Below are 56,294 nucleotides of genomic sequence, written 5' to 3'. Positions count from 1 at the left end.
GTCGGCGACCGTGCCGTCGAGCTCGTCGGCGGGGACGGCCAGATTGGCCAGGCCCGTACGGACGGCTTCCTCGGCGTGCACGAACCGGCCGGTGGCGCAGATCTCCAGCGCCCGGGCATAGCCGACGAGCCCCACCAGCGGATGCGTGCCGGTGAGGTCGGGGACGAGCCCGAGACTGGTCTCGCGCATGGCGAACTGCACGTCATCGGCGACGACCCGCAGGTCACAGGCGAGGGCGAGCTGGAACCCGGCACCGATCGCATGGCCCTGGACAGCGGCGATGGTGATCAGGTCGGTACGGCGCCACCAGGTGAACGCCTCCTGGTATTCGGCGATGGCCGCGTCGAGCGAGGCATCGTCACCGCGTGCCAGATCGAGGAAGGACGGCTCTCCGTCGAAACCCTCAGGCGTGAACGCCTGCCGGTCCAGGCCGGCGGAGAAGGACTTGCCCTCACCGCGCAGCACCACGACGCGGACACTGCCCGGCAGTGACCGTCCCGCTTCTGTCAACGCCCGCCACAGAGCGGGAGACTGGGCGTTGCGCTTCGCGGGGTTGGCCAGTGTCACCGTGGCAACCGCGTCCTCGACGGCAAGCCGTACGCCGTCCTTGTCGAACACGTAGTCGAGCGAGGTCATGGGGTCTCCGGTTCGGTGCAGACGGTTAAGTGACTGCACAGTAACCACCCTGCCGGCTGGTCGACCGACCGGGTGGCCACCATGGTGAACCGGTGAATCCAGAACCGGGCCTCTTGGCCCTGTCAGGCCGAAGCGGCCTTCTTGCCTCGCGTTGCTCCGCCGCGTCCTCGCAGCGTCACACCGGATTCACTGAGCATCCGATGGACGAAGCCGTAGGAACGGCCCGTCTCCTCGGCCAGTGCCCGGATGCTCGCACCGGAGTCGTATTTCTTCTTCAGGTCTGCCGCGAGCTTGTCACGCGCGGCGCCGGTAACCCGGCTGCCCTTCTTCAGAGTCTCGGCCACCCGTGCCTCCTCAAGGAAGTGCGCTCTGGACTCTCATGATCACCCCTCCCGGCCTTCCTGGCCACCCATTCGGCAAGGTCTGTACCGGAGGGATTTCCGCGTCCCGGCTCACTACGCGGACCGGATCGCCGCATTCCGGCAGCGGCGGAACGCGCACAGGACCGCCGCTGAGCGCGAAAGCGCTGGTCAGCGACGGTCCTGTGCAAGGAGCCCGGTGCGGTCCCGCGCCGAGCCCGCCGGACGGGCGGCGGGCGGGGGACACGCCGGGGTACGAGAGCGGCTCACTCAGATGAAGGATCACCCGTAAGCCGAATGATCCATTCGCAGTGGATCAGGCGAGGGATCAGGCGCTGGATCAGGCCAGTGCGACCAGGTCCGCGTAGTCCGGACCCCACAGGTCCTCGACGCCGTCAGGCAGCAGGATGATCCGCTCCGGCTCCAGCGCGTGCACCGCGCCCTCGTCGTGGGTGACGAGGATGACGGCGCCCTTGTAGGTGCGCAGAGCGCCGAGGATCTCCTCGCGGCTGGCCGGGTCGAGGTTGTTGGTGGGCTCGTCGAGGAGCAGCACGTTGGCCGACGACACGACGAGGGTGGCCAGCGCCAGCCGGGTCTTCTCACCGCCGGAGAGCACCCCGGCGGGCTTGTCGACGTCGTCGCCCGAGAAGAGGAACGAGCCGAGTGTCTTGCGGACCTGCACCAGATCGAGATCGGGTGCGGCGGAGCGCATGTTCTCCAGGACCGAGCGGTCGGGGTCCAGCGTCTCGTGCTCCTGGGCGTAGTAGCCCATCTTCAGGCCGTGGCCCTCGATGACCTCACCGGTGTCGGGCTTCTCGGCGCCGGCGAGCAGCTTGAGCAGCGTGGTCTTGCCCGCGCCGTTGAGGCCGAGGATAACGACGCGGGAACCCTTGTCGACGGCGAGGTCGACATCGGTGAAGATCTCCAGCGAGCCGTACGACTTGGACAGGCCCTCCGCCATGAGCGGGGTCCTGCCGCACGGCGCCGGGTCGGGGAAGCGCAGCTTGGCGACCTTGTCGGAGACACGGACGGCCTCCAGGCCGGCGAGCAGCCGGTCCGCGCGCTTGGCCATGTTCTGCGCGGCGACGGTCTTGGTCGCCTTGGCGCGCATCTTGTCGGCCTGCGAGTTGAGGGACGCGGCCTTCTTCTCGGCGTTCTGGCGCTCGCGCTTGCGGCGCCTCTCGTCGGCCTCGCGCTGCTGCTGATAGAGCTTCCAGCCCATGTTGTAGACGTCGATCCGGGTGCGGTTGGCGTCCAGGTAGAAGACCTTGTTGACCACCGTCTCGACCAGCTCTTCGTCGTGGGAGATCACGACGAAGCCGCCGCGGTAGTTCTTCAGGTACTCGCGCAGCCAGACGATGGAGTCCGCGTCGAGGTGGTTGGTGGGCTCGTCGAGGAGCAGGGTGTCGGCGTCCGAGAAGAGGATCCTGGCCAGCTCGACCCGGCGGCGCTGACCACCGGAGAGCGTGTGGAGCGGCTGGCCGAGCACCCGGTCGGGCAGCCCGAGCGCGGCGGCGATGGTGGCCGCCTCCGCCTCGGCGGCGTACCCGCCCTTGGTGAGGAACTCGGTCTCCAGGCGCTCGTACTTCTTCATCGCCTTCTCGCGGGTCGCGCCCTGGCCGTGCGCCATGCGCTCCTCGTTCTCGCGCATCTTGCGCAGGACGGAGTCGAGGTCACGGGCGGAGAGGATGCGGTCGCTGGCGAGGACGTCGAGGTCGCCGGTGCGGGGGTCCTGCGGGAGGTAGCCGACCTCGCCCGAGCGGGTGATGGTGCCCCCCGCGGGGACGCCTTCACCGGCAAGGCACTTGGTGAGCGTGGTCTTGCCCGCTCCGTTGCGGCCGACGAGGCCGATGCGGTCGCCCTTGGCGATACGGAAGGAGGCGGACTCGATGAGGATGCGGGCGCCGGCGCGCAGCTCGATGCCGGAAGCGGTGATCACGGAAAAACTCCAGGGCGGTATGGACGGCGGAAGGGCAGGCGGAGGGTTGCTTCGACGCCGGCTAATGCACAAGGAGAAATGCCATGCGGCCCAGTCTAACGGTGCCGCGCGGGCACTCTGTCGGTGCCCGGTGCCAGACTGGGAGAGCACCGCACACAAGAAGGACAAATCGGAAGCGTGAATCCGGCGGAAGGGTGCCCCGGCATGGTTGCCACGATCAGTCCGACGCTGCTGTACGACGACGCCAAGGCGGCCATCCGGCTGCTCAAGGACGCATTCGGCTTCAGGGAGGTCGCTGTCTACGAGGACGAGAGCGGCGCGGTCCTGCACGCCGAGCTGGCCTACGGCGACGGCATGGTGATGCTGGGCACCCGGGGCCGGGAGGGCGTCTTCGCCGAGGCGATGGCGAAGGGCGGCCCGGTGGGCGTCTATGTCGCCGTCGAGGACACGGACGCCCACCACCGGCAGGCCGTGGAGCACGGGGTGGAGATCCTGATGCCGCCGACCGACCAGGACTACGGCTCCCGCGACTACATGGCGCGCGACGCCGAGGGGAACATCTGGAGCTTCGGCACGTATGTGCCGGGCGGACCGGCCTGAGGGGGCGCCGTTCGCGGGGCCCCTGCACGCTTCTGGCGCAGGGGCCCCCGGGAGCAGCACCGTCCCGGCCGGTGCCGGGCCGCGCTCAGACGCCGCCGGTGTGCACCTGGAAGGCGGCCCGGCGCACCGCTTTGGCCAGGGCCGGGTCGGGGTGTGCGGCCGCCAGTGCCACCAGCACCTGCACCGTGCGCGGGTGCCCCACGGCCCGTACCTCTTCGAGCAGGGCGGGCACGGTGCCCTGGACCGCCGATTCCAGGTGGCGGACCAGCAGGGTGCTCTCCCCGTGGTCGGCGACGGCGGCCGCCGTGTCCACCCAGAGCCAGGTCGCCTCCTCACGGGTGAGCGCGTCGTGGGCGTCCTCGGGGTCGGCTCCCTCGTACTCCGCGAGCCAGAGCACGGCGTACGGCCGGAGCGAGGTCTCATCGGCCGCGCCCCGCACCGCGGCCTCCGCGGGCGCGCCGACCACCCGCAGCGCCTCGAAGGCGAGACCCCGCAGCAGCGCGTCCTCGCCGCGGGCCACGGCGAGCAGCTCGGTGACGGCGCTGCCCACGGTGCGGGCGGCCAGCCAGGCGCGGTACTCGGCGCGTGCCGGGCCGGGGGTCAGCTGCGCACAGCCGCGCAGCATGTCGTCGGCGCGCTGCTCGATGTTGCCCGCCGGGCTCTGCGCGGCGACACAGATCTGCTCCAGCTTGACCCAGACCGCCCAGTTGCCGAGCGGCGTCAGCGTCGCCTGGCCGGGCGCCAGCGTCAGCGCCCCGACGGCCGCCAGACCGCGCAGCGCCCAGTCGAGGAGCGCGGGCAGCGCGGGCAGTGGAATCGCCGCGGTGGGGGGCTCGGGCTGCGGCTGCGGGCCGTAGGGGACCTCGCAGCGCTCCTCGTGGAGTTCGGCGACGCGCTGCTGGAGCAGGTCGAGCAGGGCCGGCACGGTCACGGGCCCGGCGGAGAGCTGGAGGAGCGAGAGGACCTGCGGTACGGCCTCGACGACCTCGGCCACCGCGGTGGCCGGCACATCGGCCGCGGCCGGGTGGACGATCGACCAGGCGTCGAAGAGGGCGACCCAGCCGCGCAGCACCGCGCTGTCGTCACCGTCCCAGGCGCGCAGCCGCCAGCCGGGGCGGGCGATGTCCCCGTGCACTTCGACGAGTCCGGCGAGGCGGGCGCGGTCCCAGCCCGCGCGGACCGCCTCCGGGGTCAACGCGAGGGCGCGTACGGCGTGTTCGGTGGCGGGTGCGGCGAGCGCCCCGCCCCGCACCGGCCGGGCGTCCCCCGCCCAGCGGGCGATCCGGACGGCGTCGGCGAGGACCGCCCTGGCCTGGCGGGCCAGCTCGGCCGGGGCCGGGGTACCGGCGGGCGGGCGCGGGGCGGGGCGGATGGGCCGGTTGCTCACGACACGGCGGGCCGTGACCAGAGGTCGGGGGCGGACGAGGCGGAGTCTGGAGTCGCGCGGGTTACGGGACGTCACGGGGAGCAGTCTTGCCTCTGACGGGCCGAAAGCCCAAACGGAACCCCTCGCTACAGGTTGACGCAGGGCGTACGGGGGCGGACCTCCATGCCCTGGGACCTGTCCGGGTGCCGTACGGGGTGCTACATGAGCGGGGTCAGGAAGCGCCGCATGGCCTCTTCGTAGGCGGCGGGATCCGCGTTCCACATGGCCCCGTGCGGGGCGCCCGTCACGGTCCGCAGCTCCACCAACGTCGGCTTGTCCGCGGCGAGTTCGACGGAGCGCTGCCAGGAGGCCACCCGGTCGTCGGGGCCGTGGAAGATCAGGGTGGGCACGGTCAGCGCCCGGGGGTCGGCGGCGGCGCGCAGCCGGTCGCCGTTGACACCGGTACGCCCCTGGGCGGCCCGCACCACGAGGGGCCGCAGGACGGCCGGGGTGCGCCGGGCCGAGGCCAGCGCGCCGACGGTGGCCTCCCAGTCGAGCACCGGGGAGTCGAGCACCAGGCCGCTGATGCGGTCGCGCATCCCCGAGCCGGCCGCGGCGTGCAGGGCCATGGCGGCGCCGGTGGACCAGCCGTGCAGGATGACGTGCTCGGCGCCGTAGCGGACGGCGTAGCGGATGGCCGCGTCCAGGTCGCGCCACTCGGACGCGCCGAGGTGACCCAGGCCGTCGGGGGACGCGGGGGCGCCGGTGTCCCCGCGGTAGGAGATGTCGAGGACCGGGAACTGCTGCTCGTGCAGGAAGCCCAGGACGTTCATGGGGTGCTCCCTGCCGGTCCCCCGGCCGTGCACCGTGATCACCCAGGTGGGGCGGGGGCCGGGCACGAACCAGGCGGGAGAGGAGCCGAGTTCACCGGGGATGTCCACGTCGGCGTGGTCGATCCCGAGCGCGGAGCGCGGGTCTCCCACGTACACCTGCGGGGTGAGTCTGGCCTTGGTGCCGGGGCCGAGCGTGCCGTAGGTGACGCGGTCGAGGCGGCGCACGACGGTGTCGGCGGTCTCGGAGCCGCCGTCGATCACCGGTCCGACGACGGCGTGGACCCCGGGGCCCTCCAGCCCGTACACACCGGGGCGCAGCGAGGCCAGGCACCGGGTGAGGGTGACCCGGCCGGGGGCCGTGGCGTGGACGGAGAGCCGGGGTTCGGCGGGCAGGGCCCGGCCGTGCGGCGCCCTGAGCGCGGCGTCGGCGGCGAGCCGGGCGGCCGCCGCTGCGGCCGCGCCGACGCCGATCAGAGTGGTGACGGCCGTTGCCGTCGCGGTTGCCGGGCGCACTCCTCCAGTGTCGGTGGGGGCGGGCCCGGCTGCCAGCCGACCGGAGCAAACGTGGGCGGACGCGCCCTAGCCGTTCTGGCCGTATCCCCTGAGCTTCTCGGTGGCGGCGGCCAGCTGTTCCGGCGAGAGCAGGGACGGTGTGCGGCCCGGCACGGCGGACGCGGTGAGCCAGAGCCGGCACATCCACTCCAGCTGGGCGGTGCGGTCGTACGCCTGGTCGAGTGAGCTGCCGTAGGTGACGGTGCCGTGGTTCTGGAGGAGGCAGCCCGAGCGGTCCGTGAGGGCGGTGAGCATGTTCGCCGCCAGCTCGTCGCTCCCGTAGAGCGCGTACGGGGCGACCCGCACCTGGCCGCCCAGCGCGGCGGCCATGTAGTGGACGGCGGGCAGCTCGGGGACGAGCAGCGAGACCGCCGTCGCGTGCACCGCGTGGGTGTGGACCACGGCGGTGGCGCTGGTGGCGCGGTGGACGGCGAGGTGCAGCGGCAGTTCGCTGGTCGGCTTCAGCTCGCCGAGCACCTGGCGGCCGTCCAGGTCGACGGCGACCGTGTCGTCCGGGCCGAGCTTCTCGTACGGCACTCCGCTCGGCGTGACCAGGATCAGCTCGCCGCAGCGGACCGAGACATTGCCCGATGTGCCGACGACCAGCCCTTCGGACGCGGTCCTGCGGGCGGTGGCGACGACATCGTGCCAGGCCCTCGCGAGCGGACCGGTCCCCTCGACGCTCAGCTCATGGGTCTCGTCGGACGCCACTGCCTCTCCCCCATCACATCTGTCCCGCCCGGCCGGCCCGGGGCCGCCCCGGGCATCCGGTGCCCGGTCCACGCGATGATGCCAGGCCCCCTGGCGCCCCGGTACGCCGCCGCGGCCCCGCGGGAAGCACGCCCCGCGGGAAGCACGCCCGGCGGGAAGCACGCCCGGCGGGAAGCGCCCCGCGGAAGGCGGAACGGGCGCGTCCGGGCAGGGTCACCACAGCGCCCGGCCCAGTTCATCTTCCGTTCACCCGGGTTGCCTACGTTCATCTCGTCAATGACCTCGAACGATTGCCCAGGTAAATGGAACACTTGACCCTGCTCCTTGGGATCGTGATCATTACCGCTCTCGTGTTCGACTTCACGAACGGTTTCCACGACACGGCCAACGCGATGGCGACGACCATCTCGACCGGCGCTCTCAAACCGAAGACCGCGGTGGCCATGTCCGCCGCGCTCAACCTTGTCGGGGCTTTCCTGTCCGTCGAGGTCGCCAAAACGATCTCCGGCGGGATCATCAATGAACAGGGCATCACCACCGAGGTGATCTTCGCGGCACTCGTCGGTGCCATCCTCTGGAACCTGCTGACCTGGCTGCTCGGTCTGCCGTCCAGTTCCTCCCACGCACTCTTCGGCGGGCTCATCGGAGCCACGCTGATGTCGGTCGGCTCGTCCGGTGTCAACGGCGACGTGGTCGTCACCAAGGTCCTGCTCCCCGCGGTCGCCGCACCGGTCGTCGCCGGTGTCGCCGCGCTGCTGGCCACCAGGCTGACGTACCGGATCGGCCGCCGTACGGACGAGAAGTCCACCGCCAAGGGCTACCGGGCCGGCCAGATCGCGTCCGCCGGTCTGGTCTCGCTGGCCCACGGCACCAACGACGCGCAGAAGACCATGGGCGTCATCACCCTCGCCCTGGTCACGGGCAAGGTCATCGCGCCCGGCTCGAACCCGCCCCTGTGGGTCATCGTCTCCGCCGGCACCGCCATCGCACTCGGCACCTACCTGGGCGGCTGGCGCATCATCAAGACCATGGGCAAGGGGCTCACCGAGCTGAGGCCGCAGCAGGGCTTCGCCGCCCAGACCGGTGCCGCGACCGTGATCCTGGCCTCATCGCACCTCGGCTTCTCGCTCTCCACCACCCAGGTCTGCTCGGGCTCCGTGATGGGCGCCGGACTCGGCCGCAAGGGCGGGGTGGTCCGCTGGTCGACCGCGACCCGGATGGCCGTCGCCTGGTGTCTGACCCTGCCCGCCGCCGCGGTCGTAGGCGCGGGCGCCGAGTTCCTGACCGGCCGCGGTCCCTGGGGTATCGGGGCCGTGGCCGTTCTGCTGGTCGCGGGCTCCGGTGTCATCTGGTCGCTGTCCCGCCGCACACCGGTCGACCGGCACAGCGTCACCCCCGACGAACCCGCCGCTGCGGACGAGCCCGCCGGGGTCGTCACCACCGCCATCGCGGCCGTCACCCCGCCGCCGGCCGGAGCGGCGGTCCCCGACGGTCTGCGGACCACCATCCCCGCACCGGGCGGCCCCGCACCGGAGCCGACCCGGCCCGCCACGGTCTGAAGGAGAAGGACACCGCACCATGGACATCGACTGGGCAGCTCTCGGCACCGTCTTCGGCGTCAGCCTGGTGGCGACCGTCGGTCTTGTGGGCCTGTTCACGCTCGGCGTGGTGGGCCTGGCACGCAAGCCCGCGCCGGAAGCAGGCACCGCCACCGCACCCGCCGCCGCGACACCCGCCGGTACGGGCCGTGGCCCGGTACCGGCCGCACGGGCCGGGGCCTACCTCTGCTTCGCTCTGTGCGCGGCGGCCGTGGCGTACGGGATCTATCTGATCGTCGCCTGACGGCCAGGGCCCGTGTGGGGCTCGGCACACTGTCCCGCCGCAGGTCAAGGGTGAGTTGACGGGTGTTCGCCGACCGTGGTGGACTGCCGGGGCCAATACGGCGGCAGGAGAGGAAGTCCGGTGCGAATCCGGCGCGGTCCCGCCACTGTCACCGGGGGTCGCACCCCGGGAGCCAGGAACTCTCACCGCCGGTCACGTCGAACCAGGGCGCGGACACCCTGAGTGAGGACTACGCCATGCGCGGCCGCCTGCTGCCCGAACCGCCCGGAGCCCCGGATGCGGCCGCTGTGAGAGCCCTTCGAGGCGTACCGGCCTGCTGACCCCATGCGTGCCGAGCGTGTCTTCGTGTACGGCGCCACCACGGGCCTCCTGGCAGACCTCCTTCTCGCCGACCCACGGCGCGGACATCCGGTCGCCGTTTTCGGGCGGGCCGCCGCCGCCGTGGAGCGCCGACTGTGGCGCGACCACCGAGGGTGGGGCGTCCTGCACACCGCGGTCTGCGCCGGGGGCGCGGTGGGCGCCGCCGTCCTGGCCGGACGTGCCGTACGCGGCCGTGCCGCCGCAGGCGTCGCGCTGACCGCCGCCGCCACCTGGGCCGTCGTCGGCGGCACCTCGCTGGGGCGGGAAGCCCGCGCGGTGGGCGACGCGCTGGCCGCCGGTGACATCGAGGCGGCCAGGGAACGGCTGCCGCATCTGTGCGGGCGCGACCCGCAGGCGCTCGACGCCCAGCAGATCGCCCGGGCCGTCGTGGAGTCCGTGGCCGAGAACACCTCCGACGCCGTGGTGGGCGCCCTGGTGTGGGGCGCGCTGGCGGGGGTGCCGGGGCTCGTCGGGTTCCGTGCGGTGAACACCCTGGACGCGATGGTCGGCCACCGGTCGCCCCGGTATCTGCGGTACGGCTGGGCCTCGGCCAGGCTCGACGATCTGGCGGGCTGGCCGGGCGCCCGGCTCACCGCCGCACTCGCCGTGATCGCCGGCGGGGATCCGCTGGGCGCCGTCCGGGCCTGGCGGTCGGACGCGGGCGGCCACCCGAGCCCCAACGCGGGCCCGGTGGAGGCGTCGTTCGCAGGCTCCATCGGCGTACGGCTCGGCGGCACCCTCTCGTACGGCGGCCGGGCCGAGCACCGGGCGGTGCTCAACGGCGGCGGCCGGCCCGTGGACCACACGGACATCGAGCGCGCGGTGCGGCTGTCGCGCCGGGTGTCGCTGCTGGCGCTCGCGACAGCTCTCGTGGTGAGGAAGGTACGCGGATGAGTGGCGGACTGCTGGTGGCCGGAACGACGTCGGACGCCGGGAAGAGCGTGGTCACGGCGGGCATCTGCCGGTGGCTGGTGCGCCGGGGGGTGAAGGTCGCCCCCTTCAAGGCGCAGAACATGTCGCTCAATTCGTTCGTCACCCGCGAGGGCGCGGAGATCGGGCGGGCGCAGGCGATGCAGGCGCAGGCGGCGCGGGTCGAGCCCACCGCGCTGATGAACCCGGTGCTGCTCAAGCCGGGCAGCGACCGGTCGAGCCAGGTCGTGCTGATGGGGAAGCCGGTGGGCGAGATGAGCGCCCGCGGCTACCACGGCGGCCGGCAGGAGGCGCTGCTCGGCACGGTGACGGACTGTCTGGACCAGCTGCGCAGCACGTACGACGCGGTGATCTGCGAGGGAGCGGGCAGCCCCGCCGAGATCAATCTGCGGCGGACCGACATCGTCAACATGGGCATCGCGCGCGCCGCGCGGTTCCCGGTGGTCGTCGTCGGCGACATCGACCGGGGCGGGGTCTTCGCGTCGTTCTTCGGTACGACGGCGCTGCTGGCCGCCGACGACCAGGCGCTCGTCGCCGGGTATCTGGTCAACAAGTTCCGCGGCGACGTGTCCCTGCTCGAACCGGGCCTCGACATGCTCCAGGACCTGACCGGGCGGCGGACCTACGGGGTCCTGCCGTACGCGCACGGTCTCGGCATCGACGAGGAGGACGGGCTGCGGGTGTCGATGCGCGGCACGGTGCGCGAGCCCCCCGTGTCGGCGCCGTACGGGCAGGACGTGCTGCGGATCGCGGTGTGCGCCGTGCCGCTGATGTCGAACTTCACGGATGTGGACGCGCTGGCGGCCGAACCGGGCGTCGTGGTGCGGTTCGTGGACCGTGCGGAGGAGCTGGCGGACGCGGATCTGGTGATCGTGCCGGGGACCCGCGGCACGGTGCGCGCCCTGGAGTGGCTGCGGGAGCGCGGGCTCGCCGCCGCGCTGGCCCGGCGGGCCGCCGAGGGCCGGCCCGTGCTGGGCATCTGCGGCGGTTTCCAGCTGCTCGGCGAGCACATCGACGACACGGTCGAATCGCGCGCCGGGTCCGTGGACGGGCTCGGACTGCTGCCCGTGCGGGTGCGGTTCGCCGTGGAGAAGACCCTGGCGCGGCCGGCCGGCGAGGCGCTCGGGGAGCGTGTCGACGGGTACGAGATCCACCACGGGGTCGCCGATGTGCTGGGCGGCTCCCCCTTCCTGGACGGCTGCCGCGCCGGTTCCGTGTGGGGCACCCACTGGCACGGATCGCTGGAGAGCGACGGTTTCCGGCGGGCCTTCCTGCGCGAGGTCGCCGCTGTCGCCGGACGGCGTTTCGTACCGGCTCCCGACACCAGCTTCGGTGTGCTCCGCGAGGAGCAGCTGGACCGGCTGGGCGACCTCATCGAGGAACACGCGGACACCGACGGGCTGCTCGCGCTGATCGAGTCGGGCGCTCCGGCGGGGCTCCCCTTCGTACCACCGGGGGCACCGCCGGGCGCACCGCCGCGATCCGGACGCCGGCCCGTCACCGAACCCGAACCTGTCACCCGAGCATCCGAAGGAGTGATCCCGAAGTGACCACGCCCTACCCGTTCACCGCTGTCGTGGGCATGGACGACCTGCGTCTGGGGCTGCTGCTCAACGCGGTCAGCCCGGCAGTCGGCGGCGTCCTCGTGCGCGGTGAGAAGGGGACCGCGAAGAGTACGGCGGTGCGGGCCCTGTCCGCGCTGCTGCCCGCTGTCCCGGTGGTCCCGGGGTGCCGCTTCTCGTGCGACCCCGGCGCGCCCGACCCGGCGTGTCCCGACGGCCCGCACGAGTCCGCCGACGGCGTGTCACGCGACGCGCGCATGGTCGAACTGCCCGTCGGCGCCTCCGAGGACCGGCTGGTCGGCGCGCTGGACATCGAGCGCGCGCTGGCCGACGGCGTGAAGGCGTTCGAGCCGGGGCTGCTGGCCGACGCGCACCGCGGGATCCTCTACGTCGACGAGGTCAACCTGCTGCACGACCACTTGGTGGACCTGCTGCTCGACGCCGCCGCCATGGGTGCCTCGTACGTGGAGCGCGAGGGCGTCTCCGTACGGCACGCCGCGCGGTTCCTGCTCGTCGGCACGATGAACCCCGAAGAGGGCGAGCTGCGGCCGCAGTTGCTGGACCGCTTCGGGCTGACCGTGGAGGTCGCCGCTTCGCGCGACCCGGACCAGCGGGTCGAGGTGGTGCGCAGGAGGCTCGCGTACGACGACGACCCCGCCGGGTTCGCCGCCCGCTGGGCGGACGAGGAGAGCGAGCTGCGGGCGCGCATCGTGGCCGCGCGGGCGCTGCTGCCCTCCGTGCGTCTCGGTGATCCCGCGCTGCGGCAGATCGCCGCGACCTGTGCCGCCTTCGAGGTGGACGGGATGCGCGCGGACATCGTGATGGCGCGCACCGCGACCGCGCTGGCCGCCTGGGCGGGGCGTTCGGACGTCACGGCCGACGACGTACGGCAGGCGGCGCTGCTCGCGCTGCCGCACCGGCGCAGGCGCAATCCGTTCGACGCGCCGGGGCTCGACGAGGACAAGCTCGACGACACGCTGAACGAGTCCGCCGGGGAGTCCTCAGGGGACGGCGACGGCGGGGACGACGACGGTCCGGGGCCTGACGGCGGTGGCGGTGGCGGGCTGCCGCCGCAGCGTGACGGCGACGGCGGACCCGGCGACACGCCGCGGCAGCGGGAACCCGCGGGTGACGGGGCCGACACGCCCGCGCAGCAGCAGCCGGGCGAGAGCGCCCCCGCCGCGCCGGGCGGGGGCGGGGAGCAGGCGGCGGCGAAGGCGGCCGAGCCGTTCCGTACCCGGATGCTGAGCGTGCCCGGGCTCGGCGATGGGGCGGCCGGGCGCCGCTCCAGGGCCAGGACCGAGCACGGCCGCACCACCGGTTCGCGCCGGCCGCAGGGCGCCCTCACCAAGCTGCATCTGGCGGCGACGGTCCAGGCCGCCGCGCCGCATCAGCGGGCGCGCGGACGATCGGGCCGCGGTCTTGTGGTGCGCAGGGACGATCTGCGGCAGGCCACCCGTGAGGGCCGCGAGGGCAATCTGGTGCTCTTCGTGGTGGACGCCTCCGGGTCGATGGCGGCCAGGCAGCGGATGAGCGCGGTGAAGGGCGCCGTGCTCTCGCTGCTGCTCGACGCGTATCAGCGGCGCGACAAGGTGGGCCTGGTGACCTTCCGCGGGAAGGACGCGGAGATCGCGCTGCCGCCGACCTCTTCGGTGGACGCGGCGGCAGCCCGGCTCGACACCCTGCCGACCGGCGGGCGCACCCCGGTGGCCGCCGGGCTGCTGAAGGCCCATGAGGTGCTCAGGGTCGAGCGGATGCGGGACCCGTCGCGCCGGCCGCTGCTCGTGGTCGTCACCGACGGCCGGGCCACCGGCGGCCCGGATCCGGTGGCGCTGGCCGCGCGCGCCGCGCGGCTGCACGAGGCGGAGGGTGTCGCCTCGGTCGTCGTGGACTGCGAGACGGGTCCGGTCAGGCTGGGCCTCGCCGGAGAACTGGCGCAGCGGCTCGGCGGTACCGCGGTGACGCTGGACGAGCTGCGGGCCGAGAGCATCGCCGGGCTGGTCAAGGACGTACAGAGCACGTCATCGAGGAGGGCAGCGTAATGCCGCAGGGACAGCCGGCCACCGTGCCCGAGGACGGGCTCACCACCCGGCAGCGCCGCAACCGGCCGCTGACCATGGTGCATACGGGCATCGGGAAGGGGAAGTCGACCGCGGCCTTCGGGCTCGCGCTGCGCGGCTGGAATCAGGGCTGGCCCATCGGGGTGTTCCAGTTCGTGAAGTCCGCCAAGTGGAAGGTCGGCGAGGAGCGGGCGCTGCGGGTGCTCGGGGACAGCGGTGAGGGCGGCACGGTCGCCTGGCACAAGATGGGCGAGGGGTGGTCCTGGGTCCAGCGGGACATCGAGTCCAGCGAGGAGGCCGCCCGCGAGGGCTGGGAGCAGGTCAAGCGTGATCTCGCGGCGGAGAGCTACCGGCTGGTCGTGCTCGACGAGTTCGCGTACCCGATGCACTGGGGGTGGGTGGACACCGACGAGGTGGTCTCCGTGCTGCGGGACCGGCCCGGCACCCAGCATGTGGTGATCACCGGGCGGAACGCGCCGCAGCCGCTGCTCGACTTCGCCGACCTGGTGACCGACATGTCGAAGGTCAAGCATCCGATGGACGCGGGGCAGAAGGGCCAGAGGGGCATCGAGTGGTAGCCAGACTCGTGATAGCCGCGCCCTCGTCGGGGAGCGGCAAGACCACGGTCGCCACCGGCCTGATGGCCGCGTTCGCCGGGCGGGGACTCGCCGTGTCGCCGCACAAGGTGGGGCCCGACTACATCGACCCGGGCTACCACGCGCTGGCGACCGGCCGCCCCGGGCGCAATCTCGACGCGTACCTCTGCGGTACGGAGCTGATCGCGCCGCTCTTCGCACACGGCGCGGCCGGCGCGGATCTGGCGGTCGTCGAGGGCGTGATGGGGCTGTACGACGGGGCGGCGGGGCAGGGCGAGCTGGCGTCCACCGCGCAGGTCGCGAAGGTGCTTCGGGCGCCGGTGGTGCTGGTGGTCGACGCGTCGTCGCAGTCCAGGTCGGCGGCCGCGCTGGTGCACGGCTTCGCCTCCTGGGACCCCGGGGTGCGGATCGGCGGGGTGATCCTCAACAAGGTGGGCTCCGACCGGCACGAGGCGCTGCTCCGGGAGGCGCTGGACGAGTCGGGGGTGCCGGTGCTCGGGGTGCTCAGACGCACCGGGCAGGCGCAGACCCCGTCCCGGCATCTGGGTCTTGTACCGGTGGCGGAGCGGCGGCCCGACGCGGTGGGCGCGGTCGCGGCGATGGCGGAGCAGGTGCGGGCCGGGTGCGACCTGGAGGCGGTACTGGCGCTGGCGCGGAGCGCGCCGCCGCTGGAGACCGAGGCGTGGGACCCGCGGAGCGCCCTGGCCCCGGGCGGCGGCATGGACGGCGGCGGCGCGGGCTGTGGCGGCATGGGCAACGGCGGTGCGGACGGGGGCGACACGGGCGGCGGTGCGGGCTGGGGCGGTGCGGGCGCTGCCCGTGCCGGGCGCCCCGTCGTCGCCGTCGCGGGCGGGGCCGCGTTCTCCTTCTCGTACACCGAGCACACCGAGCTGCTCACCGCGGCGGGCGCCGATGTCGTCGGCTTCGACCCGCTGCACGACGAACGGCTCCCCGACGGCACCGCAGCACTCGTCATCGGCGGCGGTTTCCCCGAGGTGTACGGGCCCGAGCTGTCCGCCAACGAGCCGCTGCGCCGGGCCGTCGCGGAGCTGGCGGCGTCCGGCGCGCCGGTCGCCGCCGAGTGCGCCGGGCTGCTCTATCTGTCGCGTTCGCTCGACGGGCACCCGATGTGCGGTGTGCTGGACGCCGAGGCCCGGATGTCGGAGCGGCTGACGCTGGGCTACCGGGACGCCGTGGCCGTGTCGGACAGCTCGCTGGCACGGGCCGGGACCCGGCTGCGCGCCCATGAGTTCCACCGCACGGTCCTCGAACCCGGGGCGGGGGCCACGCCCGCGTGGGGTGTGCACCAGCCGGAGCGCCGGGTCGAGGGGTTCGTCCAGCGGGGTGTGCACGCGAGCTATCTGCACACGCACTGGGCCGCGCGGCCCGAGGTCGCCCGGAGGTTCACCGACGGGTGCGCGGGATGAGCAGCGGACCGGGGCGGGGAGCCGGGCCGGCACGGAAGCCGGTTCCCGGGCGGTCAGCCCGCGATACCCACCACCAGCCAGATGAACGCGACCCCCGCCACGGTGCAGAGCAGCGTGGAGCGGGCCGGGTGCTCGTGGTGCGCCTCGGGGAGGATCTCGGCGGCGGCGAGATAGAGCAGAACACCGCCGAAGAAGCCGAGATAGCAGCCGAGCGGCTGCTCCGGAAGAGTGAACAGCAGGGTCGAGGCGGCGCCCACCACGGGAGCCAGCGCGTCGGCGACCAGCATGGCGATCGCCTTGCGGCGCGCGTTCCCGTACAGGCTGGTCAGCGTGTACGTGTTGAAGCCGTCCGCGAAGTCATGGGTGACCACCGCGATGGCCACGGCCGCGCCCATCCCGTCGCCCACCTGGAAGGCGGCGCCGATCGCGACACCGTCCATCAGGCTGTGGCCGACCATCGCGGCCGCCGCCGTCAGCCCGACCTGCGGGACCCGCTCCTCCGCGGCCCCGTGTGCCGCCTGGCGCACCGCGAGCAGCCGCTCCACCAGGTGGGCGACGAGGAACCCGCCGACGAACAGCAGCAGCGCCGCAGGCACACCGAAGATCTCGCCGCCCGCCGCGCGCAGCGCCTCGGGCAGCAGGTCGAGACCGACCACGCCGAGCATCAGTCCGCCCGCCAGGCCCAGCACCAGATGACGCTTGTCGGTGACCCGCTGAGCGGTCCAGCCACCGACCAGCGTCATCAGGAACGCGCCGAGCGCGACGAAGACCGCCATGGGCTCTGCCTAGCTCATGACACCGGGGTCCCGCATGTCAACGTCTGAATCAGCCGATCCCGCTGCCGCGGCCCCAGCCCCAGCCCCAGCCCCAGCCCCAGCCCCAGCGCGCAACGGCCCGCCGGGCCCGCTCGTCGTGGGTGTCGGGGCCTCCCCCGGGGTCGGCGCCGACGAGGTGCTCGGGCTGATCGGGGACGTCCTGCGCGCCGCCGGTCTCTCGCCGCTCGATGTCGCCGAGCTGACGACCGTGGACGTCAGAGCCGGCGAACCGGGGCTGGTCGCCGCTGCCGTACGGCTCGGGGTGCCGCTGCGTCCGTACAGCGCGGCCGCGCTCGCCCTGATCGGGGTGCCGCATCCGTCGGACACCGCGCGGGCCGCGGTCGGCACCGCGTCGGTCGCGGAGGCGGCCGCGCTCGCGGGCGGCGGCGAACTGCTCGTCCCGAAGCGGAAGTCGGCGCCGCACGGCAGGCCGGCGATGGCGACCTGCGCGGTGGTGCGCCGGCGCGCACCGGGGCCACCGGGACCGGACCGCGGACGCCTGACGGCGGACACCGGCGGCCCGGCGGATCCGGGACCTCCACAACAGTCCCACTTTCACCCTGATGACGACGGGGACCACCTTCACCACCATGGCAGTCATGCGCACACACACTGACGTCCACGATCTACGGCACCACGGCGACGCGGAGGTACGGGACTGCGGTCCCGGCGGCCTCACCGACCTCGCGGTCAATGTCAGGGCGGGTACTCCCCCGCCCTGGCTCAGGGACCACATAGCGGGTTCGCTCGGCGGCCTGGCCGCGTATCCCGACGGGCGGGCCGCGAGAGCTGCGGTGGCCGCCAGACACGGGCTGCCGGTCGAACGGGTCCTGCTGACGGCGGGCGCCGCCGAGGCGTTCGTACTGATCGCCCGTGCCCTTCCGGTTCGCAGACCCGTGGTCGTGCATCCGCAGTTCACCGAACCGGAGGCGGCGCTGCGCGACGCCGGGCACACGGTGCGGCGGGTGCTGCTGCGCGCGGAGGACGGTTTCCGGCTGGATCCGGCTGCCGTCCCCGAGGCCGCGGACCTGGTGGTGGCCGGCAATCCGACCAACCCGACATCCGTACTGCATCCAGCCGGGACGCTCGCCTCGCTGGCGGCGCCGGGGCGGCTGCTGGTGGTCGACGAGGCGTTCATGGACGCGGTGCCCGACGAGCGCGAGTCGCTGGCCGACCGTACGGATGTGCCCGGCCTGATCGTCCTGCGCAGCCTCACCAAGACCTGGGGGCTCGCGGGGCTGCGGATCGGCTATGTGCTGGCCGAGCCGGAGACCGTGGAACTGCTGGAGCGTGCGCAGCCGCTGTGGCCGGTGTCCACTCCGGCGCTGGCAGCGGCCGAGGCGTGCTCGGCGGCGCCCGCGCTCGCCGAGGCCGCGCTCGCCGCGCACGCCATCGCCGCGGACCGGGCCCATCTGCTGGCCGGTCTCGCGGAGTTCGACGAGGTACGGGCGGTGGAGCCGGCCGCGGGTCCTTTCGTACTGATCCGGATGGAGCGTGCCGACGAGGTACGGGAGCGGCTGCGCCGGCTGGGCTTCGCGGCCCGCCGCGGTGACACCTTTCCGGGGCTCGGACCCGAGTGGCTGCGGCTCGCGGTACGGGACCGTGCGACCACCAACCGGTTCCTGCAGGCGCTCGACCAGGCACTGAGCGGAGTCACCGGCTGACACGGGGGGCCACCGGGCCGGGGACAGCGGCTGGGCGGCAAGCCGTCGGAACGGGACCGGGCAAGGGCACGAGCACAGTCACGAGCACGAGCCACGAGCACAGTCACGGGCACGGGCACTGGCACTGGCACGGACACAGGCACAGGCACAGGCCGGGGGCCGCACCCCTCGTCCGGTGCGGCCCCCTCCCCTCCCCCCTCTGCCCTGCGTCAGCCCTTGTTGCGGCTCCGTCCGCGCGCCAGCGCGAGCGCGCCGCCGCCCGCCAGCACCAGCGCCGCCGCGCCGCCCGCGATGTACGGAGTCGCCGAACTGCCCCCGGTCTCCGCGAGGTTCTCCTTCTCCGGGGCTGCCGCGGGCTTGGGGTGCGCCACGGTCTGCTCCTCGACCCCGGTCGCGGGCGTGGGCTTCGCCGGGCTCCCGCCCTGGTGGCTCGGCGGCGCGGCCTTCGGCGACTCACAGGTCGCCTGCGCGAGGGTGACCTCGCCCTGGACATCCGCGACGTTCAGCTTCAGCGGGTTCACGGACACCTTGAGCTGGAGCGCGGTGGCCGCGGCCGTACGGGATGTGGTGCTGGTCTTCGACAGGTTGAGCGTGACATCGCCGACGGCCGGCACATGGACCTGGGTGGTACCACCGGCGCTGAGCGTGATCCGCTTACCGAGCACGGTCACATGGCCGAGTACGTTCGACTCGGCGTGCGGCCGCTCACCGGCCTCGCAGACCGCCTTCGACGTCACCTTCTCGACCTCGATCAGCGACAGCAGCGGCAGCCCCGGGACATGGACCGACGCGCGGGCGACGTTCGCGTACCCCTCCGCCTTGTGCCGGTCGGCCGTCGCCCTGGCCGTGGCGACGTCGGCGCGCAGCAGACTGAACGGACGGCCCTTGTCGACCCCGTCCAGCTTCGCGGTCAGCGCGGTCTTGTCCGCGCTGGCCGGGGCCTGTACCTCGTTGAGCGCGACCGTGAGCGGCACATCGACGGTCTTGTTGAGCAGCGAGACATCGAGCCCGGTACGGAGCACGACAGCCGTCGCCTTTCCGGCACTGCCGGTGGTCGCCTGCGCGGGTGCGGCGGCGAGGAGCGCCGCGGGGCCCGCGGTCAGCCCGGCGGCCACGAGGACGGCGGCCGTACGGCGTGCGGGCATGCGGAAGGTGTTGCTGTTCAAGACGGTGGAACCCCCACAAGAGACATGACGTCGCCTGGGGCGCGTCCCACGGGGACTTCGTGGGTGCGCCGGCGACCGAGACACCGGAATCTTTACGCACTGTGGGTGAACGGTCAGCAACCTGACGTGAGTTCACTCCAAAGTGGCGTTTCCGCGTCTGCATTCGAATCCCGAGGCACGCGCGTTCCTCTGAACCCCCTGTTTCACCGCTCAGGGGTGGTACGCCGGTGCCCCCGCGGGGCGCGCACCAGGTGCTTCAACGAGTGCAGGACCCCGCACGTCACGCCCGGTCAAGCCCGCGCCCCGCGGACCGTCAACCGAGCGCCCGCGGCCTCCCCACATCACCGCCGCCCCGGACCACCGTCCCGCCTCAGGCCACCGCACGGCCGTCGATGACCACCCGGTGCGGCGCCCCCAGCACCCGTACGTCCTCCCGCGGGTCCTGCGTGTACACGACGAGGTCTCCCGGCGCCCCTTCGGTGAGCCCCGGCCTGCCCAGCCACTCCCTGGCACCCCAGGACGCCGCCGACAGCACGTCGGACACCGGGATGCCCGCCTTCACCAGCTCCGCCGCCTCCTCGGCGACCAGGCCGTGCGGCAGCGAGCCGCCCGCGTCCGTGCCGACATAGACCGGGATCCCCGCGTCATGGGCGGACCGCACGGTGTCGTACCGGCGCTCGTGCAGCCGCCTCATATGGGCCGACCAGCGCGGATACTTGGCGTCGCCACCCGCGGCGAGCTTGGGGAAGGTCGCGATGTTCACCAGCGTCGGCACGATCGCGACGCCCCGCTCGGCGAAGAGCGGCACGGTCTCCTCCGTCAGCCCGGTGGCGTGCTCGATGCAGTCGATCCCGGCCTCCACGAGGTCGCGCAGCGAGTCCTCGGCGAAGCAGTGCGCGGTGACCCTGGCGCCGAGCCTGTGCGCCTCGGCGATCGCCGCCTCCACCTCTCCGCGCGGCCAGCAGGCGGACAGGTCCCCGGTCTCCCGGTCGATCCAGTCGCCGACGAGTTTGACCCAGCCGTCGCCGTTGCGGGCCTCCCTGGCCACGTACTCGACGAGGTCCCCCGGCTCGATCTCATGCGCGTAGTTCCTGATGTACCGGCGGGTGCGCGCGATGTGCCGGCCCGCCCGGATGATCTTCGGGAGGTCGGGGCGGGCGTCGATCCACCGGGTGTCGGACGGGGATCCCGCGTCACGCAGCAGCAGCGCCCCCGCCTCCCGCTCGCCGAGGGCCTGCTGCTCGCTGGTCGCCCGGTCGACCGCCCCGTGCGCGTCGAGCCCGATGTGGCAGTGCGCGTCGACCAGCCCGGGCAGCACCCAGCCCCGCACGGTGACGGCCTCAGCGGCCGGGCGTACATAGGTGATCCGCCCGCCGACCACCCACAGCTCGTCCCTGACGTCGTCGGGCCCGACCAGCACCCGCCCCTTCACATGCAGCACCGTGTGATCGCTGTGATCGCTCATACGGCGAGCCTAACGACGGGACGGCGCCGGGCGGGAGGGGCCGGGATCCCCGCTCAGTACCATCGGACCGGCAGCCCGAACGAACTCGCGAAGAGAGCACCACCGTGACGCACCCCTTCCTCGACCTCGCCCCGCTCACCCCCGCGCACTTCGCCGCGATCGAGCGGCAGACGGCCTCGCTGCTCTCCACCCGGCAGGACGTCGTGATCACCCAGGGGGAGGCGCTGCTGCCGCTGGAGGGATGTATCCGCTCCGGCGCCCGGCCGGGCTCGACCGCGCTCAATGTGATCACCGGCCCCTACGGCCAGACCTTCGGCAACTGGCTGCGCGACTGCGGGGTCACCGTGGTCGACCTGGCCGTGCCGTTCCACACCGCGGTCACCGCGGCCCAGGTGCGCGAGGCGCTCGCCGCCCGTCCGGAGATCGACTTCGTCTCGCTGGTCCACGCGGAGGCGGCGACCGGCAACACCAACCCGGTCGCGGAGATCGGCGAGGTGGTACGGGCACACGGCGCGCTCTTCATGCTGGACGCGGTCGCATCGGTGGGAGCCGAGCCGCTGCTGCCGGACGCCTGGGGCGTGGACCTCTGTGTGATCGGCGCGCAGAAGGCGATGGGCGGCCCCGCCGGGGTGTCCGCGGTGTCCGTGAGTGAGCGGGCCTGGCAGCGGTTCGCGGAGAACCCGCAGGCCCCGCGCCGTTCGTACCTCTCGCTCCTCGACTGGAAGGAGCGCTGGATCGACACCGGCCGCACCGCGCTGCCGCACGCGCCCGCCCAGCTGGAGATGCTGGCGCTCGGCGCCTGTCTGGAGCGGATCGAGTCGGAGGGCCTCCCCGCGGTGATGGACCGGCACGCACGGGCCGCGGCGGCGACCCGGGCCGGTGCGCTCGCCCTGGGTGGCGGGCTGACGCCCTTCGTGCACGAGGCACAGGACGCGGCCCCGGTGGCCACCACACTCCGTACCCCGGCCGGGGTCGACGCGTCGGAGCTGGTCGCGAAGGCGCTGGCGGCCGACCCGACGCTGCCGCTGATCGCGGGCGGCGGGGCGCTGGCCGGCGAGATGGTGCGGATCAACCACTACGGCCCGGACGCCACTCAGGGCGTGGTCCACTCCTCGCTGGCGGCACTGGGTGCCGCGCTGGGCGATACGGCGGAGGGCGCTTCGGCAGCCGTGGACCTGGAGGCCGCACGGGCCGCGGTGTCGGAGGTCTGGCAGCGGGGCTGAGCCCTGAGCGCTCCGGGCCCGGACTCCGACCTCGGACCCGGGCCCGGGGCTCCCGGCTCCGGGCAGAGCACGGCAAGGCACCACGGCGCTGCACAGCACAATTGTGTGCGTCCGGTAACGGCTCGCACACAAGCGGTCGCGCACAGCTGTGCATTCAAGAATTGCAGAATGCAGAATTCCGGCTTTTACCAGTACAGCGCTCTGTATTCTTCTGCCCGCTTTCCCGGACCCTAAACGCAGGATTTTCAACAGGTCTCACCAGCGGTTTTCGGACACTCATCAGGAAGGTTACGCACATGTGACCGACCCCACAAGGCGGTCACTTTGCCCGATAATTCCGGGACAAATCATCCATATTCGCGACCACGAGAGCTTCGGTCCGCGCCCGCGCGATAGCATGGACGGCACTTTTGGCCAACCCTGCGCCAGAATGCATTTTTTGAATTTGCTGGGTAAATTTCCCTTACATGACCGCCGCGCAAGAAGACCTTGTACGTGCCCGTAGTGAATTCCAGGAGATAGACACCCCACGAGTGGAGGACGGGGCCGCGATCTGGCGTATCGCCCGCGACTCCGAGGTGCTGGACCTCAACTCCTCGTACAGCTACCTGCTGTGGTGTCGTGACTTCGCAGCGACCTCCGTGGTGGCGCGCGACACAGCCGGTGCCCCCATCGGCTTCGTCACCGGATACGTCCGTCCCGACCGTCCCGAAGCCCTCGTCGTCTGGCAGGTGGCCGTCGACCAGGCGTACCGCGGCCAGGGCCTCGCCGGTGTCCTGCTGGACGCGCTGATCGCCAAGGTCACCGCCAGGGGAGTGGTCCGGGAGCTCGAAACCACCATTTCTCCGGACAACACCGCGTCCGACCGCCTGTTCCGCTCGTTCGCAGAGCGTCACGGGGCGGCAGTGGAACGTGAAGTGCTCTTCGACGGCGGGCTGTTCCCCGAAGGGACGCACCAGCCGGAAGTGCTGTACCGCATCAGCCCCGTCTCGGCCTGACTGACATCCCTCACCCCAGGAGACTTGCTGTGACCATCACCCCGCCCGCCCTGAGCGTCTTCGAGACCCTTGAGTCGGAGGTACGCAGTTACTGCCGCAGCTGGCCCGCCGTGTTCGACCGGGCCCAGGGCAGCTACCTCCACGACGAGGACGGCCACACCTACCTCGACTTCTTCGCCGGAGCCGGATCACTGAACTACGGCCACAACAACCCGGTGATCAAACGCGCGCTGATCGACTACATCGAGCGTGACGGCATCACCCACGGCCTGGACATGGCCACCACGGCCAAACGCGCCTTCCTGGAGTCCTTCCAGAACGTGATCCTGCGCCCGCGTGACCTGCCGTACAAGGTGATGTTCCCGGGCCCGACAGGCACCAACGCCGTCGAGTCGGCGCTGAAGCTGGCCCGTAAGGTCAAGGGCCGCGAGTCCGTCGTCTCGTTCACCAACGCCTTCCACGGCATGTCGCTCGGCGCGCTGGCCGTGACCGGCAACGCCTTCAAGCGGGCCGGCGCCGGTATCCCGCTGGTGCACGGCACCCCGATGCCGTTCGACAACTACTTCGACGGCCAGATCCCGGACTTCCTGTGGTTCGAGCGTCTGCTGGAGGACCAGGGCTCGGGCCTCAACAAGCCCGCCGCCGTGATCGTCGAGACGGTCCAGGGCGAGGGCGGCATCAACGTCGCACGCGCCGAGTGGCTCCGCGCGCTGCAGGAGCTCTGCCACCGCCAGGACATGCTCCTGATCGTCGACGACATCCAGATGGGCTGCGGCCGTACCGGCGGCTTCTTCTCCTTCGAGGAAGCGGGCATCACGCCCGACATCGTCACCCTGTCGAAGTCCATCAGCGGCTACGGGCTGCCGATGTCGCTCTGCCTCTTCAAGGGCGAGCTCGACGTGTGGGAGCCGGGCGAGCACAACGGCACCTTCCGCGGCAACAACCCGGCGTTCGTCACCGCCACCGCCACGCTGGAGACCTACTGGGCCGACGGCCAGATGGAGAAGCAGACGCTGGCACGCGGCGAGCAGGTCGAGCGCGCGCTCCTGGCCCTCGTCGAGGAGAATGACGGCGCGGGCGTGAGCTTCCGCGGCCGCGGCCTCGTCTGGGGCATCGAGTTCGAGGACAAGCCGCGTGCCACGGCCGTCTGCCGCCGCGCCTTCGAGCTGGGGCTCCTCCTGGAGACCTCGGGTCCGGAGAGCGAGGTCGTCAAACTCCTGCCGCCGCTGACCGTCTCCACCGAAGAACTGGACGAGGGCCTGAGCATCCTGGCCCGCGCCGTCCGCGAGACCGCCTGACACGCAGCGCATTCTCCGCGCAGCGACCGCTACACAGAAAGGCTCACGCACAGTGATTGTCCGTTCATTCAAGGATGTCGAGGGAACCGACCGGCACATCAAGTCCGCGTCGGGGACCTGGGAGAGCAAGCGCATCGTGCTGGCCAAGGAGAAGGTCGGCTTCTCCCTGCACGAGACGATTCTCTACGCGGGAACCGAGACGTCGATGTGGTACGCCAACCACATCGAGGCCGTGCTCTGCACCAAGGGCGAGGCGGAGCTCACCAACGACGACACGGGCGAGGTCCACTGGATCGAGCCCGGCACCATGTACCTGCTCAACGGGCACGAGAAGCACACTCTGCGCCCGAAGACCGATTTCCACTGTGTCTGTGTCTTCAACCCTCCGGTCACCGGACGGGAGGACCACGATGAGAACGGCGTTTACCCGCTGCTGACCGAGGAGGTCTGAAGAGCCATGACCGAAGTACTGTCCAACATCCGGGCGGATCTCTACCCCACCCGTGGTGCGAGTGAAGTGACCACCCCCCGCCAGGACCCGGTGGTCTGGTCGCAGCCCGGCGCGACGGGCCCCATCTCCCAGCCGGAGCTCCAGGGCTTCGAACGGGACGGGTTCCTCACCGTGGGCGAGCTGCTCACGGACGACGAAGTTGCTCTCTACCGCGCGGAACTGGACCGGCTGATCGCCGACCCGGGCGTCCGCGCCGACGAGCGCTCCATCATCGAGCCGAAGTCTCAGGACGTACGGTCGGTATTCGAGGTGCACAAGCTCAGCGAGGTCTTCGCACAGCTGGTGCGGGACGAGCGGCTGCTCGACCGGGCCCGGCAGATCCTGGGATCGGACGTCTACGTCCACCAGTCCCGGATCAACGTCAAGCCGGGGTTCGGCGCCAGCGGCTTCTACTGGCACTCGGACTTCGAGACGTGGCACGCGGAGGACGGTCTCGCGAACATGCGGACCGTATCGGTCTCGATCGCGCTGACCGAGAACTTCGACACCAACGGCGGCTTGATGATCATGCCGGGTTCGCACCAGCATTTCCTGGGGTGCGCGGGTGAGACGCCGAAGGACAACTACAAGCGGTCGCTCCAGATGCAGGACGCGGGCATCCCGTCGGACGAGGCGCTGACGCGGATGGCGGACGCGCACGGCATCAAGCTCTTCACGGGCCGTGCCGGTTCGGCCACCTGGTTCGACTGCAACTGCATGCACGGTTCGGGTGACAACATCACTCCGTACGCCCGCAGCAATGTCTTCATCGTGTTCAACAGCGTGGACAACGCAGCGGTGGAGCCCTTCTCGGCTCCGATCCGGCGCCCCGAGTTCATCGGTGCGCGGGACTTCACTCCGGTGAAGTGATCTGAGATACGCGGGAGGGGGACGGCATACGGTGCCGTCCCCCTCCCGCGTATCAGCCGGAGAGCGCGTCGAGGAGCCGGTCGACGTCGGCCGGTGAGTTGTAGAGGTGGAAGGCGGCGCGCAGATTGCCCGCACGGTCGGAGAGTTCGACGCCCGCCCGGCTCAGCTCGTCACGGCGGTGGCCGAGCCCCGGGGCCGAGACGATCGCCGACCCGGGAGCCGCGATCGGCTGCTGCCCGATCCGGTCGAGCCCCGCCCGGAAACGGTCGGCGAGCGCGATGTCGTGGCGCCCGATCGCCGCGGGCCCCAGCTCCTCGATCAGAGCGAGAGAGTGCCGCGCCCCTGCGTACGAGAACAGGCTGGGGCTCTCGTCGAACCGCCGTGCGGAGTGGGCGAGTTCGGCCACCGGCCCGTAGCAGCTGGCCCAGGGCTCCTCCCCCGCGACCCAGCCGGCGAGTACAGGTGTCACCCCGCCCAGGTCCTCGGGCACCACCAGGAAGCCGACACCGCGTGGGCAGCACAGCCATTTGAAGGCGACGGCCACGGTGAAGTCGTCCCGCGTCGCGTCGAGCGGGAGCCAGCCCACCGACTGCGAGGCGTCCACCAGGGTGCGGGCGCCGTGCGCACGGGCCGCGGTCCTGATCGCTGCGAGGTCGGCCATCCGGCCGTCGGCCGACTGCACCGCGCTCACCGCGACGAGCGCGGTGCCCGGGCGCACCGATTCCGCCAGCGACTCCAGCGGTACGAAGCGCACCTTGAGGTCGCCGCGTACCACGAAGGGGGTCACCAGTGAGCTGAACTCCCCTTCGGCGGCGAGGACTTCGGCCCCCGCGGGCAGCGAGCCCGCGATCAGTCCGCAGTAGACGGCGACGGAGGCCCCGGCCGCGACACGGGCGGCCGGGACTCCGGCGAGCCGGGCGAAGGAGGCCCGGGACGCCTCCACGTCGGCGAACATGTCGGTCGGCCTGCCCGCGGCCGCCCGTGTCACCGCGGTGTGCATCGCGGCGACCGTGCGGGCCGGCAGCAGACCGCTGCTCGCAGTGTTCAGATACGTCATCTCGGGCGCGAACTCGGCGCCTGCCAGAGTCTCCATGGACCCCACTCTGCGGCCCCGGCCGCGCACCGTCCATGGCGCGACCGCGCCGAGTACCGCCAAGTGGTCCTTATGGAACGGCCCTGACCTGCACGTTCGAACCGAAGCCCCCGTCCCGGGGGGCAGCCTCAGTTTCGGGCGCGGGCCACCACGTCGATCTCGACCAGGATGTCCATCAGCTCGGAGCCCACCGTGGTGCGCACCGGGTAGGGCGCCGTGAAGAACTCCCCGTACGCGGCGTCGAAGGCGGCGAAGTCCCGGTGCAGGTGCGCCAGATGCACGGTCACCTTGACCACGTCGTCCAGGGCCAGGGCGCGTTCGGCGAGCACCGAACGGACGTTGCGCAGCACCTGCGCCGTCTGTTCCCCGACGGTGCCCGGCACTTCTCCGGTCACCGGGTCCTGCGGGCCGAAGCCCGCCGTGTACAGGAACCCGCCGGCCAGTACGCCCTGGCTGTAGGCGCCGGCGGGCCGTGGCGCGTGCGCGCTGTGCACCGCCTGCTTGCCGGTCCGCCCCTCCTGCTGCTCGTGTGCGGGGCTCATCCGGTCAGGTCTCCTTCGCGCTCGTTGACCCCGGCGAAGTGGCGCAGCTTCTCCTCGTCCACGCTCACCCCGAGGCCGGGTCCTGTGGGCACCCGCAGCCGGCCGCCTTCGAGGTGCAGCGGCTCGATGATGTCGTCGGCGTGCAGGTAGTACATGCTGTCGATGGCCCGGGAGAGGACCGGGGTGCTGGACACGACGGCCAGATGGGCGGCGGTCGCGATGCCCAGTTCGCCGCCGCTGTGCAGGTTCATCCCGAGCCCGAAGGTCTCGCAGTGGGCGGCGAGCGCCTTGGTCGCGGCGATGCCGCCCCATTTGTAGACGTCGCCGTGGATCACGTCGACGGCGTTCAGCCGGATCGCCGGGGCGAACTCCTCGAACCGGACGACGCACATATTGGTGCAGAGCGGGATGCGGACCTTGGCGTGCACCTGGCTCATGCCCTCGATGCCGACGCAGGGGTCCTCCAGATACTCCAGGTCGAGCTCCTCCAGGGCGATCCCGGCGCGTACCGAGTCGGGGACCGACCAGGCCGCGTTCGGGTCGACCCGCAGGTTCACCCGGGGCAGGGCCGTGCGGATCGCCCGCAGGATGGCCACGTCACCCGCGACGTCCCTGGTGCCCTTGAGCTTGACCGCGTCGAAGCCGCCTTCGGCGACGACCCGTGCGGTGTGCTCGGCCAGCGCATCCGGCAGCCCGTCGGCGCCCACGCCCGGCGCGTCGGCGCGGGTCACCAGGGCGGTGATGGGGACCTCGTCGCGTACCGGGCCGCCCAGCAGATCGGTGACGGACTGCCCGGTGGCCTTGCCCATCGCGTCCCAGCAGGCCACGTCGAGGGCGGCGATGGCCGCGTAACCCAGGTATCCGTGGAAGAACGGCACCATGTGCTGCTTGCGGTGGAAGCTCTCCAGCGCGAACGGGCTGGTGCCGATCAGGTCGGCTGCGAGCGCTTCGACGATCGCCGCGACGGGGCGGCCCCACATCGTCTCGCCCCAGCCGTCGACACCGGAGTCGGTACGGATCCGCACGACCGTGCGGGTCTCCCCCGTCTTGGTCTCGAAGGAGCTGGTGAACGGATTGACCAGCGGAAGGTTGACAACCCACACGTCGACATCAGTGATCTTCATAGCTCTCTCTGTCTCTCCTCGGGTCTGCGTGGTTCAGCGGGATGCCGCGTCGAAGGCGCGGACCGCGCGGGCCAGCCCGGTGGCCCGGTCGTCGAGCAGCCGGGTGCCGTGCTCCGCGTCGGCGCCGGACGCGTCGTCGGTCGCGCCGCCCACCCGCTCCCACTCGCCGTGGCGTTCCACGGTCAGCCCCGGGTACGGCGGGCTGTCGAAGAGCGGCGGGGGCTCGACCGGGGCGCGGGCCGGTACCGGCGTACGGACCAGGTCCGGGTGGGCGGCCAGCATCAGCGAGGTCTCGAACCACCCGGCGTGGCCGGGGGTGACCTCGGGCCTGCCGCCGTCGTCGGCGCCCGATGTGACGGTCCAGTACGAGCAGGCGGCGACGGTCACGGCGGAGCGCAGCGCGAACCGCTTCACGGCGAGGCGCATGATCTCGTCGTTGCCGCCGTGCCCGTTCACCACCATGATCCGGCGGTAACCGCTGGTCACGAGCGAGTCCAGGATGTCGTCCAGTACGGCGCCGAGGGTGGCGGCGGAGAGCGAGACGGCGGCGGCGAACAGATGGTGCGGGCTGTGCCCGAAGGGCAGGGTCGGCAGCCGTACCAGTTCCGGCGCGTCCGGCTCCCGGGAGAGCAGGGCGGTGGCCCGGTCGACCACCGCGTCGGCGAGCAGGGTGTCGGTGCCCATCGGCAGATGCCCGGCGTGCTGCTCCTGGGACCCGATGGGCAGCAGGGCGACGCCGTGCGCACCGGCCGCGCGCACCTCGCCCCAGGTCAGTTCGGTCAGCCGGGCCGGGCCGGCCGGTTGCCGGTGGCCGGGTTGCAGTTGGCTCACAGTGCTACCTCCTCGAAACTCCGCCGTGGCAGAGTCGGCGCATGGTGCAGAGACGTTCTCCGTTGCGGTTGGTGCCCGAGCCGGCTCCGGCCCCCTTCGCGCCCGGCGCCCGGCGGACGCTCGGCGCGGTCGAGCTGGTGCCGGGCCGGATCACCGCGGCCGTTCTGACGCTGTCGGGCGCCGTGCTGGAGCGGGCGGAGACCGCGTACGACGCGGGTACCGCGACGCCGGATGACATCGACGCCGCGCTCGCCGTGGCGGCGCGAGTCTTCGCCGGTCACGATCCGGACGGGGTCGGCGTGGCCGCCGCCGGTCTGGTCGATCCGGAAGCGGGCCTGATCACCGAGGTCAACGACGTCCCCGCGCTGCACGGCTACCCGGTGGCCGCGCGGCTCGGCGCGCTGACCGGGCTGCGGGTGCGGGTGGAGCACCGGGCCAGGCTCCAGGTGCTCGGTGACCGCTGGTTCGGCGCGGGGCGCGGGCGGCGTACCTTCGCGTCGGTCTCGACCGGCGAGGTGCTGGGCGTGGGCATCCTCTACGACGGTGAGGTGCTGGCCCCGCCCGGCGGCCGCAGCGGCGCCCATATGACGGTGTCGGCCAGTGGCGCCCCGTGCACCTGCGGACGCCGCGGCTGCTGGAAGACCGTGGCCACCACCCGCTGGCTGCGGGAGCGCTCGCGGGCGGCCGGTCTCGGCGACGGGGTCTCGCTGGCCGCGCTGGTGGAGCGGACGGACGAGCCGGCCCGCCGGGTGACCGAGGAGTACGCGCGGAACGTGGCCCTCGGTCTGGTCAATGTGCAGCAGCTCTTCGCTCCGGGGCTCTTCGTGCTGCACGGCGAGGCCCGGGAGGGCGGCGAGCGGTTCCGTACGCTGATCGAGGAGCGGCTGCGCGCCGACAGCGCCGACGGGGCCTCGGGCGCCGCCGAGCAGCCGAGGGTGCTGGTCAGTGCGGCGGCCGTGGACGATGTGGCCCTGCTCGGCGGGGCCGGTCTCGTGCTGTCGCAGCTGTAGGACGCGGGGCCGCTGGACGGCGTACCGCGGCGGGGCGGCGGGTGCCGGGTCCGCGGCGCGCGGGCGGTCCGGCTGTGGGGCGTATCCGGTCATCGCGGCCCGTCCCCCGCCCCGGCCGCGCCGGCCGCGCCGGCCCGCAGCCCCGCCGTCCGGCGTGCGGTGCGCGGGTCCGGGTCGGGCACCGCGTCGAGGAGCCGGCGGGTGTACGCGTGCCGGGGTCGCCGGAAGACGTCGGCTGCTTCGCCGACCTCCACCAGGGCGCCTCCGCGCATCACGGCGACCCGGTCGGCCACCTGCCGCACCACGGCCAGGTTGTGCGAGACGAAGACATACGTCAGACCGAGGCGCTGCTGGAGCTCCGCGAGCAGGTCGAGGATCCGGGCCTGCACCGAGACGTCGAGGGCGCTGGTGGGTTCGTCGAGGACCACGAGCCGGGGCTCGATGGCGAGCGCGCGGGCGATCGAGACGCGCTGGCGCTGACCGCCGGAGAACTCGTGCGGATAGCGGTCCTGGATCCCCGCGTCCAGGCCGACCGCTTCCAGGAGTTCACCGACGCGCTCCCTGGTGCGGGCCCTGCCGCGCCGTCCGCGGGCCGCCGGATCGTGGGTGACCAGGGGTTCCGCCACGATGTCGGCGATCCGCATCCGCGGGTTCATGCTGGAGTACGGATCCTGCAGGACGACCTGCATCTGCTTGCGTACGGAGCGCAGCTGGGCCGGGGTGAGGCCGCCGAGGTCCTGCCCCGCGAACCGCACCAGGCCCGCGGTGGGTTCGATGAGGCGCAGCAGCAGCCTGGTCAGCGTGGTCTTGCCGCACCCCGATTCGCCGACGAGGGCCAGGGTCTCGCCCTCGTACACCGTCAGCGACACGTCGTCCACGGCGACGCTCACCGGCCTGCTGCCGAACTCCTTGCGCAGGCCGTCCAGTTCGAGCAGCGGGCGGCCCTGTTCCGATGTCGTGCGTGATGTCGTGCGTGATGTCGTGCGTACGGGTGTCATGCCGGCTCCAATCGGGGGGTGGCGTCCAGGAGCCGGCGGGTGTAGTCGTCCGCCGGGTGCGCGAAGACGTCCAGGACGTCACCGGTCTCCACGACCCTGCCGTGGTTCATGACGGCGACCCGGTCGGCGGTCTCGGCCACCACGCCGAGGTCATGGGTGATCAGGACGACGGCCATGCCGTGCCGTTGCCGCAGCTCGACCAGGAGGTCGAGGATCTGCCGCTGCACGGTGACGTCGAGCGCGGTGGTCGGCTCGTCGGCGATGAGCACCCGTGGCCTGCCCACCAGCGCGGTCGCGATCATCACCCGCTGGCGCAGCCCGCCGGAGAGTTCGTGCGGGTACTGCCGGTAGCGGCGTTCCGGGTCGGGGATGCCGACCTCGTCCAGTGCCGCGACGGCGGCCTCCCGCGCTTCGGCCCTGGACACGCCCCGGTGGTGCCGGAGCACTTCGGCGACCTGGCTGCCGACCCGCTGGAGCGGGTCGAGGCTGGTCATCGGGTCCTGGAAGACCATGGCGATGTCATGGCCCCTGATCCGGCCGAGCTCCTTCTCGGAGAGCGCGAGCAGATCGCGGCCGTCGAAGTGGATCTCGCCGCCGCTGTAGACGCAGGGCGGTTCCGGGTTGAGGCGCAGCACCGACAGGGCGGTGGCCGTCTTCCCACTGCCGGACTCGCCGACGACGGCGAGCGTCTCACCGGCCGCGACCTCCAGGGAGACCCCCCGGACGGCGTGCACCGTGGAGCTCTCCAGCCGGAAGTCGACACTGAGGTCGCTGATGCGGAGGAGCGGCTCCGCTGAGGTGGGTTTCATCGGCGGTACGCCTTCGGGTCCGCGACGTCGCGCAGGGCGTCGCCGGTGATGTTGACAGCGAGCGAGGTGATCATCAGGGCGGCTCCGGGGAAGACGGCGAGCCACCAGGAGGTGCCCAGGTAGAGCTGTCCGTCGGAGAGCATCGAGCCCCAGGTGACGGTCTCCTTGGGGACCCCGAGGCCGAGGTAGCTCAGGGACGCCTCGGCGACGATCGCCGCGGCGATGTGCAGGGTGCCGATGGTGGCGAGCGGTGCCAGCACATTGGGCAGCAGATGGCGGCGCATGATGGTGCCGTCCGTGACACCGATGGCCCGTGCCTCGGTGATGAAGTCGCGGGAGCGCAGCGACATGACCTCGGAGCGGACGACGCGGGCGTAGGAGACCCAGCCGGTGAAGCCGAGCACGAGGATCACGTACCAGAGGCCGGAGCCGAGGAAGCCGACGATGGCCAGTGCCAGCAGGATCGCGGGGAAGGCCAGCTGGACGTCGGCGAGGCGCATCAGTACGCGGTCGGTCCAGCCGCCGAAGTAGCCGGAGGCCAGGCCGACGGCGGTGCCGATGACTCCGGCGAGGAGCGCGGCGCCCGCGCCCACCAGGAGCGAGACCCGGGTGCCGTAGATGACGCGGGACAGCATGTCCCGGCCGAGCTGGTCGGTGCCCAGGAGATGGGCGCTGCTGCCGCCGTGCTGCCAGGCGGGCGGCCTGAGCCGCAGCAGCAGGTTCTGCGTGTTCGGGTCGTGCGGGGCGATGAGCGGGGCGAACACGGCGGCGATCAGCATCACCGCGAGTACGGCCAGGGCGATGACCGCGAGCCGGTTGCGCAGCAGGGCCCGCAGGGCGGCGGCTCCTGGGCCACGGGCGGGCGGCGGGGCCGGAGTTGACGGGGCCGCGGCTGCGGAGCCGTCCGGCACGTCGGACGGTGGTGCGACGAGGGTCCTGTTCACTGGGCGCAGCGGGCTCACTTGGTTGACCTCACCCTCGGGTCGAGGAAGCTGTAGGAGAGGTCCACCAGCAGGTTCACCACGACGAAGGTGGCGGCGAAGAACAGCACCGTTGCCTGGACCAGCGGGAAGTCTCGTTTGGAGATGGCCTCGATGGTCAGCTGTCCGACCCCGGGCCAGGAGAAGACCTGTTCGGTGAGGATCGCGCCGCCGAGCAGGCTGCCGACTTCGAGGCCGACCACGGTGATGACGGGCAGTGACGCGTTGCGCAGCCCGTGCCTGAGCACCACCTTGACCGGTCCGAATCCCTTGGCCCGTGCGGTGCGGATGTGGTCGGACGAGAGCACGTCGATCAGCGATGACCGCAGCAGCCGGGCGACGACGGCGACGGAGTAGACGGCGAGGGTGACCGCGGGGAGCACCAGGTTGGCGAAGGTGCCGTAGCCGGACGCCGGGAGGACGTGCAGTCCCACGGCGAAGACGAGGATCAGCAGGATGCCGACCCAGAAGGGCGGTGTGGACTGCCCGAGGAGCACCCCGGTCATCACCCCGCGGTCGGAGGCCCGGCCGCGGCGCATGGCCGCGAAGATCCCGGCGGGCACCGCGATGACCAGGGTCACCACCAGTGCGGCGCCCGCGAGTTGGAGGGTGGCGGGCAGCCGGTCGGCGAGGACCGTCCTGACGGGTTCGTTGTAGAAGAGGGAGTTGCCGAAGTCGAGGCGCGGCAGCCCCCAGAGGAAGTCCAGGTACTGGGTGAACAGCGGCCGGTTCAGGCCGAGACTCGCCCGCAGCACGGTCTCCTGGTGTGCGGTGGCGTCCGGCGGGAGCAGCTGTTTGACGGGGTCGCCGGAGAGCCGGACCAGGAAGAACGAGACGGTCGCCGTGCACAGCAGGACGAGCAGCGCGGTGCCGAGCCGCACCAGGACACCGCGCAGCAGCCGGGTCCGGTCGCGGACGGTACGGGCGGGGGCGGGCGGCGTACCGTCCGGTTCCGTCGCGTCGGGTTCCAGGAGGGACAGGTCGCTCATACCGTGACCTCCGCGTTCTGCAGGGCCAGCGAGCCGGCGGCGCCCGGTTTCCACCGGGGCCGGGCGTTGCGGGCGAGGATGTTGTCGAGCTGGTAGAGGAAGACGAAGGGCGCCTGCTCGCGCATCAGCCGCTGGAGGTCGGAGAAGGCGCGGGCGCGTTCGGCGGGGTCGACGGAGAGTTCCTCGGTGTCGATGAGCCGGTCCGCCTCCTTGGAGTGCCAGCGGCTCTGCCGGCGGTCGCTGCGCACGACGGACTGGAGCATGCTCTCGCCGTCGAGGGTCCATACGGTGCTCGCGGCCAGGTACATCGGGCCGAGCGCGCCGTGGTTGTCGGAGGTGAGCCGGGCCGCGTACGTACCGGGGTCGAGGAGGGCGACGCGGGCGCGTATTCCGGCCCTGGCGAGGAGCCCGGAGAGCGCCTCGGCGACGTTGGAGTCGGCGTTGGACGCGGTGAGCGTGGTGGTGAAGCCGTGCGGGTATCCGGCCTCGGCGAGCAGCGCGCGGGCCTTCGCCGCCGAGCGGGTGAAGGGCTTGACGGAGGGGTCGAAGCCGAAGGCGCCACGCGGGATCATCGCGGGGACCTCACGGGCCTTGCCGCCGAGCACCGCCTTGATCAGCAGCGGGACATCGATCGCGTGGTTGAGCGCCTGCCGCACCCGGTGGTCGCCGAGCGGGCCGCCGTCCAGGGTGTTCAGCGAGAGGTACGAGGTGCGGATGCCCGGATAGTTCTCCAGCGTCACCCCGGTGTACCCGGCCAGCTGCTGGGCGGCGTCGGGGGTCAGCCCGGTGACGAGGTCGACGCCGCCGCTCTGGAGGGCGGCGAGCGAGGACGACGGGTTGGGCGCCGGGCTGAAGACGAGTTCGTCCACGTGCGGCCTGCCCTGCCAGTGCTTGCTGTTGGCCCGCATCCGCAGCTGGTGGTCGCGCTGCCAGCTGACGAAGGTGAAGGGGCCGGTGCCGACGGGGCGGGCGGCGAAGCCCTCGTCACCCGCTTCGGCGAGATAGCGGGGCGGGACGACCACACCGCCGAACAGGGAGAGCTTGTCGGGCAGGATCGGGTCGTGCAGCGTGGTGTGCACATCCACCGTGAGCCGGTCGACGACGCTCACGCTCTTCACGTAACGCAGCTCGACGATGGGCGACTTGGTCGCCGGGTCGAGCAGCCGCTCGATGCTGAACTTCACGGCGGCCGCGTCGCAGGGCTCGCCGTTGTGGAACCGCACTCCGGGGCGCAGCCGGAACCGCCAGGTGTGTGCGGAGCGGGCCGTCCAGGAGAGGGCCAGGCGCGGGTGCAGCTTGTTGTCGCGGCCCCGGGTGGTGAGGGTGTCGAACATGTTGATCAGGGCGTTCATCGACACCATGTCGCCCTGTTTCTGCGGGTCCATGGTGAGGGCGTCGCCGGGCTGCGAGACCCGCAGGACATTGCCGGCGCTGCTCGCGGGGTCGGCACCACACCCCGTCAGGAGAGCCGGGGCTGCGACGGCAGGGACGATCAGACCGCCGAGCCGCAGCACGTCGCGGCGGGACGGGCGGATGCGGTCCACGGCCCACCCCTGACGTATTCGTTCCATTGAACAACACTTCCGTTCCGGAAGATGGAATGCGATGGGGTTAAGCTAGGCGTCATGCCGAACACGGTCAACACCCGATCGAGCGAGCAGGAGCCCGGGAAGGGCCCAGTCGACAAAGCCATGGAGGTACTGGAGGCACTGGTACGGACGGGCGGCCCGCACCGTCTTGGCGAGATCGCACGGCGCACCGGGCTCACCAAACCGACGGTCCACCGCCATCTGCGGACCATGGCCGAGTACGGCTTCGCCCAGCCGGCGGAGGGCGGCAGTTACCGCGCGGGGCCCCGGCTGCTCGGCCTGGCCGCGGCCGCGCTGGACGCCGGGGACGACCTCCGGCTGGTCCGCCCGGCACTGGCGGATCTGCGTACCCGCACCGGTCTGCTCGCGTACTACGCGGTGCGGCACCGGTCCACCGCCGTGCTCCTGGAGCAGTCGGAACCGGTGCGCGGATACCGGATGAGCACCCGCCCCGGCGGCGAGACCCCGCTGTACTGCACGGCGGCGGGCCTGGCGATGCTCTCCGCGCTGCCGGACCCGGAGGTGGATGCCGTGCTCGAAGAGACCGCGCTCACCGCGCTCACCTTCCGCACCCTCACCGAACCGGCCGAGATCCGGGCCGAGTTGGTCCGTACGGCGGAGCGGGGTTACGCGGTCGACGACGAGTACCACGAGCAGGACGTCCGGGCGGTGGCCGCGCCGGTGACGGACGGGGACGGACGGGTGGTGGGCGCGCTGGGGGTCTGCGGGCTGACGTTCACCCTGGACCCGGAGAGCGCAGGACTGTTCGGGCCGATGGTGCGCGCGGCCGCCCGTACCGTCTCGGCGGGCCTCGGCAGCGGCGGCCCCGCACTGGGCGTCGTCGGAGGCACGGCGGCGCGGGGCGGTGAGCGGGCATGAACGGCACGGACGAGGTGAACTCGGCGCTGCCGGAGGCGAGTCGGCCGGCCCAGCTGCTCGCCGCGGGGCGGGAGCGCCGGGTCTACTCGGCGGCCGCCTGGTCGGTCGGCACCGCGGACGGCCCGCTGGACCGGGGCTGGACCGGCACCAGGAGCTGGACGGGGCCCGCGCTGGACGGCAGCGAACTGTGGGATCTCGCATCGGTGACGAAGCCCGTCGCGGGTCTCGCCGTGATGGCCCTGGTCGACGCGGGCGTCCTGGCGCTCACCGACACGGTGGGCGGGCATCTGCCGGAGTACCGCGGCGGCGACAAGGCCAACCTGACCCTCCATCACCTGCTGACGCACACATCGGGGTTGCCGGGAGGCGTGCCGCTCTACCGGGGGCACGGGACGCGTACGGCACTGCTGAACGCGGTACGCATGCTGGCGCCGGCCGCCCCGCCGGGCACCCGGGTCCAGTACTCCTCGCAGGGGTTCATCCTGCTCGGGCTGATCGCGGAGGCCGCCGCCGGGCGCCCACTGGACCGGCTGGTCGCGGAACTGGTCTGCGCGCCGCTGGGGTTGGCGGCGACCGGCTTCAATCCGGACGCGGCGGGCCGGGCCCGCGCGGTGGCCACCGAGGACTGCCCGTGGCGCGGCCGGGTGGTGACCGGCGAGGTGCACGACGAGAACGCCGCGGTGCTCGGCGGGGTGGCCGCACACGCCGGCCTGTTCGCCCCGCTGGACGACATGGAACGGCTGGGCAGGTCGCTGGCGGGCGGCGGCCGGGAGCTGCTGCGGCCCGGCACGTTCGCCCTGATGACGGCGGGCCACACGGACGGCCTCGCGCTGCGCAGGGGCCTCGCCTGGCAGGGCCAGGACCCGGTGGGCTCCCCCGTCGGCGACTCGTTCGGGCCCGCTTCGTACGGGCACACCGGGTTCACCGGTACGAGCCTCTGGGTGGACCCGGTGGCCGGACGGTACGCGGTGCTGCTCACCAACCGGGTGCATCCCAGCAGGGCCGGGGACGGTATCGCCGCGGTGCGCCGCGCCTTCCACGACATGGCGTACGTGCTCGGTTAGGGGTGGGCCGGGGCAGCGCAAAAGGCCCTGCCCCGGCCCCGCCCGGCCACCGATGCCGCCCATCACGGGCACGGTCACGCCCGGCCACCGCCCCTGATCACCGCACGGTCATGCACGCTCAGGGCCCTCGATCACCGCACGGTCAACCGACCGCCCTGCCACCGCCCCGATCACCGCACAGTCACCGCGCGGTCAGGGCCGGTCGCCCGGTGCCGGGACCTCGCAGCCGTCGGGGCCGCAGACCTCGCCGTCGCCGCCGACCATCGCGGGCCGGGGCCTGGCGTCCCACGCCTGGCCGAGCGCCTGCGTGAAGACCTCGGCGGGCTGGGCGCCCGACACCCCGAACGCACGGTCCAGCACGAAGAACGGCACACCGTTCGCGCCGAGTTCGGCCGCCTCGCGCTCATCGGTCCGCACGGCGTCGGCGTACGCGGCGGGGTCGGCGAGCACCGCGCGGGCCCCGTCGGCGTCCAGCCCGGCCTCCACGGCCAGCTCCACCAGATACGCGTCGCCGCCGTCGAACACGGAGCGCTCGTCGGCGAAGTTCGCCCGGTAGAGCAGCCCGATCAGCTCGTCCTGCCGACCCTGCTCCTTGGCGAAGTGCAGCAGCCGGTGCATGTCGAAGGTGTTCCCGTGGTCACGGCCCTCCGTGCGGTAGCCGAGGCCCTCGGCGCCGGCGTTGGCCGCGATGTTGTTCTCGGCCTCCTGCGCCTGCTCCGGGCTCATCCCGTACTTCTTGCTGAGCATCTCCAGGACGGGGGCGGCGTCGCCCTTCGCCCGCGCCGGGTCCAGCTCGAAGGAACGGTGCACCACCTCGACCTGGTCGCGGTGCGGGAAGCCGGCGAGGGCCTTCTCGAACCGGGCCTTGCCCACGTAGCACCAGGGGCAGGCGATGTCGCTCCAGATCTCGACGCGCATGTTCTTCATCTCTCCAGGGTCGTACGGCACAGGAAGCCCCCGCGCACCTGGTCAACAGGTGCGCGGACCGGCACATTCCCCGCGAGGGCACGGGGTGGTCATCCCGCCACCCCGCCGCCACGGGTCCCGTGCCCCGCACCCTCCTGCACCGCACCGCACCGCCCACGCGCCCAGCGCCCCCACCCCGTCAGCCGCATTCCTCCAGCCGGCGCGCGGTCAGCTCTCCCACCAGTGCGAGCATGTCCGGCTGTGTCATGTCCTCATGGCGGCACGGCACACTCTCCGCCCGTACGTCCCCGGTCACATACGGCGCCCACGCCTCCGCCGGCTTCGCACCGTCGACCTTGCCCGCAGCGGCCACGACGAGCAGCACGTCACCCTCGTACACGCGCGGCACGTGGGTCCGCAGGATGGCCGAGCTGTTCTCCAGGACCCGCCGGTTGAAGGCGTCCCCCTCGTCCCCGCCGTCCCCCTCGTCCCCGCCGTCCCCCTCGCCCCGGAGGACGAACTGCTCCCACTCCTCCGGCAGGCCGTCCTGCGCGTGGAGGCCGGGCACATCGAGGCCGAACAGGGCCGGGATGTGATGCGCCGGGTACGAGTCCATGATCACCAGGGCGTCGACAGCGAGCCCCGCCTCCCGCAGCTGGACCGCCACCTCCTGGGCGACCACACCGCCGAGCGAATAGCCCAGCAGCTGATAGGGACCGGCGGGCTGGACGGCCCGGATCTGCCGTACGTAGTCAGCGGCCATCTCCGCAATCGACTGCGGCAGTTCCTCCGCACCCGTGAGGCCCTGGGCCTGCACCCCGTACAGCGGATACTCCGCCGGGATCGACGCGGCCAGCTGTGCGAAACCCCAGCTCACCCCGGTCGCGGGGTGGACGCAGAAGAGCGGCGTACGACTGCCCCGCGTCCGGATCGGCAGGACCCTCGCCAGCGCTTCCCCGGACCGGGCGAGGCGTTCCCCTCCGGTGAGTGAGCCGATGAGGCCGGCGACGGTGGGCGTGGCGAACAGGGCCCGCAGCGGCACATCGAAGCCCAGCCTCGTCCGTACCTACCCCACCAGGCGCGTCGCAAGGAGGGAGTGCCCGCCCAGTTCGAAGAAATTGTCGTCCACGCCGACTGCGGGCAGACCGAGGACGTCCGCGAACATCGCGCACAGGATCGCCTCCTGCCTGTTCGAAGCGGCCCGGCCGGTCCCCTCGGCGGTGTGCTCCGGGGCCGGGAGCGCCTTGCGGTCGAGCTGGGGCGCCGCAGATGGCGCAGAGCGCTCCGCTTTCGGTGGACACCGCGGCCCGGCGTCCCCCGTGCACCGCCCCGGTGTGCCCGACGATCGCAGGCGGCCGGCCCCACCCCGGCCATGGAGCGTCCGATCACCGGGAGACCGCCGTGCACATCCTGCTCGTCGCGAGTGCCTTCAACAGTCTGACGCAGCGGGTGCACGCCGAGCTGCGGGAGCACGGCCACACCGTCGCGGTGGCCGTCGCGCTGCCCGACCCCGCCCTGCACGACGCGGCGCTGCGGGAGGCCGTCCGCAGGCACCGGCCCGAGCTGATCGTCGCCCCGCTGCTGAAGACGGCCGTACCGCAGGACATCTGGACGGCGCACACCTGTCTCATCGTGCACCCGGGGCCGGTCGGCGACCGTGGGCCCTCCTCCCTGGACTGGGCGATCCACGAGGGCGTGACCCGCTGGGGGGTCACCGTCCTGCAGGCGGACGCGGTCATGGACGCCGGTGATGTCTGGGCCACCGCCGAGTGCCCGGTGCCCGCGGTGGGCAAGAGCGATCTGTACCGCAACGAGATCTCCGACGCGGCGCTGCGGGCGGTGCTCCAGGCGGTCGAGCGATTCGCGTCAGGTACGTATGTGCCGGAGCCGCAGCAGCAGCGGCCGGTACGGCAGGGCGCCGCCCGCACCAGGCCGTATCTGCGCCAGGAGCAGCGGCGGATCGACTGGCGGGCGGACTCCACAGCGGCGGTCGTACGCAAGCTGCGCGCCGCCGACTCGAACCCGGGAGTACGCGACGAGCTGCTCGGCGGTGAGTGGTTCCTGCACGGCGGCCACCCGGAGGACGAGCTGCGGGGCCGGCCGGGCGAGCTGCTGGCCACCCGCGCCGGCGCGGTCTGCCGGGCGACGGCCGACGGGGCGGTGTGGATCCCGGAGCTGCGGCCCCGGCGCGTCCCCGGCGAGCCGCCCACGTACAAGCTCCCGGCTGTCGCCGCGCTCGGCGACCGGCTCCCCGCACTGCCCGAACTCCCGGCGCCGCTGCGGACGGACGGGCCGTCGCGCACCTGGAGCGACATCCGGTACCGGGAGGAGGGGCGGGCGGGGTTCCTCACGTTCTCGTTCCCCGGTGGCGCCATGAGCACGGACCAGTGCGGGCGGCTGCTCGCCGCGTACCGGACCGCGCTCGCCCGGCCCACGTCGGTGCTGGTGCTGGGCGGCGGCCGGGACTTCTTCAGCAACGGCATCCATCTCAACGTGATCGAGGCGGCCGCCGACCCGGCGGCGGAGTCCTGGGCCAACATCGGTGCCATGGACGACCTGGTGGAGGCCGTTCTGACGACCACCGACCGGCTGGTGATCTCCGCTGTGGGCGGCAACGCCGCCGCGGGCGGGGCGATGCTGGCGCTGGCGGCGGACGAGGTCTGGTGCCGGGCGGGCGCGGTGCTCAATCCGCACTACCGGCTGATGGGGCTCTACGGATCCGAGTACTGGACCCGCACCCTGCCGCGCCGGGTGGGTGCGGAGGTCGCCGGGGAGCTGATGCGGCGGGCGCTGCCGGTCGGCTCGGCCGCCGGGCAGCGCATCGGTCTGGTGGACCGGGTCGTCGAATGCGGCCCGCAGGACTTCCCGGCCGCGGTGACCCGGCTCGCCACGCTCCTCGCGTCGTCCTCCGCCGCGCAGTCGCGGGCGGCGGCCAAGAAGGCCGCGCTGGACCGCGAGGAGGCGGTCAGGCCGCTGGCCGCGTACCGGGAGGACGAGCTGACGCGGATGGCGCGCACCTTCCGCGACCCGCAGGCCCCGTACCACGCGCTGCGGCGCGCGTTCGTCCACAAACTCCCGCTGACGGCCACCCCGCCCCACCTGGACACCCCCCGCCCGCAACGCGCGGGCACGGCACCGGGCGACGGTGTGTGAGCGGCCCGGTGCGTGCCGCGGCGAGCAGTACCCCGGCCGCCGGGGCGGGGACCTCGCGCAGCCTCAACTGCGTCTGTAACCGGCCCAGATGGGTCCGCCTGCCAGCTTCAGTACGTCCTGCACCGCACCGCTGAAGTGGTCCGTTCCTTCAGCCCTGCCGGACATCGCCGCGGCCGCGCCGGCTGTCAGCCGCCCGTGCAGCGCGGGGTCGGCCGCTGCGAGCCGCCGTGAGAGCCACTTGCCGCCGCCGAGCCAGTGTCCGCCCGCCAGCAGGGCCAGCTCCGAGGCGCGCCGCAGCAGATCCGCCACCAGGTAGGCGCGCTCCGCCGGGTCGGTGCAGCCCCGAAGATCGTCCAGGGTGTCGGTGAGCGCGTACCGCCGGTCCTCCAGCTCCGCCGCAGGTACGGGAGACGGCCCCGCCGCCAGCCGTTCCCGGGACTCGGCCTGCAGCGCTGCCCCGAGCCCGTCCGCATCGGCCAGCACCATGCCTTCCGCGCACATGGCGAGCAGCGGGGAGTTGCGGGCGACGGTCTCCCGCTCGGCGAACGACCGCCAGACGGCCTCGGTCTGAACGAACAGCTCCACCGGCCAGCCCTCCCACACCAGGCTCTCCCGGAACGGGGCGGGCGGACCGGCCAGCAGGACCACGATGTCCAGGTCGGAGGTGGCGGTGCGGCGGTGAGTCAGCACACTGCCGCACAGAAAGGCGGCCCGCGCCCCGGGGAAACGGTCGCGCACCAGGTCCCTGGCGGTCTGCACATGATCCATCGCCCCAGTGTGCCGCCAAGGGCGGCTCCGGGCACCGGGATTTCTCCCCGGTGCCGCCGTAACGGCGGTCACGCCTCTGTGAGGGCCGGTCCCTGCGTCACAGGTGCGTCGCCCGGCGCAGCAGGCGGTCGATGTTCTCGTGGCTGCGCCGGTCGGTGGGGGTCTGGACGACGAGGCGGACGCCGGGGTGGTCCGTCAGTTCCATGCCGGTGGCACGCAGACTCACTTCGCCGATTCCCGTGATGTCGTAGCGCTTGTCGCACAGGTGCGGTGGAGCGACGTCGTGCGTGGCCCAGAGCCGGGAGAACAGTGGGCTGGCGGCGCACAGACGGGTGACGAAGTCCTGCCATCGCGGGTCGCCCGCGTTCTGGCTGTAGCGATAGCGGAACCCCGCCACGGCCTCGGGCGCCTGCTCGTCGCGGTTGACGATGGGGTGCTGTCCATCCGGCGCCGCGAAGAGGTGCCAGAGGGTGTTGCGCTCACCGGGCGGAGCACTGACCAGAGCGGGGTGCAGGGCCGCATAGGCACGGTTCCAGCGCAGCACGTCGGTGCGGGCGTCGACCAGCATGGCGGGCAACGGGTCCAGGGCTCCCAGGACGGTGTCGAGGTGGCCGGGGAGCTCGGACGGCGGATCGCTGATGACCGGGGGCTGGGGGACCTCGGCCAGACGGTAGAGGTGGTCACGCTCGGCGGCACCCAGAGACAGGGTGCGGGCCACCGCGTCGAGCACCTGGGAGCTGACGTTGATCGGCCGCCCCTGCTCCAGCCACGTGTACCAGGTGATGCCGACACCGGCGAGCTGGGCGACCTCCTCGCGGCGCAGTCCGGGGGTACGCCGCCGGACTCCCGGGAGGATGCCGACGTCCCCGGGTGAGACCCGCGCGCGTCGTGAGCGCAGGAACTCCCGCAGTTCGGTCCGGTTCGTGGTCGTCGGCACCTGTCCACTCTGCCAGAGCCGGGAGGCGTCGGCCTGGTGCTGTCAGTACCGGTATCGGCAGGCTTCTGGCACCGGTGTCCGCACAGCCGCAGGCTCGTACCGCCTGTATTCCCCAGGACGTTCCCTTCGGAACGGCTACCCGGACGAACGGACGACGAGTTCCATGAGCAACACGTTTCACCACAAGGTCGCGGTCGTGACGGGCGGGAGTGCCGGTATCGGCCACGTCACCGCGCGGAAGATCGCCGAAGGCGGCGGCACCGTCTACATCACGGGCCGGGACCAGGACGCCCTGACGGCGGCGGCAGCGGATCTGCCGGGTGACGTCGTCGGGGTGCGCGCCGACTCACGCTCGGCCGACGACCTCGACCGGCTCTTCGCACAGGTGGAGCGGCGCAGCGGCCGGCTGGACGTGCTGGTCGTCAACGCGGCGGCGATCGCGACCGCACCGCTGGGAACCATCACCGAGGACGTCATCAGGTCGGTCTTCGACGTCAACATCACCGGCACGATCATGACCGCCCAGAAGGCGCTGCCACTGCTGGCGGACGGCGGCGTCATCGTCCTCACCGGCTCGATGGCCGCGCACAAGGCGTCGCGCGGGCGGAGTCTCTACGCGGCTTCGAAGGCCGGGGTCCGTGCCCTCGCCCGTACCTGGGCCCTTGAGCTGACCCCACGCGGGATCCGGGTGAACGTGGTGAGCCCGGGCCCGACGGACACGCCCGGTATCGCACAGCTGGCCGCCACCTCCGAGGAACGCGAGACGCTCATCGCCACGATGGGCACCGGGACCCCGATGACCCGGGCCGGTACCGCGGAAGAGGTCGCCGCCGTCATCGCCTTCGTCGCCTCGGACGCGGCCTCCCACGTCAACGGCGCCGACTACCAGGTCGACGGCGGTTACGGCCAGGTCTGACACCCTCACGGGGCCGTCCCGGACCACCTGGACACGGCCGGATGTCTTCGATCACGGCCTCGTACTGGTGCGCTCGCATAGTCAACTGTCGCGTGTTGGCCCGTCCGGCTCTCCTGATCGTCAGCACACCGCTCAGCCTTCGGTGACATCACTCAAGGTTCGATGACACGGGGCACCGGTGCCGCAGCCCCGGGCCGAGGTCTGCGCGCCACCGTCAGGCCGTGGTCGCGATGCGGCTGAACGCCGCCCGGTAGGCGCTGGGGGTGAGGCCGACCCGGCGTGTGAGGTGCTGGCGCAGGGAGTCGGCTGTGCCGAGGCCGCTGGCGCTCGCCACCCGGTCCATGGGCAGCGTGGTCGTCTCCAGGAGTTCACGGGCCCGTTCGATCCGCTGGTGCAGCAGCCACTGGAGCGGGCTGACGCCCGTCTCCGCCTGAAAGCGGCGGGACAGCGTACGGATGGAGACCCCCGCGTGCCGGGCGAGATCGGTGAGGGTGAGCGGCTCGTCGAGGTGCCGCATCGTCCAGGCGCGGGTCTCGGCGAAGGAGATGCCGCGCTCGGGCGGCAGCGGGGTGTCGGTGAACTGGCCCTGGCCGCCCGGCCGTACGGGTGCCACCAGTGCCAGTCTGGCCACCGCATTGGCGACGGCCGCCCCGTAGTCGGTCCGGACGATGTGCAGACACAGGTCGATGCCGGCCGCGTACCCGGAGGCCGTGAGAATCTGGCCGTCGTGGACGAAGAGGACGTCGTCCTGAAGGGTGACCGAGGGGTAGCGGCTCGTCAGCTCCTCGCTGTTCTTCCAGTACGTCGTCGCGGGGCGCCCGTCGAGCAGTCCGGCCTCGGCCAGCAGGAAGGCGCCCGAGCAGATGGCGGCGACGCGCTTGCCCGCGGCGGCCGCTGCGCGCACCGCCGTCACCGTGCCGGGGTCGAACTCCTGCCGGAGGCCCGCGCCCGCGACGATCACGGTGTCAGCCTCATCGACCACGTCGAGGCCCCGGCGCACAGCGATCTCCAGACCTCCCGTGGTGACGACCTGGCCGGGAACGGGGGCGCAGATGACGGTCTCGTAGCCGGGAGCAGCGTTCACCTCGACCTTGTCGAAGATCATCTCCGGGACGGCCAGATTGAACATCGATACGGGCGGGGTGGCGATCACGGCGACGTGGTAGGGGCGGCAGGGGCGCGGCATGGCCAGAACCTCCGGATGTATGGCATTCAGGCCACTACTGTAGCCTCCGCCCCTTCGGCAGTCTCAGGTACATGACTTCCGAGACGCTCCTCCAAACACCCTCCCGCAGACACGAGTTGGCAGGCAGCGGCCGCGTGCCCGCACCTGGCGCGACCCTGCTGGCCGCACTGTTCGGCTTCTTCCTGATCACGCTGGACGCCACCGTGGTCACCGTCGCGCTCCCCGCGATCGGCGGCGATCTGGGCGGTGGACTCCCGGGGCTGCAGTGGGTGGTGGACGGCTACACGCTGGCGTTCGCCGCGCTGATGCTCTCCACGGGCGCGCTGTCCGACCGGATCGGTGCGGGGCGCGCCTACGCCGTCGGAATCACCCTCTTCACGCTGGCCTCCGCCGCCTGCGGTCTGGCCCCGGCCCTTTCCGTACTGATCGGCGCGCGGGTGCTCCAGGGCGTCGCGGCCGCGGTGTTGCTGCCCGCGTCGCTGGCGCTGGTGCGCCAGGCGTACCCGGATGCGGCGCGGCGGGCCCGTGCGGTGTCGCTGTGGGCGGCGGGCGGCTCGGTGGCCGTCGCACTGGGGCCGGTGGCCGGCGGGGCTCTGACCTCCGCGTGGGGGTGGCGCGGGATCTTCTTCATCAATCTGCCCGTAGGGGTCACCGCGCTGATCCTGCTGACCCGTACCCCGCGCTCCGAACACCGACCGTCCCCACTGGACGTGCCGGGTCAGCTGTCCGCCGTCGTGGTGCTGGCCGGGGTGACCTTCGCAGTGATCGAGGGCGGTGCGGTGGGGCTCGCCGCGGCGGGTGTGGCCGCGCTGGCGCTGGTCGCGTTCCTGTTCGCCGAGTCCCGGCATCCGCATCCGGTGGTGCCACTGAGCCTGTTCCGCAACCGGACGGTGTCGGCCTCGATGGCCGCCGGAGCGGCGAACAGCATCGCCTTCTACGGTCTGATCTTCGTGCTCAGTCTCTTCTTCCAGCAGGTGCGCGGGCAGTCGGCGCTGAGCGCGGGCCTGATGTTCCTGCCGATGAGCGCGCTGATCCCGGTGGTCAATGTGTTCGCCGGCAAGCTGGCGGACCGCTTCGGCCCGCGGGTACCGATGCTGGCGGGTCAGCTCATCGCGGTCGCGGGGGTGCTGCTTCTGCTGCTGCTCTCACCGCGGACTCCCGCCCTGCTGGTCGCGCCGGCCCTTGTACCCCTCGCGGTGGGCACGGCTCTGACCGTCCCGCCGCTGACGGCCTCGATGCTGGAAGCGGTGCCCGCGGACCGGGCCGGGCTGGCGGCCGGGGTGCTGAACGCGGGGCGCCAGGTGTCGGGCGGTCTCGCGGTGGCGGTGTTCGGAGCGCTGGTCGGGGGCGACAGCGGCTTCGCTCCGGGTATGCGGACGTCCCTGCTGATCAGCGCGGGCCTGCTGGCCCTTTCGGCGCTGGCCACCGCCCGACTGCGGCCGGGCCGTGGCTGAGGGGTCGGCCGGGCAGCGGCGACAGCAGGGCCGGAGCCTGCCGGAGGCCCCGGGGAGCTTCCGCCCCTCAGCTGCCGTCGCGCAGCCCCTTGGGTGCGTACCCACGGAATGCGACGGAGTCGAACGTCACCGCGCAGCCGTCCGCGGTGGGGCACTGGGCGAGGAAGCCGATCCGGGCGCCCGTCGCCTTCTCCGCGTCGCCGAGTGCGAAGACCCGTACGAAGGTCCAGCGCTCGCCGTCCGCCGACGCGTGGAAGGCGAACGCCTTGCCCGTACGGCTGATCCGCAGCCAGACGCTGCCGCCTTCCACCACCGCGGAGTTGACGTCGTCGGAGTACCCCCTGGTCACGACCGAGCAGACGGTGGGGGTGTCGGGGGAGAGTTCGAAGCAGAGCTTCGCCCACTCCCGCCGCGGCCACTCCTGTTCGCCGGTCTCCAGATACAGCGCGCCCGCGTCCCCCGCGCCGACGAAACCGACCGTCACGCGCGCGATCAGCTGGAAGTCGCCCGGCGGGGGCGTGCCGAGCAGCCTGGGCGCGTCGGACGCCGGGGTGAGCGAGTCGCCCGCCGGGGGTACGAACAGGTCCTCGCGCGCTCCGGCGCGTACCGAGAGCGCCCCTTCCCCGTACGACCAGGGGGCCTGCGGGCCCGCCGGAAGCAGCGGGAAGGGCAGCTCGGGCAGCCGGGTCACTCGGGCAGGCCGTTGATACGGCGGGGCAGGCCCAGCGGGTTGGCCTCGCGCAGCTCGGGCGGGAGCAGTGCGTCGGGCGTGCTCTGGTACGCGACCGGGCGCAGCCAGCGCTCGATGGCGGTGCCGCCGACCGATGTGGAGGTGGAGGTGGTGGCCGGGTAGGGCCCGCCGTGGTGCTGGGCGGGGGCCACGGCGACGCCGGTGGGCCAGCCGTTGACCAGGACCCGGCCGGCGAGCGGGGTCAGCTCGTCGAGCAGGGCGGCGGCGCCGCCCTCCCCCGCGGCCTCGGCGGCGGAGACCTGGAGGGTCGCGGTCAGATTGCCCGGCAGCCGGGAGAGCACCGCGGTGATCTCGTCGGTGGATCCGTAGCGTGCGACGACCGTGACCGGGCCGAAGCACTCCTCCAGGAGCAGATCGTGTTCACCGTCCGCGGCGAGCAGCGCCGCCGGCAGCGTCAGGAAGCCCGCGCTGACGGTGTGCTCGCCGCCCGCCCCCGGCGTGACCGGGACGTCGACGCCGGTCAGCGCGGCCCGTTCGCGTACGCCCGCGAGGAAGGCGTCCCGCATCCGGTGGTCGAGCAGGACACCGGCCTCGCAGTCGCTGACCGCTGCGGTCAGCGACTTGACCAGGGCGTCGCCGCCAGGCCCGGTGGGCGCCAGCACGAAGCCGGGCTTCACACAGAACTGGCCGGTGCCGAGGGTGACCGAGCCCGCGAGGCCCGCGCCGATCTCCTCGGCGCGCTCGGCGGCCGCGGCCTCGGTCACCACGACCGGGTTGAGCGAGCCCAGCTCGCCGTGGAAGGGGATCGGGACCGGCCTGGCCGCCGCCGCGTCGAAGAGTGCCCGGCCGCCGCGCACCGAACCGGTGAAACCGGCTGCGGCGACCAGCGGGTGCTTGACGAGCGCCACTCCGGCGTCGAAGCCGTGCACCACGGAGACCACCGCGGGGTCAGCTCCGGCCTGCTCGGCGGCCCGGTGCAGCACTGCGGCGCACAGCTCGGACGTGGCGGGGTGGTCGGGGTGCGCCTTGACGACGACCGGGCAGCCGGCCGCGAGTGCGCTGGCGGTGTCGCCGCCAGGCACCGAGAAGGCCAGCGGGAAGTTGCTCGCCGCGTACACCGCGACGACGCCCAGCGGGAGCTTGTACCGGCGCAGGTCGGGCCGGGGCGGAACCGCGCCGGCGTCCGGGTGGTCGATACGGATGTCGAGGAAGGAACCCTCGTCGATCACATCGGCGAACGCCCTGAACTGCGCTGTGGTGCGGGCCAGTTCACCCGTGAGCCGGCCGGGACCGAGCGCGGTCTCGGCGTCGGCCGCCTCGATGACATGGGGGCCGGCCTCGTCGAGCAGATCGGCGGCCGTACGCAGCAGGGCCGCCCGCACTCTGCGGTCGGCGAGCGAGGCACGTGCGGCGTGGGCGGCGCGGACCACCTGGTCCACCTCACCCGTCGTGGCCTCCAGCGCAACCTGCTCGCGCTGCTTCCCGGTTCGGGGGTCGACACTCCAGACTGGTGTTGCTGCCACCGCGAACGTCCTTCCAGATCCACTGCCGCAAACCGCTGCCGCACAACGAGTTGTTCGGTAAAGTTGTTCGGTATTCTGAACACAGTTCCTGATGATGAATTTCTCCTGGGAACTCTAATAACGCGCGTTCAGCATTGACAAGAGGGGCAAGGTCGAATGTCGACTGCCGAGACAGCAGGTGGGGCGCAGGTCAAGTCCGCGGTGCGGACGGTGGAGTTGCTCGAGTACTTCGCCGGGCGCCCCGGCATGCACTCGCTCGCAGCCGTCCAGGAGGCGGTCGGATACCCCAAGTCCAGCCTCTACATGCTGCTGCGTACGCTGGTGGAGCTGGGCTGGGTGGAGACCGACGCGACCGGCACCCGGTACGGCATCGGGGTCCGCGCCCTGCTGGTCGGCACGTCGTACATCGACGGCGACGAGGTCGTCGCCGCGGCCCGCACCACCCTGGACCGGCTCTCCGACGACACGACGGAGACCATCCACCTCGCCCGGCTCGACGGGACCAATGTCGTCTATCTGGCCACCCGGCAGTCGCAGCACTATCTGCGCCCGTTCACCCGGGTCGGCCGCAGGCTCCCCGCGCACTCGACCTCGCTGGGCAAGGCGCTGCTCGCCACCCACAGTGACGAGCAGGTCCGCAAGATGCTGCCGGAGACCCTGCCGCAGCTCACCGAGCACACCATCACCGACCGCGAGAAGCTCATCGACGAGCTGCGCCTGGTCCGCGAGCAGGGGTACGCCGTGGACCGCGAGGAGAACACGCTGGGGCTGCGCTGCTTCGGCGTCGCGATCCCGTACCGCACACCGGCCCGTGACGCGATCAGCTGCTCGGTGCCGGTGGCCCGGCTCACCCCCGGCCATGAGCAGATGGTCAAGGACGCGCTCTTCGACGCCCGCGACCGGCTGACCCTGGCCACCCGCCGGCTCTGACCCCACGGCCCGGCGGCTCCGGCGGCTCCGGCCGCTCCGGCCGCTCCGGGAACCACCCGGATCGGACCCGGCGCAGATGAGAGATGGCTGAGAAAACCAGCCGGCGGGGAACGGCGCGGCCCGTTCCGCTCGTCCTCCTACGGGATGAACAAGACACTCAGGCGCGCCTCGGTCTTCTGCCTGCTCCTGGTCCTCGCCCTGCTCGCGCGGGCGACCTGGGTGCAGGCGTACGAGAGCCAGGCCCTCGCGGACAACAAGAACAACCGTCGGACCACGATCGCGCAGTACGCGCATCCGATGGGCGACATCATCGTGGGAGGCAAGTCGGTCACCGGATCGAAGAGGACGGACAGCGGCGACCTCGCCTACCGGCGCACCTACACCGACGGGGACCTGTACTCGGCCGTGACCGGCTACAGCTCGCAGGCGTACGGCTCGACGCAGCTCGAAGGGATCTACAGCGACGTCCTGGACGGGACGGACAACCGGCTGAAGAACCCGGTCGACTCGCTGACCGGCAAGCAGACCGCGCCGGGCGACGTCCTGACGACCATCGACCCCTCCGTGCAGAAGGCGGGGTACGAGGCGCTCGGCACCAAGAAGGGCGCCGCCGTCGCCATCGACCCGAAGAGCGGGCAGATCCTGGGGATGGTCTCGACCCCCTCCTACGACCCGTCGAAGATCAGCGGGACGACGGACGGCGACGCCTGGAAGCAGCTGACCGGGGACAAGGACCAGCCGATGCTCAACCGTGCGCTGCGCGAGCCGCTGCCCCCGGGGTCGACCTTCAAGCTGGTGGTCGCGTCGGCCGCGCTGGAGGACGGGCTCTTCTCCTCGATCGACGAGAAGACCGACAGCCCCGACCCGTACCGGCTCCCCGGCACGGTCAGGGACCTCGGGAACGAGAGCGCGTCCGACCCCTGCAAGAACGCGACGCTCCGTGCCGCCCTCGAATACTCCTGCAACACCGTCTTCGCCAAGCTGGCCGACGATCTGGGCCAGGACAAGGTGCGGGCGATGGCGGAGAAGTTCGGCTTCAACGACACCAAGCAGGACGTGCCGGTGCGCGCGTGGGCGAGCAACTACCCCTCGCACATGAACAAGGCGGAGACGGCGCTGAGCGGCATCGGCCAGTTCGATGTGACGGCCACCCCGCTCCAGATGGCGATGGTGACGTCCGCCCTGGCCAACGGCGGAGTGATGGCCGACCCGCACATGGTCTCCAAGGTGACGGACGGCGACGGCAACACCCTCCAGTCTTACGACAAGGAGCCGTCCAAGCGGATCGTCTCGGCGTCCACGGCCTCCCAGCTGCAGAGCGCGATGCAGACCGTCGTCGAGCAGGGCACGGGGTCGAGCGCGAAGGTGCCCGGCGCGGTGGTCGGCGGCAAGACCGGCACGGCGCAGCACGGGGTGGACAACGACAAGGCGCCGTACGCCTGGTTCACCTCGTACGCGAAGGACAAGTCGACCGGCAAGGAGGTGGCTGTCGCTGTGCTCGTCGAGGACTCGGACGCGGCCCGTGCCGAGGTCAGCGGCAACGGCCTCGCGGGGCCCGTCGCCCAGAAGATGATGGCCGCGGCGCTGAAGAAGTAACCGGAGTCGGGGGAAGAAGCGGCCGGAGGCGGGGAAGGAACGGCCGGAACCGGAGAAGGAGCCGTCCGGTGATCCATTACGGCCCGCGGCGGGCACCCCTGGCCGTAGGGTGCCGCCATGGTCATACGACTGCCCCGCTCCCCGTCCGGCTGGACCATGGCCGTCTTCGGCGTCCTCGCCACCCTGCTGGGGGCCGTGGGCCTGGTCTCCCCCGAAGCGCTCCTGAAGGCCCTGGGCTTCGCGGCCCCGGCGTCCGGCCGTCCGCCGTCCGACTACACCCGGACCTTCATCACGGCCTCGTCGATGGCCGCGGTGAACATGGGCGTGTACTACCTGCTGGCTGCCGCCGCCGACTGGCGGGCCTTCTTCCGCTGGACGGTGCCGTTCCGGCTGCTGACCTTCGCGGTCTTCACCACGGCCGTCGTGTCCGGCCGGGCGCCGTCCGGGTTCATCGGCGTGGGCCTGTGGGAGGGGATCGGCGCGGTCGCGACCGCGGTGGCGCTGCGGTACGACAAGCCGCCGGAGGAGCGGGCCGAAGCGGCCTCTCCTCCGGCGGGCGGTCAGCGCGGGGCCGGGCCGGTCACGGCAGGAAGTACATCGGGTTCGGGATCTTGTACGTCTTGTCGGCATAGCCACCGCTGAGGTCGGAGTACTGGTCCCCGAAGTTGGCGACGATGGTGTAGCCGAGCGACTCGATGTGCTTCCTGGTGCCGGCCTTGAACTGCACCGTGCTGCAGGTCCACTTGGGCTTCGCGCAGCTCAGGTAGGACGGCGCGGCGGCCGGGTCCTTGAGGTAGAAGTGGGACCTGTCCACCGGCACCTGGTATCCGGCCCTGGTGAGGTTGGTGGCCGAAGCGGTGCGCTGCGACTCGTCGCGTCCGGTCAGGAAGAAGACCGTGACGCCCTTGTCCGCGGCGTAGTTGACGACGTCGGGCATGCCGAAGACCGCGATGGAACGCGCGCTCTGGACGTAGTCGTTGAAGGCGGTCGCGTTGTAGGCGAAGCCGTACTTCTTCTCCCAGTCGTAGGTGAGCAGCGTCGTGTCGTCCACGTCGAGGACGATCGCGGGCTTGCGGCCGTGCCCGGTGCGGTGGGCGGCCTCGGCGATCTGCCGCTTCGCCCGCGCCTCGATGCCCCGGACCTGCTTGGCGTAGTTGCTCTTCGGGGACGCCTGATAGGCACCCGACGCGTCGGCCGTACCGCCGTAGTAGGCGTTGATGCTGTCTTCGACCTTGGTGACGTTCGGGATCTCCCGGTCCGTGCGCGGCACGGAGTTGTCGGCCGTGGCGACGCCGATGCCGTAGAGGGCACTGCCGGCCGCGGCGAGCGCGACCGTACAGGCGGAGATCCTGGCGAGTCTGGAGGGCATACGCGTGTACTCCGGTTCTGGTGGTGACGGACTGCAGGTCACTGGTTGTCTACGCGCATCACATGGTGTGCACAAGGCTCTTTGCGGATCTGTTGCGGAGAAACGCGGTTGCGGTGTGCGGGGCACGGCTGTTGGGTGGCCGGATGGATCTGGAAGCGGTACGGGCGGCCTTCGACCTCCGGATGCGGCGGGAGGCGCCGCCGGACGGTCCCGGTGGCGTGGTCGAGCGCGTCGGGGACGTCGTACGGCAGACCGGTCCCGACGCAGGCAGCTGGAACGGCGTGGTCTGGTCGGACCTTGACGAGGCCACAGCCGACGCGGCGATCGCCGGGGCGGTACGGCACTTCACCGCGCTGCACCGCGAGTTCGAGTGGAAGCTGTACGCCCACGACCGCCCGGCCGATCTGGCGGACCGGCTCGTGGCGGCCGGGTTCACCCCAGAACCGCCGGAGACACTGATGGTCGCCGAGGTCCAGGGGCTGCCGACGGAGGTACGGCTGCCGCAGGGGGTGGAGCTGCGCCGGGTGACCGATGCGGCCGGGGTGGCCCTGATGACACGCGCGCACGAGGCGGCGTTCGGCGAGGACGGCTCGCGGATCCACCACCAGGTGCTGGCACGGCTGGCCGATGACCCGGATTCGCTGGTCGCGGTGGTGGCGATGGCCGGTGACGAACCGGTCTGCGCGGCGCGGATGGAGTTCCGTCCGGGCACCGGGTTCGCGAGCCTCTGGGGCGGCGGCACGGCCCCGGCGTGGCGCGGGCGCGGCATCTACCGCGCCCTGGTCGCGTACCGCGCGGGCATCGCGGCCGCGCGCGGCATCCGCCTCCTCCAGGTCGACGCGTCCGACGACAGCCGCCCGATCCTCCAGCGGCTCGGCTTCGCCGCGCTCACCACCACGACGCCCTTCGTGTACGGGTAGGGGCGGGGCCTGGGCCCGTACAGGCAGGGGCAGTCGGTGTGCGGGGCACGGGGCTGCCGTCAGCCGGCCCTGCCATCAGCCGCGCCCCGACGCCTGCTGCGCCCCGCCGTCAGCCGTGCCCCGCGTGGCGGGCCGCGTCGCGGCCGGGCGGGGCCCCGAACTCCTTGCGGTACTCACGGCTGAACTGGGACGGACTTCCGTAGCCGACCCGGTGGCCGACCGCCGCGACGTCCACCGGCGGCCCGGTCATGAGCAGGGCGCGCGCCTCCCGAAGCCGGATCTGCCGCTGGAACTGGATCGGTGTCATCGAGGTCGCGGCGCGGAAGTGCCGGTGGAAGGCCGACGGGCTCATATGGGCCAGCTCGGCGAGGTCCGCGACGCGCAGCGGCTCGTCGTGGTGCCGGCGGATCCAGCGGATCGCGCGGGAGATGCGCGCGATGCTGCTGTTGGCGAGGCCGATCTGGCGGACCAGCGCGCCCTGTTCACCGGTGACGAGGCGCCACAGGATCTCCCGTTCGATGCCGGGTGCGAGGACCCGGAGGTCGTCCGGGCGGCCGAGCAGACGCAGCAGCCGGACGATCGGATCGAGCAGTTCTGCCGTCGCGTCGCTGACCGCGAGGCCCGCGAAGGCGGGCGGCTTCACGGTGTCCGCCGCCTCCAGGAGCAGCGGTGCGATCGCCACCGGGTCCAGCGTCATGCTGAAGACGACGAAGGGTTCGTCCCGGCCGGCCTCCAGCGCCTGCCCGGTCACCGGCAGATCGACCGGGACGACGCAGTACTGCCCGGCGCGGTAGTCATGGGGCACACCGTTCAGCACCGTGCGCTTGACGCCCTGGCCGACCACCGCGAGGGACGGTTCCGTCATCGCGCCGACCGGGAGCGTGGGCCGGTCCGCGTACGTGATGAACACCCCGTCCAGGATCGTCATCTTGCGCTGCGGGCCGCCGCCCGCATGCCGGACGATCAGTGTCCGCAGCTCGGCGAGAAGCTCAGCGGCGCGCGCTGCGGACTCGGGTGGGGGTGCCGGGTCTGTCATGGCGCGATAAGAGCACTCTCAGCAGGATCGTGCAAGCGGGTGGCAGGAATCGTCTACCGTCGGGGCGTTCCGGCGTGGTGGGCTTGCAGGAATCTGCAGGACCGAGCGCCGGAGGCGGCACGTCATGAATCGCAGGACCCTCGGGGCAACCGGCATATCCGTCAGCGAGTTCGCACTCGGCGCGATGATGTTCGGAAGTCTGGGCAACCCGGATCACCGGGACGCGGCCCGGATCATCCACACCGCGCTCGACGCCGGGATCAATGTCATCGACACGGCCGACGTCTACTCCAGGGGCGAGTCCGAGGAGATCGTCGGCAAGGCCGTCAAGGGCCGCCGGGACGATCTCGTCGTGGCGACCAAGTTCGGACGGCCGATGGGCGACGACCCGAACCAGCGGGGTGGTTCGCGCAGATGGATCGTCCGCGCGGTCGAGGACAGCCTCCGCCGGCTCGGTACGGACTACATCGACCTGTACCAGATGCACCGGCCCGACCACGGGACCGGCATCGAGGAGACGCTCTCGGCGCTGTCCGGCCTCGTGGAGGCGGGCAAGATCCGGGCGTTCGGGTCGTCCATGTTCCCGGCGGAGATGATGGTCGAGGCCCAGTGGGCGGCGGAGCGGCGCGGCTCCCACCGGTTCCTGACCGAGCAGCCCATGTACTCCCTCTTCACCCGCAGGCCCGAGGCCGCCGTGCTCCCGACAGCTCAGCGCCACGGACTGGGGGTGCTGACCTTCGGCCCGCTGAACAGCGGCTGGCTCTCCGGGCGTGCGGACCTCCCGTCCACCCACCGGGCCAGGCTGATGTCGTCCGCCCTCCCCTCGCACTACGACCCGTCCACTCCGGCCGGCAGGCTGAAGACCGAAGCGCTCGCGAAGCTCACCGTTCTCGCCGACGAGGCGGGCATGACGCTGCCGCAGCTCGCGATCGCCTTCGTCCGCGCGCATCCGGCGATCACCTCGGTGCTGATCGGTCCGCGCACCCAGGAGCAGTTGGACGGGCTGCTCACCGCCGCCGGTATCGATCTGCCGGACGAGATCCTGGACCGCATCGACGAGATCGTCCCGCCGGGAACCGACCTCGACCCGGCGGACAACTACGCGGCCGCGCCCCGCGCGATCGAGGACGCGAGGCTGCGCCGCAGGCCGGAGCGCGGCCACCAGGGGTAGGTCCGGTGAGACACACCAGGGGTCAGGTGAACTCGCCGCTGAAGCTCTGCCCCTCGAACCTCCCCTGC

The 56,294-nt window shown here is 72.3% G+C and carries 53 protein-coding genes, 1 pseudogene and 1 riboswitch (1 of these 55 running past the window's edge); of the genes and pseudogenes, 26 read left to right on the top strand and 28 right to left on the bottom strand.

Annotation, left to right across the window (positions count from 1 at the left end):
* The 3 genes from OG510_RS29950 to OG510_RS29940 form a co-directional block, all read right to left on the bottom strand.
* On the bottom strand, window positions 1-636 hold the 5' portion of the coding sequence (locus OG510_RS29950; protein WP_406140896.1) for an enoyl-CoA hydratase/isomerase family protein. Its footprint begins 156 nt before the window's first position; 636 of the gene's 792 nt are visible here — the first part of the coding sequence; the start codon lies at window positions 634-636; the stop codon falls past the left edge of the window.
* Between the two features lie 122 nt (window positions 637-758).
* On the bottom strand, window positions 759-980 hold the full coding sequence (locus tag OG510_RS29945) for a helix-turn-helix domain-containing protein (protein WP_006123601.1): 222 nt from the start codon (window positions 978-980) through the stop codon (window positions 759-761).
* A gap of 355 nt (window positions 981-1,335) precedes the next feature.
* Entirely contained in the window at window positions 1,336-2,934 is a 1,599-nt protein-coding gene (locus OG510_RS29940; protein ID WP_406140895.1) for an ABC-F family ATP-binding cassette domain-containing protein, read from the bottom strand.
* A gap of 204 nt (window positions 2,935-3,138) precedes the next feature.
* On the opposite strand from OG510_RS29940, the gene OG510_RS29935 reads away from it, so the two are divergent.
* The gene (locus OG510_RS29935; protein WP_406140893.1) at window positions 3,139-3,534 is read left to right on the top strand and encodes a VOC family protein; all 396 of its coding nucleotides are present in this window, start codon (window positions 3,139-3,141) and stop codon (window positions 3,532-3,534) included.
* Window positions 3,535-3,619: 85 nt separating this feature from the next.
* Here OG510_RS29935 and OG510_RS29930 read toward each other — a convergent pair whose 3' ends face one another.
* The 3 genes from OG510_RS29930 to OG510_RS29920 form a co-directional block, all read right to left on the bottom strand.
* A complete protein-coding gene (locus OG510_RS29930; protein ID WP_406140891.1) occupies window positions 3,620-4,996 on the bottom strand; it encodes a hypothetical protein in 1,377 nt (458 codons plus the stop codon).
* Between the two features lie 122 nt (window positions 4,997-5,118).
* Window positions 5,119-6,246, bottom strand: coding sequence for an alpha/beta hydrolase family protein (locus OG510_RS29925; protein ID WP_406140889.1), 1,128 nt, complete (start codon window positions 6,244-6,246; stop codon window positions 5,119-5,121).
* A 66-nt stretch (window positions 6,247-6,312) separates the two neighbouring features.
* Complete coding sequence (locus tag OG510_RS29920) at window positions 6,313-6,996, bottom strand: class II aldolase/adducin family protein (protein WP_406140888.1); 684 nt, start codon at window positions 6,994-6,996, stop codon at window positions 6,313-6,315.
* Window positions 6,997-7,298: 302 nt separating this feature from the next.
* Here OG510_RS29920 and OG510_RS29915 point away from each other — a divergent pair, with 302 nt between their 5' ends.
* The 7 genes from OG510_RS29915 (at window position 7,299) to OG510_RS29885 (ending at window position 15,773) form a co-directional block, all read left to right on the top strand.
* Window positions 7,299-8,555: an anion permease gene (locus OG510_RS29915; protein WP_406140887.1), complete on the top strand. Its 1,257-nt coding sequence runs from the start codon at window positions 7,299-7,301 to the stop codon at window positions 8,553-8,555.
* A 19-nt stretch (window positions 8,556-8,574) separates the two neighbouring features.
* Window positions 8,575-8,838, top strand: a complete 264-nt coding sequence (locus OG510_RS29910; RefSeq protein WP_406140886.1) for a hypothetical protein — start codon at window positions 8,575-8,577, stop codon at window positions 8,836-8,838.
* A gap of 61 nt (window positions 8,839-8,899) precedes the next feature.
* A riboswitch (cobalamin riboswitch) is annotated at window positions 8,900-9,041 on the top strand.
* A gap of 121 nt (window positions 9,042-9,162) precedes the next feature.
* Complete coding sequence (locus OG510_RS29905) at window positions 9,163-10,092, top strand: cobalamin biosynthesis protein (protein ID WP_406140884.1); 930 nt, start codon at window positions 9,163-9,165, stop codon at window positions 10,090-10,092.
* Window positions 10,089-11,678 (top strand): cobyric acid synthase, encoded by a 1,590-nt coding sequence (locus OG510_RS29900; RefSeq protein WP_406140883.1) that lies wholly within the window; start codon window positions 10,089-10,091, stop codon window positions 11,676-11,678. The genes OG510_RS29905 and OG510_RS29900 overlap by 4 nt, the downstream gene beginning before the upstream one ends.
* A complete protein-coding gene (locus OG510_RS29895; protein WP_406140881.1) occupies window positions 11,675-13,732 on the top strand; it encodes a putative cobaltochelatase in 2,058 nt (685 codons plus the stop codon). The genes OG510_RS29900 and OG510_RS29895 overlap by 4 nt, the downstream gene beginning before the upstream one ends.
* Window positions 13,732-14,328 carry a cob(I)yrinic acid a,c-diamide adenosyltransferase gene (cobO, locus tag OG510_RS29890; RefSeq protein ID WP_406140880.1) on the top strand — a complete coding sequence of 199 codons (597 nt, stop codon included), beginning with the start codon at window positions 13,732-13,734 and terminating at the stop codon, window positions 14,326-14,328. The genes OG510_RS29895 and cobO overlap by 1 nt, the downstream gene beginning before the upstream one ends.
* The gene (locus OG510_RS29885; protein WP_406140878.1) at window positions 14,322-15,773 is read left to right on the top strand and encodes a cobyrinate a,c-diamide synthase; all 1,452 of its coding nucleotides are present in this window, start codon (window positions 14,322-14,324) and stop codon (window positions 15,771-15,773) included. Before cobO ends, OG510_RS29885 begins: the two co-directional genes overlap by 7 nt.
* Before the next feature lie 53 nt (window positions 15,774-15,826).
* Here OG510_RS29885 and OG510_RS29880 read toward each other — a convergent pair whose 3' ends face one another.
* Window positions 15,827-16,549 carry a ZIP family metal transporter gene (locus OG510_RS29880; RefSeq protein ID WP_164266110.1) on the bottom strand — a complete coding sequence of 241 codons (723 nt, stop codon included), beginning with the start codon at window positions 16,547-16,549 and terminating at the stop codon, window positions 15,827-15,829.
* 121 nt (window positions 16,550-16,670) lie between these two features.
* Between OG510_RS29880 and OG510_RS29875 the strand changes: the two are divergent.
* Window positions 16,671-17,111: pseudogene (locus tag OG510_RS29875) on the top strand (cobalamin biosynthesis protein); the annotation flags it as partial.
* A 40-nt stretch (window positions 17,112-17,151) separates the two neighbouring features.
* Window positions 17,152-18,252, top strand: a complete 1,101-nt coding sequence (gene cobC, locus OG510_RS29870; protein ID WP_406140876.1) for an Rv2231c family pyridoxal phosphate-dependent protein CobC — start codon at window positions 17,152-17,154, stop codon at window positions 18,250-18,252.
* 209 nt (window positions 18,253-18,461) lie between these two features.
* Here the strand turns inward: cobC and OG510_RS29865 are convergent, their stop codons facing one another.
* Together OG510_RS29865 and OG510_RS29860 are read right to left on the bottom strand one after the other, a co-directional pair.
* On the bottom strand, window positions 18,462-19,418 hold the full coding sequence (locus OG510_RS29865; RefSeq protein ID WP_406140874.1) for an SCO1860 family LAETG-anchored protein: 957 nt from the start codon (window positions 19,416-19,418) through the stop codon (window positions 18,462-18,464).
* A gap of 370 nt (window positions 19,419-19,788) precedes the next feature.
* Window positions 19,789-20,883 (bottom strand): amidohydrolase family protein, encoded by a 1,095-nt coding sequence (locus OG510_RS29860; protein WP_406140873.1) that lies wholly within the window; start codon window positions 20,881-20,883, stop codon window positions 19,789-19,791.
* Between the two features lie 104 nt (window positions 20,884-20,987).
* On the opposite strand from OG510_RS29860, the gene OG510_RS29855 reads away from it, so the two are divergent.
* From OG510_RS29855 to thpD, 5 genes are all read left to right on the top strand, one after another.
* Window positions 20,988-22,106, top strand: a complete 1,119-nt coding sequence (locus tag OG510_RS29855) for a pyridoxal-phosphate-dependent aminotransferase family protein (protein ID WP_406140871.1) — start codon at window positions 20,988-20,990, stop codon at window positions 22,104-22,106.
* Window positions 22,107-22,573: 467 nt separating this feature from the next.
* Window positions 22,574-23,104 (top strand): diaminobutyrate acetyltransferase, encoded by a 531-nt coding sequence (ectA, locus tag OG510_RS29850; RefSeq protein WP_406140870.1) that lies wholly within the window; start codon window positions 22,574-22,576, stop codon window positions 23,102-23,104.
* A 29-nt stretch (window positions 23,105-23,133) separates the two neighbouring features.
* Window positions 23,134-24,402 carry a diaminobutyrate--2-oxoglutarate transaminase gene (ectB, locus tag OG510_RS29845; protein ID WP_406140868.1) on the top strand — a complete coding sequence of 423 codons (1,269 nt, stop codon included), beginning with the start codon at window positions 23,134-23,136 and terminating at the stop codon, window positions 24,400-24,402.
* Between the two features lie 52 nt (window positions 24,403-24,454).
* Window positions 24,455-24,853 (top strand): ectoine synthase, encoded by a 399-nt coding sequence (locus OG510_RS29840; RefSeq protein WP_164266118.1) that lies wholly within the window; start codon window positions 24,455-24,457, stop codon window positions 24,851-24,853.
* 6 nt (window positions 24,854-24,859) lie between these two features.
* The gene (thpD, locus tag OG510_RS29835) at window positions 24,860-25,762 is read left to right on the top strand and encodes an ectoine hydroxylase (protein WP_164266119.1); all 903 of its coding nucleotides are present in this window, start codon (window positions 24,860-24,862) and stop codon (window positions 25,760-25,762) included.
* A gap of 52 nt (window positions 25,763-25,814) precedes the next feature.
* Here thpD and OG510_RS29830 read toward each other — a convergent pair whose 3' ends face one another.
* The 4 genes from OG510_RS29830 to OG510_RS29815 all read right to left on the bottom strand — a co-directional run bounded on the left by OG510_RS29830 (window position 25,815) and on the right by OG510_RS29815 (window position 29,343).
* Window positions 25,815-26,855 carry an aminotransferase class V-fold PLP-dependent enzyme gene (locus OG510_RS29830; protein ID WP_406140865.1) on the bottom strand — a complete coding sequence of 347 codons (1,041 nt, stop codon included), beginning with the start codon at window positions 26,853-26,855 and terminating at the stop codon, window positions 25,815-25,817.
* Window positions 26,856-26,983: 128 nt separating this feature from the next.
* Window positions 26,984-27,397 carry a RidA family protein gene (locus OG510_RS29825; RefSeq protein WP_406140864.1) on the bottom strand — a complete coding sequence of 138 codons (414 nt, stop codon included), beginning with the start codon at window positions 27,395-27,397 and terminating at the stop codon, window positions 26,984-26,986.
* On the bottom strand, window positions 27,394-28,521 hold the full coding sequence (locus OG510_RS29820; RefSeq protein WP_406140862.1) for a mandelate racemase/muconate lactonizing enzyme family protein: 1,128 nt from the start codon (window positions 28,519-28,521) through the stop codon (window positions 27,394-27,396). Before OG510_RS29820 ends, OG510_RS29825 begins: the two co-directional genes overlap by 4 nt.
* 33 nt (window positions 28,522-28,554) lie before the next feature.
* Entirely contained in the window at window positions 28,555-29,343 is a 789-nt protein-coding gene (locus tag OG510_RS29815; RefSeq protein ID WP_406142621.1) for a creatininase family protein, read from the bottom strand.
* 50 nt (window positions 29,344-29,393) lie between these two features.
* On the opposite strand from OG510_RS29815, the gene OG510_RS29810 reads away from it, so the two are divergent.
* Window positions 29,394-30,362: an ROK family protein gene (locus tag OG510_RS29810; protein WP_406140861.1), complete on the top strand. Its 969-nt coding sequence runs from the start codon at window positions 29,394-29,396 to the stop codon at window positions 30,360-30,362.
* 89 nt (window positions 30,363-30,451) lie between these two features.
* Here the strand turns inward: OG510_RS29810 and OG510_RS29805 are convergent, their stop codons facing one another.
* Genes OG510_RS29805 through OG510_RS29785 form a run of 5 tightly spaced genes read right to left on the bottom strand, consistent with a single transcriptional unit; the run spans window position 30,452 to window position 35,709 of the window.
* A complete protein-coding gene (locus tag OG510_RS29805; RefSeq protein ID WP_406140859.1) occupies window positions 30,452-31,360 on the bottom strand; it encodes an ATP-binding cassette domain-containing protein in 909 nt (302 codons plus the stop codon).
* Window positions 31,357-32,169 (bottom strand): ATP-binding cassette domain-containing protein, encoded by an 813-nt coding sequence (locus tag OG510_RS29800; protein ID WP_406140858.1) that lies wholly within the window; start codon window positions 32,167-32,169, stop codon window positions 31,357-31,359. The genes OG510_RS29805 and OG510_RS29800 overlap by 4 nt, the downstream gene beginning before the upstream one ends.
* On the bottom strand, window positions 32,166-33,080 hold the full coding sequence (locus OG510_RS29795) for an ABC transporter permease (protein ID WP_406142620.1): 915 nt from the start codon (window positions 33,078-33,080) through the stop codon (window positions 32,166-32,168). Before OG510_RS29795 ends, OG510_RS29800 begins: the two co-directional genes overlap by 4 nt.
* 47 nt (window positions 33,081-33,127) lie before the next feature.
* Complete coding sequence (locus OG510_RS29790) at window positions 33,128-34,138, bottom strand: ABC transporter permease (protein WP_406140856.1); 1,011 nt, start codon at window positions 34,136-34,138, stop codon at window positions 33,128-33,130.
* Window positions 34,135-35,709: an ABC transporter substrate-binding protein gene (locus OG510_RS29785; protein WP_406140855.1), complete on the bottom strand. Its 1,575-nt coding sequence runs from the start codon at window positions 35,707-35,709 to the stop codon at window positions 34,135-34,137. Before OG510_RS29785 ends, OG510_RS29790 begins: the two co-directional genes overlap by 4 nt.
* A 54-nt stretch (window positions 35,710-35,763) precedes the next feature.
* Here OG510_RS29785 and OG510_RS29780 point away from each other — a divergent pair, with 54 nt between their 5' ends.
* Together OG510_RS29780 and OG510_RS29775 are read left to right on the top strand one after the other, a co-directional pair.
* Window positions 35,764-36,606 (top strand): IclR family transcriptional regulator, encoded by an 843-nt coding sequence (locus tag OG510_RS29780; protein WP_406140853.1) that lies wholly within the window; start codon window positions 35,764-35,766, stop codon window positions 36,604-36,606.
* Window positions 36,603-37,670 (top strand): serine hydrolase domain-containing protein, encoded by a 1,068-nt coding sequence (locus OG510_RS29775; RefSeq protein WP_406140852.1) that lies wholly within the window; start codon window positions 36,603-36,605, stop codon window positions 37,668-37,670. The genes OG510_RS29780 and OG510_RS29775 overlap by 4 nt, the downstream gene beginning before the upstream one ends.
* Window positions 37,671-37,862: 192 nt before the next feature.
* Here OG510_RS29775 and OG510_RS29770 read toward each other — a convergent pair whose 3' ends face one another.
* The 3 genes from OG510_RS29770 to OG510_RS29760 form a co-directional block, all read right to left on the bottom strand.
* Window positions 37,863-38,588 carry a DsbA family oxidoreductase gene (locus tag OG510_RS29770; RefSeq protein ID WP_406142618.1) on the bottom strand — a complete coding sequence of 242 codons (726 nt, stop codon included), beginning with the start codon at window positions 38,586-38,588 and terminating at the stop codon, window positions 37,863-37,865.
* Between the two features lie 187 nt (window positions 38,589-38,775).
* Window positions 38,776-39,618 carry an alpha/beta fold hydrolase gene (locus OG510_RS29765; RefSeq protein ID WP_406140851.1) on the bottom strand — a complete coding sequence of 281 codons (843 nt, stop codon included), beginning with the start codon at window positions 39,616-39,618 and terminating at the stop codon, window positions 38,776-38,778.
* A gap of 24 nt (window positions 39,619-39,642) precedes the next feature.
* Entirely contained in the window at window positions 39,643-39,741 is a 99-nt protein-coding gene (locus tag OG510_RS29760; protein ID WP_406140850.1) for a phosphopantetheine-binding protein, read from the bottom strand.
* Window positions 39,742-39,977: 236 nt separating this feature from the next.
* On the opposite strand from OG510_RS29760, the gene OG510_RS29755 reads away from it, so the two are divergent.
* Entirely contained in the window at window positions 39,978-41,729 is a 1,752-nt protein-coding gene (locus tag OG510_RS29755; protein WP_406140849.1) for a hydrogenase maturation protein, read from the top strand.
* 63 nt (window positions 41,730-41,792) lie between these two features.
* On the opposite strand, the gene OG510_RS29750 is transcribed toward OG510_RS29755, so the two are convergent.
* Together OG510_RS29750 and OG510_RS29745 are read right to left on the bottom strand one after the other, a co-directional pair.
* Entirely contained in the window at window positions 41,793-42,497 is a 705-nt protein-coding gene (locus OG510_RS29750) for a nucleotidyltransferase domain-containing protein (RefSeq protein ID WP_406140847.1), read from the bottom strand.
* 97 nt (window positions 42,498-42,594) lie between these two features.
* Window positions 42,595-43,434 (bottom strand): helix-turn-helix transcriptional regulator, encoded by an 840-nt coding sequence (locus OG510_RS29745; RefSeq protein WP_406140846.1) that lies wholly within the window; start codon window positions 43,432-43,434, stop codon window positions 42,595-42,597.
* A gap of 163 nt (window positions 43,435-43,597) precedes the next feature.
* Between OG510_RS29745 and OG510_RS29740 the strand changes: the two genes are divergently transcribed.
* On the top strand, window positions 43,598-44,350 hold the full coding sequence (locus OG510_RS29740; protein WP_406140844.1) for an SDR family NAD(P)-dependent oxidoreductase: 753 nt from the start codon (window positions 43,598-43,600) through the stop codon (window positions 44,348-44,350).
* A 214-nt stretch (window positions 44,351-44,564) separates the two neighbouring features.
* Here OG510_RS29740 and OG510_RS29735 read toward each other — a convergent pair whose 3' ends face one another.
* Complete coding sequence (locus OG510_RS29735; protein ID WP_406140843.1) at window positions 44,565-45,536, bottom strand: GlxA family transcriptional regulator; 972 nt, start codon at window positions 45,534-45,536, stop codon at window positions 44,565-44,567.
* 71 nt (window positions 45,537-45,607) lie between these two features.
* On the opposite strand from OG510_RS29735, the gene OG510_RS29730 reads away from it, so the two are divergent.
* Window positions 45,608-46,990, top strand: a complete 1,383-nt coding sequence (locus OG510_RS29730) for an MFS transporter (RefSeq protein WP_406140841.1) — start codon at window positions 45,608-45,610, stop codon at window positions 46,988-46,990.
* A 67-nt stretch (window positions 46,991-47,057) separates the two neighbouring features.
* Here the strand turns inward: OG510_RS29730 and OG510_RS29725 are convergent, their stop codons facing one another.
* Window positions 47,058-47,681 (bottom strand): DUF1349 domain-containing protein, encoded by a 624-nt coding sequence (locus OG510_RS29725; RefSeq protein WP_406140839.1) that lies wholly within the window; start codon window positions 47,679-47,681, stop codon window positions 47,058-47,060.
* A complete protein-coding gene (locus tag OG510_RS29720; RefSeq protein WP_406140837.1) occupies window positions 47,678-49,204 on the bottom strand; it encodes an aldehyde dehydrogenase (NADP(+)) in 1,527 nt (508 codons plus the stop codon). Before OG510_RS29720 ends, OG510_RS29725 begins: the two co-directional genes overlap by 4 nt.
* Before the next feature lie 156 nt (window positions 49,205-49,360).
* Here OG510_RS29720 and OG510_RS29715 point away from each other — a divergent pair, with 156 nt between their 5' ends.
* The 3 genes from OG510_RS29715 to OG510_RS29705 all read left to right on the top strand — a co-directional run bounded on the left by OG510_RS29715 (window position 49,361) and on the right by OG510_RS29705 (window position 52,372).
* Window positions 49,361-50,134: an IclR family transcriptional regulator gene (locus OG510_RS29715; RefSeq protein ID WP_164265820.1), complete on the top strand. Its 774-nt coding sequence runs from the start codon at window positions 49,361-49,363 to the stop codon at window positions 50,132-50,134.
* Window positions 50,135-50,278: 144 nt separating this feature from the next.
* The gene (locus OG510_RS29710) at window positions 50,279-51,730 is read left to right on the top strand and encodes a peptidoglycan D,D-transpeptidase FtsI family protein (protein WP_406140836.1); all 1,452 of its coding nucleotides are present in this window, start codon (window positions 50,279-50,281) and stop codon (window positions 51,728-51,730) included.
* Between the two features lie 117 nt (window positions 51,731-51,847).
* Window positions 51,848-52,372, top strand: coding sequence for a hypothetical protein (locus OG510_RS29705; protein ID WP_406140835.1), 525 nt, complete (start codon window positions 51,848-51,850; stop codon window positions 52,370-52,372).
* On the opposite strand, the gene OG510_RS29700 is transcribed toward OG510_RS29705, so the two are convergent.
* The gene (locus OG510_RS29700) at window positions 52,311-53,099 is read right to left on the bottom strand and encodes an HAD family acid phosphatase (RefSeq protein ID WP_406140834.1); all 789 of its coding nucleotides are present in this window, start codon (window positions 53,097-53,099) and stop codon (window positions 52,311-52,313) included. The genes OG510_RS29705 and OG510_RS29700 overlap by 62 nt on opposite strands.
* Before the next feature lie 143 nt (window positions 53,100-53,242).
* Between OG510_RS29700 and OG510_RS29695 the strand changes: the two genes are divergently transcribed.
* Window positions 53,243-54,019 carry a GNAT family N-acetyltransferase gene (locus tag OG510_RS29695; RefSeq protein WP_406140833.1) on the top strand — a complete coding sequence of 259 codons (777 nt, stop codon included), beginning with the start codon at window positions 53,243-53,245 and terminating at the stop codon, window positions 54,017-54,019.
* Window positions 54,020-54,128: 109 nt separating this feature from the next.
* Here the strand turns inward: OG510_RS29695 and OG510_RS29690 are convergent, their stop codons facing one another.
* Complete coding sequence (locus OG510_RS29690) at window positions 54,129-55,055, bottom strand: AraC family transcriptional regulator N-terminal domain-containing protein (protein ID WP_406140831.1); 927 nt, start codon at window positions 55,053-55,055, stop codon at window positions 54,129-54,131.
* Between the two features lie 124 nt (window positions 55,056-55,179).
* On the opposite strand from OG510_RS29690, the gene OG510_RS29685 reads away from it, so the two are divergent.
* Window positions 55,180-56,226: an aldo/keto reductase gene (locus OG510_RS29685; protein WP_406140829.1), complete on the top strand. Its 1,047-nt coding sequence runs from the start codon at window positions 55,180-55,182 to the stop codon at window positions 56,224-56,226.
* The last annotated feature ends 68 nt before the right edge of the window (window positions 56,227-56,294 follow it).

The organism is Streptomyces sp. NBC_01089, from assembly GCF_045162975.1.
GTDB lineage: Bacteria > Actinomycetota > Actinomycetes > Streptomycetales > Streptomycetaceae > Streptomyces.
This window is presented reverse-complemented; position numbering and strand designations above follow the sequence as displayed.

Coding starts and splice junctions, on each gene's coding strand:
- OG510_RS29695 (WP_406140833.1), top strand. CDS start 53,243: ATGGATCTGGAAGCGGTACGGGCGGCCTTCGACCTCCGGATGCGGCGG.
- OG510_RS29900 (WP_406140883.1), top strand. CDS start 10,089: ATGAGTGGCGGACTGCTGGTGGCCGGAACGACGTCGGACGCCGGGAAG.
- OG510_RS29715 (WP_164265820.1), top strand. CDS start 49,361: ATGTCGACTGCCGAGACAGCAGGTGGGGCGCAGGTCAAGTCCGCGGTG.
- OG510_RS29935 (WP_406140893.1), top strand. CDS start 3,139: ATGGTTGCCACGATCAGTCCGACGCTGCTGTACGACGACGCCAAGGCG.
- OG510_RS29790 (WP_406140856.1), bottom strand. CDS start 34,138: ATGAGCGACCTGTCCCTCCTGGAACCCGACGCGACGGAACCGGACGGT.
- OG510_RS29860 (WP_406140873.1), bottom strand. CDS start 20,883: ATGAGCGATCACAGCGATCACACGGTGCTGCATGTGAAGGGGCGGGTG.
- OG510_RS29785 (WP_406140855.1), bottom strand. CDS start 35,709: ATGGAACGAATACGTCAGGGGTGGGCCGTGGACCGCATCCGCCCGTCC.
- OG510_RS29700 (WP_406140834.1), bottom strand. CDS start 53,099: ATGCCCTCCAGACTCGCCAGGATCTCCGCCTGTACGGTCGCGCTCGCC.
- OG510_RS29800 (WP_406140858.1), bottom strand. CDS start 32,169: ATGAAACCCACCTCAGCGGAGCCGCTCCTCCGCATCAGCGACCTCAGT.
- ectA (WP_406140870.1), top strand. CDS start 22,574: ATGACCGCCGCGCAAGAAGACCTTGTACGTGCCCGTAGTGAATTCCAG.
- OG510_RS29690 (WP_406140831.1), bottom strand. CDS start 55,055: ATGACAGACCCGGCACCCCCACCCGAGTCCGCAGCGCGCGCCGCTGAG.
- cobO (WP_406140880.1), top strand. CDS start 13,732: ATGCCGCAGGGACAGCCGGCCACCGTGCCCGAGGACGGGCTCACCACC.
- OG510_RS29710 (WP_406140836.1), top strand. CDS start 50,279: ATGAACAAGACACTCAGGCGCGCCTCGGTCTTCTGCCTGCTCCTGGTC.
- OG510_RS29910 (WP_406140886.1), top strand. CDS start 8,575: ATGGACATCGACTGGGCAGCTCTCGGCACCGTCTTCGGCGTCAGCCTG.
- OG510_RS29915 (WP_406140887.1), top strand. CDS start 7,299: ATGGAACACTTGACCCTGCTCCTTGGGATCGTGATCATTACCGCTCTC.
- OG510_RS29810 (WP_406140861.1), top strand. CDS start 29,394: ATGGTGCAGAGACGTTCTCCGTTGCGGTTGGTGCCCGAGCCGGCTCCG.
- OG510_RS29905 (WP_406140884.1), top strand. CDS start 9,163: ATGCGTGCCGAGCGTGTCTTCGTGTACGGCGCCACCACGGGCCTCCTG.
- OG510_RS29705 (WP_406140835.1), top strand. CDS start 51,848: ATGGTCATACGACTGCCCCGCTCCCCGTCCGGCTGGACCATGGCCGTC.
- OG510_RS29740 (WP_406140844.1), top strand. CDS start 43,598: ATGAGCAACACGTTTCACCACAAGGTCGCGGTCGTGACGGGCGGGAGT.
- cobC (WP_406140876.1), top strand. CDS start 17,152: ATGACGACGGGGACCACCTTCACCACCATGGCAGTCATGCGCACACAC.
- OG510_RS29830 (WP_406140865.1), bottom strand. CDS start 26,855: ATGGAGACTCTGGCAGGCGCCGAGTTCGCGCCCGAGATGACGTATCTG.
- OG510_RS29750 (WP_406140847.1), bottom strand. CDS start 42,497: ATGGATCATGTGCAGACCGCCAGGGACCTGGTGCGCGACCGTTTCCCC.
- OG510_RS29775 (WP_406140852.1), top strand. CDS start 36,603: ATGAACGGCACGGACGAGGTGAACTCGGCGCTGCCGGAGGCGAGTCGG.
- OG510_RS29780 (WP_406140853.1), top strand. CDS start 35,764: ATGCCGAACACGGTCAACACCCGATCGAGCGAGCAGGAGCCCGGGAAG.
- OG510_RS29805 (WP_406140859.1), bottom strand. CDS start 31,360: ATGACACCCGTACGCACGACATCACGCACGACATCACGCACGACATCG.
- OG510_RS29685 (WP_406140829.1), top strand. CDS start 55,180: ATGAATCGCAGGACCCTCGGGGCAACCGGCATATCCGTCAGCGAGTTC.
- OG510_RS29735 (WP_406140843.1), bottom strand. CDS start 45,536: ATGCCGCGCCCCTGCCGCCCCTACCACGTCGCCGTGATCGCCACCCCG.
- OG510_RS29730 (WP_406140841.1), top strand. CDS start 45,608: ATGACTTCCGAGACGCTCCTCCAAACACCCTCCCGCAGACACGAGTTG.
- OG510_RS29880 (WP_164266110.1), bottom strand. CDS start 16,549: ATGGCGGTCTTCGTCGCGCTCGGCGCGTTCCTGATGACGCTGGTCGGT.
- OG510_RS29820 (WP_406140862.1), bottom strand. CDS start 28,521: ATGAAGATCACTGATGTCGACGTGTGGGTTGTCAACCTTCCGCTGGTC.
- OG510_RS29770 (WP_406142618.1), bottom strand. CDS start 38,588: ATGCGCGTCGAGATCTGGAGCGACATCGCCTGCCCCTGGTGCTACGTG.
- OG510_RS29760 (WP_406140850.1), bottom strand. CDS start 39,741: ATGTTCGCGGACGTCCTCGGTCTGCCCGCAGTCGGCGTGGACGACAAT.
- OG510_RS29825 (WP_406140864.1), bottom strand. CDS start 27,397: ATGAGCCCCGCACACGAGCAGCAGGAGGGGCGGACCGGCAAGCAGGCG.
- thpD (WP_164266119.1), top strand. CDS start 24,860: ATGACCGAAGTACTGTCCAACATCCGGGCGGATCTCTACCCCACCCGT.